The 41,662-nt window shown below is 54.9% G+C and carries 36 protein-coding genes (1 of these 36 running past the window's edge); 13 read left to right on the top strand and 23 right to left on the bottom strand.

What is annotated here, in order from left to right:
- Positions 1–241: 241 nt before the first annotated feature.
- From thrC to SynPROS91_RS12045, 3 genes are all read right to left on the bottom strand, one after another.
- The gene (gene thrC, locus SynPROS91_RS12055; protein ID WP_186519823.1) at positions 242–1,300 is read right to left on the bottom strand and encodes a threonine synthase; all 1,059 of its coding nucleotides are present in this window, start codon (positions 1,298–1,300) and stop codon (positions 242–244) included.
- A gap of 123 nt (positions 1,301–1,423) precedes the next feature.
- The gene (locus SynPROS91_RS12050; RefSeq protein WP_186517268.1) at positions 1,424–1,993 is read right to left on the bottom strand and encodes an alpha/beta hydrolase; all 570 of its coding nucleotides are present in this window, start codon (positions 1,991–1,993) and stop codon (positions 1,424–1,426) included.
- A gap of 22 nt (positions 1,994–2,015) precedes the next feature.
- Positions 2,016–3,881 (bottom strand): AarF/ABC1/UbiB kinase family protein, encoded by a 1,866-nt coding sequence (locus tag SynPROS91_RS12045; RefSeq protein WP_186519821.1) that lies wholly within the window; start codon positions 3,879–3,881, stop codon positions 2,016–2,018.
- A gap of 75 nt (positions 3,882–3,956) precedes the next feature.
- Here SynPROS91_RS12045 and recN point away from each other — a divergent pair, with 75 nt between their 5' ends.
- The 4 genes from recN to SynPROS91_RS12025 all read left to right on the top strand — a co-directional run bounded on the left by recN (position 3,957) and on the right by SynPROS91_RS12025 (position 12,622).
- On the top strand, positions 3,957–5,645 hold the full coding sequence (gene recN / locus SynPROS91_RS12040) for a DNA repair protein RecN (RefSeq protein WP_186517266.1): 1,689 nt from the start codon (positions 3,957–3,959) through the stop codon (positions 5,643–5,645).
- 46 nt (positions 5,646–5,691) lie between these two features.
- Positions 5,692–8,697 carry an excinuclease ABC subunit UvrA gene (gene uvrA / locus SynPROS91_RS12035; protein ID WP_186519819.1) on the top strand — a complete coding sequence of 1,002 codons (3,006 nt, stop codon included), beginning with the start codon at positions 5,692–5,694 and terminating at the stop codon, positions 8,695–8,697.
- Positions 8,694–10,208 carry an alpha/beta fold hydrolase gene (locus tag SynPROS91_RS12030; protein ID WP_186517264.1) on the top strand — a complete coding sequence of 505 codons (1,515 nt, stop codon included), beginning with the start codon at positions 8,694–8,696 and terminating at the stop codon, positions 10,206–10,208. The genes uvrA and SynPROS91_RS12030 overlap by 4 nt, the downstream gene beginning before the upstream one ends.
- A gap of 263 nt (positions 10,209–10,471) precedes the next feature.
- The gene (locus SynPROS91_RS12025; protein WP_186517262.1) at positions 10,472–12,622 is read left to right on the top strand and encodes an HAD family hydrolase; all 2,151 of its coding nucleotides are present in this window, start codon (positions 10,472–10,474) and stop codon (positions 12,620–12,622) included.
- On the opposite strand, the gene purT is transcribed toward SynPROS91_RS12025, so the two are convergent.
- Positions 12,607–13,776: a formate-dependent phosphoribosylglycinamide formyltransferase gene (gene purT / locus SynPROS91_RS12020; RefSeq protein ID WP_186517260.1), complete on the bottom strand. Its 1,170-nt coding sequence runs from the start codon at positions 13,774–13,776 to the stop codon at positions 12,607–12,609. The two genes, SynPROS91_RS12025 and purT, sit on opposite strands and share 16 nt — an antisense overlap.
- Before the next feature lie 45 nt (positions 13,777–13,821).
- Between purT and SynPROS91_RS12015 the strand changes: the two genes are divergently transcribed.
- On the top strand, positions 13,822–13,983 hold the full coding sequence (locus tag SynPROS91_RS12015; RefSeq protein WP_006854947.1) for a hypothetical protein: 162 nt from the start codon (positions 13,822–13,824) through the stop codon (positions 13,981–13,983).
- Here SynPROS91_RS12015 and SynPROS91_RS12010 read toward each other — a convergent pair whose 3' ends face one another.
- Positions 13,984–14,247 carry a hypothetical protein gene (locus tag SynPROS91_RS12010; protein ID WP_186517258.1) on the bottom strand — a complete coding sequence of 88 codons (264 nt, stop codon included), beginning with the start codon at positions 14,245–14,247 and terminating at the stop codon, positions 13,984–13,986. It abuts the gene before it with no gap.
- 445 nt (positions 14,248–14,692) lie between these two features.
- Here SynPROS91_RS12010 and SynPROS91_RS12005 point away from each other — a divergent pair, with 445 nt between their 5' ends.
- Positions 14,693–15,376, top strand: a complete 684-nt coding sequence (locus tag SynPROS91_RS12005) for a ParA family protein (protein ID WP_186517256.1) — start codon at positions 14,693–14,695, stop codon at positions 15,374–15,376.
- A 20-nt stretch (positions 15,377–15,396) separates the two neighbouring features.
- On the opposite strand, the gene mraY is transcribed toward SynPROS91_RS12005, so the two are convergent.
- Both mraY and SynPROS91_RS11995 read right to left on the bottom strand, forming a co-directional pair.
- Positions 15,397–16,494 (bottom strand): phospho-N-acetylmuramoyl-pentapeptide-transferase, encoded by a 1,098-nt coding sequence (gene mraY / locus SynPROS91_RS12000; protein WP_186517254.1) that lies wholly within the window; start codon positions 16,492–16,494, stop codon positions 15,397–15,399.
- A gap of 38 nt (positions 16,495–16,532) precedes the next feature.
- Positions 16,533–16,796 carry a DUF3134 family protein gene (locus SynPROS91_RS11995; RefSeq protein ID WP_186517252.1) on the bottom strand — a complete coding sequence of 88 codons (264 nt, stop codon included), beginning with the start codon at positions 16,794–16,796 and terminating at the stop codon, positions 16,533–16,535.
- A gap of 53 nt (positions 16,797–16,849) precedes the next feature.
- Here SynPROS91_RS11995 and SynPROS91_RS11990 point away from each other — a divergent pair, with 53 nt between their 5' ends.
- Positions 16,850–17,104, top strand: coding sequence for a hypothetical protein (locus SynPROS91_RS11990; protein ID WP_186517251.1), 255 nt, complete (start codon positions 16,850–16,852; stop codon positions 17,102–17,104).
- Complete coding sequence (locus tag SynPROS91_RS11985) at positions 17,104–18,309, top strand: argininosuccinate synthase (protein ID WP_186517249.1); 1,206 nt, start codon at positions 17,104–17,106, stop codon at positions 18,307–18,309. Before SynPROS91_RS11990 ends, SynPROS91_RS11985 begins: the two co-directional genes overlap by 1 nt.
- A 2-nt stretch (positions 18,310–18,311) precedes the next feature.
- Here SynPROS91_RS11985 and SynPROS91_RS11980 read toward each other — a convergent pair whose 3' ends face one another.
- The 4 genes from SynPROS91_RS11980 to SynPROS91_RS11965 form a co-directional block, all read right to left on the bottom strand.
- Positions 18,312–18,533, bottom strand: coding sequence for a hypothetical protein (locus SynPROS91_RS11980; protein WP_255439826.1), 222 nt, complete (start codon positions 18,531–18,533; stop codon positions 18,312–18,314).
- A 135-nt stretch (positions 18,534–18,668) separates the two neighbouring features.
- Entirely contained in the window at positions 18,669–19,034 is a 366-nt protein-coding gene (gene rpsF / locus SynPROS91_RS11975) for a 30S ribosomal protein S6 (RefSeq protein ID WP_186517247.1), read from the bottom strand.
- A 78-nt stretch (positions 19,035–19,112) separates the two neighbouring features.
- Positions 19,113–19,577 carry a Tic20 family protein gene (locus SynPROS91_RS11970; protein WP_186517245.1) on the bottom strand — a complete coding sequence of 155 codons (465 nt, stop codon included), beginning with the start codon at positions 19,575–19,577 and terminating at the stop codon, positions 19,113–19,115.
- A gap of 38 nt (positions 19,578–19,615) precedes the next feature.
- Positions 19,616–20,509: a shikimate dehydrogenase gene (locus SynPROS91_RS11965; protein WP_186519817.1), complete on the bottom strand. Its 894-nt coding sequence runs from the start codon at positions 20,507–20,509 to the stop codon at positions 19,616–19,618.
- Between the two features lie 131 nt (positions 20,510–20,640).
- On the opposite strand from SynPROS91_RS11965, the gene dnaK reads away from it, so the two are divergent.
- On the top strand, positions 20,641–22,551 hold the full coding sequence (gene dnaK, locus SynPROS91_RS11960) for a molecular chaperone DnaK (protein WP_186517243.1): 1,911 nt from the start codon (positions 20,641–20,643) through the stop codon (positions 22,549–22,551).
- Between the two features lie 87 nt (positions 22,552–22,638).
- Here the strand turns inward: dnaK and pstS are convergent, their stop codons facing one another.
- The 3 genes from pstS to psbQ are packed head-to-tail and all read right to left on the bottom strand — an operon-like array spanning position 22,639 to position 25,304.
- On the bottom strand, positions 22,639–23,670 hold the full coding sequence (pstS, locus tag SynPROS91_RS11955; protein WP_255439824.1) for a phosphate ABC transporter substrate-binding protein PstS: 1,032 nt from the start codon (positions 23,668–23,670) through the stop codon (positions 22,639–22,641).
- Positions 23,671–23,724: 54 nt separating this feature from the next.
- Positions 23,725–24,831: an FAD-binding oxidoreductase gene (locus SynPROS91_RS11950; protein ID WP_186517235.1), complete on the bottom strand. Its 1,107-nt coding sequence runs from the start codon at positions 24,829–24,831 to the stop codon at positions 23,725–23,727.
- 14 nt (positions 24,832–24,845) lie between these two features.
- Positions 24,846–25,304 (bottom strand): photosystem II protein PsbQ, encoded by a 459-nt coding sequence (gene psbQ, locus SynPROS91_RS11945; RefSeq protein WP_186517233.1) that lies wholly within the window; start codon positions 25,302–25,304, stop codon positions 24,846–24,848.
- A 100-nt stretch (positions 25,305–25,404) separates the two neighbouring features.
- Between psbQ and purU the strand changes: the two genes are divergently transcribed.
- Both purU and SynPROS91_RS11935 read left to right on the top strand, forming a co-directional pair.
- Entirely contained in the window at positions 25,405–26,259 is an 855-nt protein-coding gene (gene purU / locus SynPROS91_RS11940; RefSeq protein WP_186517231.1) for a formyltetrahydrofolate deformylase, read from the top strand.
- The gene (locus tag SynPROS91_RS11935) at positions 26,256–27,563 is read left to right on the top strand and encodes an O-antigen ligase (RefSeq protein ID WP_186517229.1); all 1,308 of its coding nucleotides are present in this window, start codon (positions 26,256–26,258) and stop codon (positions 27,561–27,563) included. The genes purU and SynPROS91_RS11935 overlap by 4 nt, the downstream gene beginning before the upstream one ends.
- Here SynPROS91_RS11935 and SynPROS91_RS11930 read toward each other — a convergent pair.
- The 4 genes from SynPROS91_RS11930 to SynPROS91_RS12305 form a co-directional block, all read right to left on the bottom strand.
- Positions 27,487–29,103, bottom strand: coding sequence for a radical SAM protein (locus tag SynPROS91_RS11930; RefSeq protein WP_255439822.1), 1,617 nt, complete (start codon positions 29,101–29,103; stop codon positions 27,487–27,489). The two genes, SynPROS91_RS11935 and SynPROS91_RS11930, sit on opposite strands and share 77 nt — an antisense overlap.
- Before the next feature lie 175 nt (positions 29,104–29,278).
- Entirely contained in the window at positions 29,279–30,736 is a 1,458-nt protein-coding gene (locus tag SynPROS91_RS11925; RefSeq protein ID WP_186517227.1) for a ClC family H(+)/Cl(-) exchange transporter, read from the bottom strand.
- A 19-nt stretch (positions 30,737–30,755) separates the two neighbouring features.
- Positions 30,756–33,338, bottom strand: a complete 2,583-nt coding sequence (acnB, locus tag SynPROS91_RS11920) for a bifunctional aconitate hydratase 2/2-methylisocitrate dehydratase (protein ID WP_186517225.1) — start codon at positions 33,336–33,338, stop codon at positions 30,756–30,758.
- Positions 33,332–33,454 (bottom strand): hypothetical protein, encoded by a 123-nt coding sequence (locus SynPROS91_RS12305; protein ID WP_255439820.1) that lies wholly within the window; start codon positions 33,452–33,454, stop codon positions 33,332–33,334. The genes acnB and SynPROS91_RS12305 overlap by 7 nt, the downstream gene beginning before the upstream one ends.
- On the opposite strand from SynPROS91_RS12305, the gene SynPROS91_RS11915 reads away from it, so the two are divergent.
- On the top strand, positions 33,453–34,511 hold the full coding sequence (locus SynPROS91_RS11915; RefSeq protein WP_186517224.1) for a 3-deoxy-7-phosphoheptulonate synthase: 1,059 nt from the start codon (positions 33,453–33,455) through the stop codon (positions 34,509–34,511). The genes SynPROS91_RS12305 and SynPROS91_RS11915 overlap by 2 nt on opposite strands.
- Before the next feature lie 22 nt (positions 34,512–34,533).
- Here SynPROS91_RS11915 and SynPROS91_RS11910 read toward each other — a convergent pair whose 3' ends face one another.
- From SynPROS91_RS11910 to SynPROS91_RS11890, 5 genes are all read right to left on the bottom strand, one after another.
- Complete coding sequence (locus SynPROS91_RS11910; RefSeq protein ID WP_186519811.1) at positions 34,534–35,145, bottom strand: diacylglycerol/polyprenol kinase family protein; 612 nt, start codon at positions 35,143–35,145, stop codon at positions 34,534–34,536.
- 43 nt (positions 35,146–35,188) lie between these two features.
- Complete coding sequence (locus tag SynPROS91_RS11905; protein ID WP_186517222.1) at positions 35,189–36,211, bottom strand: RpoD/SigA family RNA polymerase sigma factor; 1,023 nt, start codon at positions 36,209–36,211, stop codon at positions 35,189–35,191.
- A 170-nt stretch (positions 36,212–36,381) separates the two neighbouring features.
- Positions 36,382–38,511, bottom strand: coding sequence for a polyphosphate kinase 1 (gene ppk1, locus SynPROS91_RS11900; protein ID WP_186517220.1), 2,130 nt, complete (start codon positions 38,509–38,511; stop codon positions 36,382–36,384).
- Positions 38,512–38,571: 60 nt separating this feature from the next.
- Positions 38,572–39,795, bottom strand: coding sequence for an MFS transporter (locus tag SynPROS91_RS11895; RefSeq protein WP_186517211.1), 1,224 nt, complete (start codon positions 39,793–39,795; stop codon positions 38,572–38,574).
- A 19-nt stretch (positions 39,796–39,814) separates the two neighbouring features.
- The gene (locus SynPROS91_RS11890; protein WP_186517209.1) at positions 39,815–40,888 is read right to left on the bottom strand and encodes an anthranilate phosphoribosyltransferase family protein; all 1,074 of its coding nucleotides are present in this window, start codon (positions 40,886–40,888) and stop codon (positions 39,815–39,817) included.
- A 518-nt stretch (positions 40,889–41,406) separates the two neighbouring features.
- Between SynPROS91_RS11890 and cynS the strand changes: the two genes are divergently transcribed.
- Positions 41,407–41,662, top strand: the 5' portion of a protein-coding gene (gene cynS, locus SynPROS91_RS11885; RefSeq protein WP_186517207.1) for a cyanase. It continues 185 nt past the right edge of the window; only the first 256 of its 441 coding nucleotides appear in the window; it begins with the start codon at positions 41,407–41,409; its stop codon lies off the right edge, out of view.

The following is a 41,662-nucleotide window of genomic DNA, read 5'->3' as shown; positions in this document are numbered from 1 at the left end:
CAAACGCCCCTTGTTATGCCGGTTTTTGAAGCAGGCAGGTTGTGGAACATAAAGAGATCAATGGGGAGAATTGTTGAGTTTCCCCAGTCCCCACAGCCTGGGGAATAAGCACGGCTGCTTGACGGGCTGAGTTGTCCTTGGTTTTCCACTATTTTTGTAAGGAGAAAACAGTGGATTCCGCAGACAGTTTTTGCTCCGAACCGAACAGATCTTGCTGACATTGGGCCTTCAATGAACCGCTTTAGAAGCCCATTACCTTGGCCACGGTGCTCAGATCGGGATCAAGATCGGCGTAGAAGGATGCGTCGTTGTTGTTGATGGCGCAGTCCGGATCTTTAAGACCATTTCCGGTTAATACACAGACCACCGTTGCTCCGTCTGGAACCTCTGCTGCACGTTTCATTAAGCCCGCCACCGAGGCTGCACTGGCGGGTTCACAGAAGATTCCTTCTTGGCCACCGAGCAGTTTGTAGGCATCGATAATTTCCGCATCGGTGACATCCAGGAAAGCTCCGTTGCTGGCCTGACGGGCTGCGATGGCCTTCGCTCGGTTCACGGGGTTGCCGATGCGAATTGCGGTAGCGATTGTTTCTGGATCACTCACAGTGGTTTCATTCACCAGTGGCGCGGAGCCACTGGCTTGGAAGCCCATCATTCGCGGCAAACGCCGACTGCGACCAGCCTGCTGATATTCCTGGAATCCCATCCAGTAGGCCGTGATATTTCCGGCGTTGCCCATCGGGATGCACAGCCAGTCGGGAGCATCTCCTAAGGCATCGACAATTTCAAAAGCTGCGGTTTTTTGTCCTTGCAGTCGATAAGGGTTGACTGAATTCACCAAGGTGATCGGGTATTTCTCGGCTGCTTCGCGAACGATGTCGAGAGCACGGTCGAAATTGCCCCGGATCGCCAGCACTTCAGCCCCATAAACCAGAGCTTGCGCCAATTTCCCTTGTGCGACGTATCCGTCTGGGATCAATACGAAGGCTCGCATTCTGCCTCGACGGGCATAGGCGGCAGCGGCAGCACTGGTGTTCCCCGTGCTGGCACAAATCACCGCTTCACAGCCGGCTTCTTTGGCCTTGCTGATCGCCATGGTCATTCCACGGTCTTTAAAGGATCCGGTGGGATTCAGACCGTCGTATTTAACGAATACTTTCACTCCGCGTCCAATCCGTTCCGCAACCGATGGGACCGGAATCAGTGGTGTTGCACCCTCATGCAACGTGATCACTGGAGTGGCAGACGAAACGGGAAGCCAAGATCGATAGGCCTCGATGAGCCCGGGCCAGTCCTGCATGACTGGTTTGGCGGTGAAACGCCGGCGGAGGTTCTTGAGTACGGACACCCGCAGAGAGCAACAATCCCAGAAATCTATGTGTCTGGACCGATTGGCCGGGGTTGGCCGGGTGTTGCGAACGCTTTATTTCAAGCCGTCGAGTGGTGAATCGGAGAAGAATTTCACCAAGCCAGCAATGGATTCAGCTTTTTCGATCAAAGCCATCAGGGCGGGAATATTCACTTCCATGACCTCTGCAGGATAGGCATCCAAAAAATTGATCACTGTGAGGCCACCTTCTTCTTTTTGCAGACCGTTAATCACTCCGGCTCGGATAGCAGGAACACTCACCGAGGGATCGGGAACTTTGAGGGGATAAATGATCGTTGCAACGCGGCGGATGATGACGTCTCCAATGCGAGTGGACATCAAACGACTGGTTAGGACTAAAGGAAGATCAAGCTTCTGTTTTAATAATTTGGCGACCTCTTGGGGATTCTGTTTCCCGAAGCGAAGAACATCAGAAAGAATGCCCCTGGCTTTGCCAGTGTCTGCGAGATAAACAAGATCACTCACAGAGATCGATCGTTTGTAGGCCCCGCTTACGAGGGCAACATCCTTGGCTGCATGGGCCGGTTGTAGAGCAGATGAAATACTGAGACCGATTGCGGCACCAAGCGCCAGGATGGTTTGGCGTCTGGATCTGCGGGGCATGATCTTGATCATTTGCCGGAATCTAATTCGGACTTCCTGCAGCTGCTTTAACGAGGCGGACAACTCCGCGTTCGGCTAATCCTTGTGCCAGAGCAACCCCCATTTGTCTTGCATCGCGTTCACGAATCAACCGAGGAAGTCGACTAAACACAAGATCAGGATTGAAACCTGGCAATTGCTGTAAAACGCTGATGAGTTGCCGGATCGGTTCAAGGTCGAGGTAGTTGTCTTCGTTGAGGGACGGGGCAACATCGAGGAGCAGCGTTGGTTGAAAAGGCCGCGGTAATCGGCGTCCGATGCGTTGTAGGGCTGTCCAGCCAATGGCATCCAAACGATCCGCTACAGCTTCAACCAATTGATTGCGGAGCATGCCGCCGTTGGCTGAAAACAGGAAGTCGAGCACTTGATCGAGCAACGCTTCGAGATCCAGTTGGTTTTGACTTGCCGCACTTGCGACAAGACCTTCAAGCCTTGTCCAGCGAAAGGCGTCGCCTTCGAACAGCATTTCTTTCAGACTTTGACGCAGTTGAGGATCTGGATCCTCCATTAAACGTCTGGCGAAATAGGGGTAGGCCGCACCAAGAATTTTGAACTCCGAATCCACGCTGAGCGCGATGCCTTCAAGTGTGACGAGAGAGCGGAGGATCAGGGCGTAATAAGGAGGAACTCGAAAGGGGAATTTGTACATCACTCCCGACATATCGTCAGTCACACTTTTGAAATCCATGCGATTCACGCCCATCTCGATGGCTTGACTAAAGACGGATTCAAAGGCAGGCACGATCGGCTCCAAATTCACGTCTTCGGCTAAAAATCCGAGCGTGACGAAATCTTTGGAGAGTTTTTCAAAATTACGATTCACAAGATGAACAACAGCCTGGATGAGTCCAGTGCGGGATTCACGGCTGACCTCACTCATCATTCCGAAATCGAGATAGCAAAGTCGACCGTCGGCCATGGCTAAAAGGTTGCCAGGATGGGGATCAGCGTGGAAAAACCCATGTTCGAGAAGTTGTTGCAAACTGCAGCTCACTCCCACTTCAACCATGTCATTTGGATCAATTCCTAAATCCCTAACGGCTTCCAGATTGGTGAGTTTCACGCCATCGATCCATTCCATTGTTAGCACCCGTCTACTGGTGGCTTCAGTAAAAATTTCTGGAACGGCAATGCGTGGATTCTGTTTGTGCAATTCACGGAATTTATTTGCATTATCTGCTTCATTGAGATAATCCATCTCTTCAAAGACTCGGCTCCCTAATTCATCGATTAGTGCAACAAGATCACTACGAATAAGGCCGATGTTGGTATTAAGCCATGCAGCAATGTTTCGAACGATATAAAGGTCAAGAGTGATTTGTTCTCGTAAACCAGGTCGTTGCACTTTGACGGCGACTTTTTGGCCGCCCTTGAGATATCCCTGGTGCACTTGACCAAGAGACGCAGCGGAGATGGGTTCTCGATCGAGTTCCGCATAGATGCTGTCGACCGGTGCACCGAGGTCATCCTCGATGCAGGCCATGGCGAGGTCGCTATCGAAGCCAGGAAGTTGATCTTGGAGTTGGGCCAGTTCCTCGAGCAGCACAGGAGGAACGATGTCTGGACGGGTGGAAAGCGCCTGGCCAGCTTTGATGAAAGCAGGACCGAGATCAACGAGCAAATTGGCACATTCCCTGGCTCTCGTTCTGGCGCGCTCCTGATTGCTGAGCAGCCCTAGAAGTTTGTCGACACCAACTCCGAGCAGTAGAAGCCCAATGGGGACAAGGGTTTGCCAGAGGCGGCGCAGTAAGCGCTGCGGATGGCCGGCATAGATCCGCGTGATCGCAGCCGGGTCGTACTCGAGCAGACCGGCGGCCTCAATGAAATCTCCTAGCTCGTGTTGTGCCACAGCCGCCACTGCGTTGGTGATCCCTTCTAAACGACTAAAGCCGTCGCTACGGTTTGTTGAACCACTGGATTCGCCGTGCTGACCGGTCTGAGACTGGACAACATCGCACTGATCGAGCGCTTGGAGCTGGCGTTCGATCACGGTTTTTCCGTGCTGACCGGTGAGACAGGGGCAGGCAAGTCGCTGTTGTTAGATGCCCTCGATGCCCTCCTTGGTGGCATGCAGGGAACGTCAGCGGGTCGGTTGGTGCGGACAGGTTGTGATCGTGCAGTGATTGAGGCGACTTTCACACCGGACGATGCCGCTCGGCGTTGGCTTCAAGAGCATCAACTGGACGATGAGGGCGGTGATTTGGTTTTGTCGCGGGAGTGGCGGCGTCAAGACGAACGCTTGAGCAGCCGCTCAAGACTGAATGGCACTGTCGTGAATCGGCAGCAATTGCTTCAGCTGAGGCCTTTGTTGATCGATCTCACGGTCCAGGGTCAAACCCAGCAGCTTGCCTATCCAGGTCAGCAACGTCGTTGGATCGATCGTCTAGGCGGTGAGCCACTAGCTCAGTGCATACAAACTGTGCGTGAGTGTTGGCAGGTTTGGCAGCACTGCCATGCCGACGTGTTGAAGCTGGAGACAGATCGATTTCGTCTTCAGGAACAACAAGAGGAACAAGACGCGTTATTGATGGAACTCGAGGCCGCTTACCTTGAGGATCCCGCTGAAATTCAACAGCTGGAACAAGAGCAAGACCGCTTGGTTCATGGCGTGCGCTTGCTGGAAGGTCTCGCTGTTTTGATTGGCCGGCTTCAAGACGGAGCTGAACAGGCTCCATCGGCTTTGGATCACCTAACGGCCTGCTGCCATGAGCTGCAGCAATTGCAGATCCTTGATGCCTCTCTGAGCGTTTCTGCTGAGAAATGCCTTGATTTGGAGGCTGGTTTGCTCGATTTAATTCGGGGCCTTGAAGCGTATGGAGCGTCTTTAGAGAGCGATCCAGAACGATTGGGTGTGCTGCAGGAACGGCTCGCTTTGCTGAAACGCTTAGAGCGTCGTCATGGCGTTGAACTCAAGGTCTTGATTGAGCGGCGTGATGCGCTGCGCGATCAACAGGCAGCGGGTGGAGCCGACGCGGCTTTGGAGGTGTTGCGCCACCGGGAACAGGAGGCTCGCAAGCATCGAGATTCCTGCAACCAGTCGCTCACGCTGTTGCGCCAGGCTTCCGCTGCTTGCCTGGAGGAGAGATTGATGACCCATTTGCGGCCAATGGGCCTTGAAAATGTGCGTTTTCGGGTGGATTTTTCTGCAGTTGATCCCATGGATCTAGGCGCAGATGCCATCTGTTTTTTGTTTTCGGCGAATCCTGGCCAGCCCCTTGCTCCCTTAGCTGAGGTGGCATCAGGAGGGGAGATGTCGCGTTTCCTTTTGGCGCTTAAAACCTGTCTGGCGGATGTGGATGGTTTCAGCACCTTGTTGTTTGACGAGATCGACAGTGGCGTCAGCGGTCGCGTGAGTGGAGAGATGGCCAATTTGCTGCGAACCATGGCCAAGAATCGCCAGGTGTTTTGTGTCACCCATCAACCGTTAGTGGCTGCAGCTGCAGATCATCACTTCCGCGTCAGCAAGGAGGTGGTGGATGGAGAAACCTGCTCGCGAGTGTCCCATCTGCGGGACACTCAGGCCAGACGCCAAGAATTGGCTGAATTGGCTGGAGGGGATTTTGAGGATGCTCAGGCCTATGCGGCAAGTTTGTTGGAGCAGCGAGCAGCCTGAACAGCAGCAGTCTCCTTAGACTCTTGGGCTATTGAAGTCACTCCGTATGGGTCGCCGTGCTCCGACCGCAAACGATCATTCGGCTTCACCGAAAACTGCTTTGTCGAAGACTGGTCAATCGAGTGGTGTTTCGTCTTCTGAGGAAGTGATTCGAGTTCGTGGTGCCCGGCAGCACAACCTCAAAAACGTGGATGTCACGATTCCGCGGAACAAAATGGTGGTCTTCACCGGGGTGAGTGGGAGTGGGAAGAGTTCATTAGCGTTCGACACGATTTTTGCTGAAGGACAGCGTCGCTACGTGGAGAGTCTGTCTGCTTATGCGCGTCAGTTTCTTGGCCAGGTGGATAAACCAGATGTGGATGCGATTGAAGGGCTGTCACCGGCGATTTCGATTGATCAGAAATCAACAAGCCATAACCCTCGCTCCACCGTTGGCACGGTGACCGAGATTCACGACTATTTGCGTCTCTTGTTTGGTCGTGCCGGGGAGCCCCATTGTCCTGAATGTGGCCGGTCTATACGGCCCCAGACCATTGATGAAATGGTCGATCAAATTCTCACGCTTCCTGAGGGGACCCGTTATCAACTTTTAGCGCCGGTGGTGCGTGGAAAAAAAGGAACCCACAGCAAATTGATCAGTGGCTTGGCTGCTGAAGGCTTTGCTCGGATCCGTATCAATGGTGAGGTTCGTGAGCTAGCGGACAACATTGAGTTAGACAAAAATCATCAGCACGCCATTGAAGTTGTGGTGGATCGTCTGGTCGCTCGAGAAGGAATTCAGGAGCGTCTCAATGATTCTCTACGTACGGCATTGAAACGAGGTGACGGTTTGGCTCTCGTTGAAGTGGTACCCAAAAAGGGAGAGGAATTGCCCGAAGGAGTGGAGAAAGAAAGGCTCTATTCCGAGAACTATGCATGCCCTGTTCACGGGGCGGTGATGGAAGAGCTTTCACCACGACTTTTTTCGTTCAACAGTCCTTACGGAGCTTGTGAGGTTTGTCATGGGATTGGTTACATACGGAAATTTACTGTTGATCGGGTGGTTCCAGATCCATCTCAGCCTGTGTATTCCGCTGTAGTTCCGTGGGCAGAAAAAGATAATTCGTACTACTTCTCACTTTTGTATTCTGTAGGAGAAGCTTTTGGGTTTGAAATTAAGACTCCTTGGAAGGATCTCACTGATCAACAAAAAGATATTTTATTGAATGGAAGTCGCGAGCCGATTCAAATTCAGGCAGATAGTCGTTATCGGAAGTCTCAGACCTATATGAGGCCTTTCGAAGGTATTTTGCCAATCCTGGAACGTCAGCTTCGTGATGCAAGTGGAGAAGCACAGCGGCAGAAGCTTGAAAAATATTTAGAGTTGGTTCCATGCGAAAGCTGCGCTGGACTGCGCTTGCGGCCGGAGGCATTGGCGGTGAAAGTTGGTCCGTTTCGGATTACGGATCTCACGGCAGTCAGTGTGGGCCAAACTCTCGAACGCATTGAAAGTTTGATGGGGGTGGGTAGCTATGAAGGCTCTGAGCCCCTGCTGAATTCCCGTCAGATACAGATCGGAGATCTTGTCTTGAAAGAGATTCGGATGCGTCTGCGCTTTTTGCTGGACGTTGGGTTGGACTACCTGAGCTTGGACCGACCAGCAATGACCCTGTCAGGAGGGGAAGCACAGAGGATCCGTCTTGCGACGCAAATCGGTGCTGGATTGACCGGGGTGCTCTATGTGCTTGATGAACCGAGCATTGGTTTGCATCAGCGTGACAACGATCGTTTATTGACCACGCTGGAACGTTTGAGGGATTTAGGCAACACTTTGGTGGTGGTTGAGCACGATGAGGACACGATCCGCGCTGCCGATCATCTTGTGGATATTGGCCCTGGAGCTGGAGTGCACGGTGGTCACATCGTGGCTGAGGGTTCGATCGATGATTTGTTAGGTGCTGAAGATTCTGTAACAGGTGCTTATTTAAGTGGGAAGAAGAGTATCCCCACCCCTGCTGAGAGGCGTAATGGTGGTACTCGCAGTTTGAAACTTCTTGATTGCTCCCGTAATAATCTTGAGGGATTAAATGTGGAGTTTCCGCTGGGACGTTTGGTGTCAGTCACTGGCGTTAGTGGCAGTGGCAAGAGCACTTTGGTGAATGAGTTGTTGCATCCAGCTCTGGAACATGGGCTTGGCCGTAAGATTCCCTTTCCTCAAGGATTGGGAGAACTTCGCGGGCTTAAGTCGATCGACAAAGTAATCGTGATTGATCAGTCTCCGATTGGTAGAACACCTCGCTCTAATCCCGCTACTTACACCGGGGCGTTTGATCCCATTCGTCAGATTTTTGCGGCCACAGTGGAGGCCAAAGCGCGTGGTTATCAGGTTGGACAGTTCAGCTTCAATGTGAAGGGTGGCCGTTGCGAAGCCTGCCGCGGCCAGGGCGTGAATGTGATCGAAATGAACTTTTTACCTGATGTCTATGTGCAATGTGATGTCTGTAAAGGGGCTCGTTTTAATCGTGAAACGCTTCAGGTCACCTACAAAGGGTTCACGATTGCTGATGTTCTGGAAATGACAGTGGAGCAGGCAGCTGATGTTTTTTCTGCGATCCCTCAGGCTGCTGATCGCTTAACCACGTTGGTTGATGTTGGTCTTGGATATGTAAAGCTAGGCCAGCCAGCTCCAACTCTTTCTGGTGGTGAAGCTCAGCGCGTGAAACTTGCTACAGAATTGTCGCGACGGGCTACCGGAAAGACTCTTTATTTAATTGATGAGCCAACCACCGGGCTTAGTTTTTATGACGTCCACAAATTGATGGATGTTATCCAGAGACTTGTTGATAAAGGAAATTCTGTGATTTGTATTGAGCACAATCTTGATGTGATTCGCTGTTCAGATTGGGTTATTGATTTAGGCCCAGAGGGTGGTAATAAGGGTGGTCAGATTGTTGTTACCGGAACTCCTGAAGAGGTCGCTCAACATAAAACTAGTCATACGGGTCGCTATCTCAAAGAAGTTTTAAAACAGCATCCTCCCCAGTTAATTAAATCAATGGAAGAGGCGGCATGACTTTGTTTTTAGACCACTGGGTTGATGGTGTTTGTGCAGCTGCGTTGGCGTCCGTACTGAGTGTTTCATTTGCTGGATCCGTTTCTGCAGTCGAACGATTGACGATTGATCTGCCGCTTTTGGACGTGAATGTCTCTCTGAATTTGAAGGGAGCACGCACAACGCGGGAGTTGATTGAGTCCAACCCTGATTTGCAGGAATTAGATCGAGCTGGCGATGGTTCCGTGTCCCGACTGCTTGGGCAGTTCCTTACCGCACCTCTTCCCCAGCGAACATCAAGCGTTTTGGAGCAATCGGTGGGCCATCCATTGTTGGAGCAAGCCTTACTGGCGGCGTCCGAGTTGGTGAAGGTGGAGGGTTTGCCGGCGGATACCAGTGGACGAATGCTGTCGGACGCTCTTCAAGCCGCTTATCGCGATGGAGAGCCCAATTTGTTGGGCTTGCTCCGTCATGTTCCGGGTGAGTCGTTATCCATCGACTTTCAGGCTTTGGCTTTTTACGCCAAACGCTTACGCGCCAATCAGGATGATGCCCGCACTCTCGTTCAGCAAGGAACAGCAATGGCCCCAGCGCCAAAGTCTCTGGCTGAGTCGGGGGCTGAGGGCTGGACACGGGTGGAGATTCGCTTTCCTGCCGCCCATCGCTCCCAACTCCTCGACATCACTGTGTTGACTCCACAGGGAACGTCTAACGGGAAGCTAGTGGTGATTTCCCATGGATTGTGGGATGAGCCCGATAGTTTCGAAGGCTGGGGCCGCTTGTTGGCTGCCCATGGATACACCGTGCTTCTTCCAGATCATCCAGGGAGCGACGCGAAGCAGCAAAAGCAATTACTTGATGGAGCCTCACCTCCGCCCAGTGCTGAGGAGCTACGTTTCCGTCCTCTGGATATTTCAGTACTCCTGGATGGAGTGGAAGCTGGCACCCTGTTGACGGGACAACAGATCGCTATTGATGACGTAGCGGTTGTAGGACATTCATGGGGTGCCACAACGGCGTTGCAATTAAGTGGTCTACAAACCACCAGTAGGAAGCTGAAAACGCGTTGTCAGGATCCTCTTGATCTAGATCGAAACCTCAGTTGGGTGTTGCAATGCAGCTGGTTGTCGGGAGCTGATCAGGGATCACTGGCTGACTCTCGTGTTAAGGCAGCTGTTGTGGTGAGTCCACCAATGAGGCTTCTTTTTGATGAGTCGAGCGGCCCTTCCCTTCAGGCGAAGGTGTTGTTGGTGAGTGGAACGAAAGATTGGATCGTTCCCTCCGATCCTGAGGCGGTGGTGCCATTGAAGGGCGGGAAGCCATTGGCCAATGGTCATCGCCTTGTGCTGGCCTCAGGTGGCAGCCATTTCAATCTTTGGGCGCCTGCGGATCAGAAGGAAGCCCCAATTCTTGGGCCGCTGATCTTGGCTTGGATCAATGAACAGCTTGCTGTTCCCTCGGCCCATACTTTTAGTGGGGGCGGTTGGGGACATGCGTCAGTTCCTTTGGTGGATGTCACTGGACAGCTCTAAAAACACCCTTTCTTAAAACCTCGTCTTCAAGTGATCAGAACAAGCTGATCAACTTCCACTGATTTGCGTTGCATTTCATCATCAGTTTGCGTTTGCTTGTTGCTGGGTTGATGGCGAAAGATTCAGACTCAGCCTGGCTTTTAACCGAAGCAAATGCTTTTAGCTGCTGATTTCTAAGAATGTCTTCAGCTTTGAACTTGTTTGAACGCCTTAACCCTTATTCCAGACATGCACCTGATGTCTTGTTCCGTTGAGGGTTGATTGTGGGTTTTCGGCTTCTCCATCTCCATCTTCACGGACTGTTCCGCTCCCATGATTTGGAGCTCGGACGGGACGCCGATACCGGAGGCCAAACCCTCTATGTGCTCGAACTGGTGCGCAGCCTTGCGGCTCGGGCTGAAGTGGATCGTGTTGATGTGGTGACTCGTCTGATTCAGGACCGACGGGTTTCAGCTGATTACGCCCAGCCCGTTGAAGCGATTGCTGCCGGTGCCGGTATCCAGCGTTTTGCCTTCGGCCCTAAGCGCTACCTACGAAAGGAATTGCTGTGGCCCCATCTCGAGGATCTGGCTGATCAGCTTGTAGTGCACCTTCAGAAGCCTGAAAATCGACCTGATTGGATTCATGCGCACTACGCCGATGCCGGTTATGTCGGGGCATTGCTGAGTCGACGTCTTGGCATTCCTTTGGTGTTCACAGGGCATTCTCTTGGTCGTGAGAAGCAGCGTCGTCTCTTAGCTGGAGGTGGGGACCATCAACAGCTCGAGCAGACCTATTCGATTAGCCGTCGCATTGATGCCGAGGAGTTAGCGCTGGCTCATGCCGATCTCGTGATCACCAGTACGCGCCAGGAATGTGATCAGCAGTATTCCCGTTACGGCGGATTTCGTGCTGATCGCGCTCAGGTGGTTCCTCCCGGTGTGGATGCACGCCGCTTTCACCCTGGTTCGGTGGCCGCAGAGGTTCGTGAAGTTGAGGGGCTCTTAACTCCTTTCTTGCGTCAGCCTGAGCTTCCACCGCTGTTGGCGATTTCTAGGGCTGTTCGTCGCAAGAACATTCCCGCTCTGGTTGAGGCGTTCGGCCGGTCTGCTGTTTTACGGCAGCGCCACAATTTGGTGCTGGTGCTTGGCTGTCGGGAGGATCCCCGCCAGATGGAGAAACAGCAGCGCGATGTGTTTCAGCAGGTGTTTGATCTTGTTGATCGCTATGACCTCTACGGCCGTATTGCCTATCCCAAGCAGCATCGTCGCGATCAGATTCCTGCCATCTATCGCTGGGCTGCTGAGCGCCGCGGCCTCTTTGTGAATCCTGCGTTGACAGAGCCGTTCGGACTCACCTTGTTGGAAGCTGCCGCTTGCGGACTGCCGATGGTGGCGACCGATGACGGAGGTCCAAGGGACATCCTTGCCCGCTGTGACAACGGATTACTCGCAGATGTGACGGATCGAGAGGCCCTTCAAGATGCTTTGGAGTGTGCGGGTTCTGATCTTCAACGCTGGAGCCGCTGGAGTGACAACGGCGTGGAGGCGGTCAGTCGCCATTTCAGCTGGGATGCCCACGTTTGCTCTTACCTGGCATTGATGCAGGAGCGACTGCTGGCGGTGACGCAGCCAATGGTGTTGCCATCCAGTCAGACCGCCTCCACTGGAGGTTTCCAGCCCTTGGGCGATCGCTTGCTGTTGCTTGATCTCGACAGCAGTTTGGAACAGCCCGATAGTGATGCGCTCAAGGTTTTGCGTGAGCAGCTCGACCGCTGTGCTCTAGGGATCTTGTCAGGCCGTTCGTTGCCTGCTGCCAGACAACGTTTTGCGGAGTTGTTGTTACCGGAACCGAAGGTTTGGGTCACAGGGGCTGGTACGGAGATTCACTACGGCCAGGAGAGTGCGCCTGATTTGTTTTGGTCGGCTCAGATTGGCGTGGATTGGGACCGCGCAGGTGTGGAGAGTGCACTGGCAGACCTCACCGATCACATTGAATTGCAGCGACCTGAGCAGCAAGGTTCGTTCAAGCTGAGCTACACCATTCGCGATGCTGGAGAACAGATCCTTCCCTTGATCCGCCAACGTCTGCGCCAGCGCCACCAGGCCGCGCGTCCCCAGCTTCGCTGCCATTGGTTTCTAGACGTGCTGCCCCTGCGGGCATCCCGCAGCGAAGCGATCCGTTTTCTCGCTCTGCGCTGGGGGCTTCCACTGGAACAGATGTTGGTTGTGGCCAGTGAACAGGGTGATGGCGAGTTGGTTTGCGGTCGGCCCGCCACTGTTGTCTTGGGCGATCACGATCCTTGTTTGGATGATTTTCGTCAGCAACAGCGTGTTTATTTCGCGAGTCGCTCCCAATTACCCGGCGTGCTGGAAGGGATCCAGCACTATCGGTTTTTGGGCGGAAGAGCCCGCCACGATCAGTCACTGACTTGAACTTTCACAGCTGCTGCACAGCGGTCTGCCTTGGCTAAGGCTTCGTTGATATCAGTGCCGCGGGCTAAAGCAACTCCCATCCGACGCCCTGGCCGGGCGTCCCGTTTTCCAAAGAGCAGCAGGTTGGTGTCTGGCTCCGTGAGGGCTTGTTCAACACCATTGAATTCAACTTGGCTGCCTTGGCTCTCGGCCAGGATCACTCGGCTGGCCGCAGCATCGGCAGCAGTGATTGAGGGGATGGGCAGCCCCAACACGGCACGGAGATGCAGGTCGAATTCGCTTAGGTTTTGGCTGATCAGGGTCACGAGACCGGTGTCATGCGGTCTTGGAGAGAGCTCGGAAAACACCACTTCATCGCCGCATAAGAAAAACTCCACCCCAAACAGACCGGCACCGCCAAGGTTGTCTGTGACGGTGCTTGCCATCGATTGGGCTTGTTGCAGTTGGCTGGTCGAGATCGCCGCGGGCTGCCAACTGCATTGGTAGTCGCCATTGACTTGTTGATGACCAATCGGTGGGCAAAACAGGGTGCTTCCATCGCGTTGACGGATGGTGAGCAGGGTAATTTCAAGATCAAATTTAAGAAATTCCTCCACGATCACCCGGGCCGAGCTGCCCCGGGCTCCTGCCATGGCGATCTCCCAGGCTTGATCTAATTCAGCAGAGGAGTGAACCACGCTTTGGCCTTTCCCCGAGGAACTCATGACTGGTTTGACGACCACGGGCCAACCCAACGGTGCGGCGGCAAGGTGGAGCTCCTCGGCATCGCAGGCATAGGCAAAGCGTGCGGTGCGTAGCGCAAGTTCACCTGCAGCAAGATCTCTAATGCGGTCGCGATTCATGGTGACCGCAGTCGCCCTGGCGGTGGGAATCACACAGATGCCGTTGTCTTCTAGTGCTTGCAGGGCATCCACAGCCAGCGCTTCGATTTCCGGGATCAGCACATCCGGCCGATGTTTGTTTACAACAGCCTTGAGGGCGTTTGGATCGGTCATGGTCAGCACCTCGGCCTGATCTGCGACCTGCATGGCTGGTGCATTGGCGTAACGGTCGCAGGCGATGACATGGCAACCCAGCCTTTGGGCGGCGATCGCTACCTCTTTGCCCAGTTCGCCGCTGCCGAGCAGCATCACTGTTTTTGGGAAGGTCGTCATGGCGTATTTCAAGGCAGCATGGCTTGATCCTCTCGCTCTGCCCTCATGCCTTTGCCGCTCGCGTTTACAACGGCTGGAGATGCGGCCAATGGTTTGCTGTTTGGCTGGGAGATCGCCACTGTTCAAAAGTGGGCCCTGATCTACCTCGGGCTGTCTTCCTTTTTGTTTGTACTGGTGTGGGTGATTGGTGGCTTTCGCCGTCGTTAATTAGGGCGCAGGCGACTCGGTGGATGGATCGCTGATCAAGGTGAGTTGGCGGAAGGCAGGTTCTTCATTCACAAAGCCCCAAGACTCAAAGACGTCGGCATCGCTGTGGGTGATGTGTTGTTGACGTCCTTGTGAGTTGAGCTCAAAGCCCTGTTGTGCCATGCGGCGCATCAGGCTGGCTGCTTCTTCAAAGCGGGAGGCCATCGCTTCAAGGCTGGCGCAGTCGCTTGTGAGGCCGGCTTCTTTCCAGGTGAAATAGCTCATTGTCTTGACTGTCCAAGGGAATGTCGTTGAAGACTGTTGCTCAGGGCGTTTGGGTTTGCTGAGATACCAGCTGTCTCGGGTTGGTCTGCAGCCAATCGTGGATCTCAATATTCAACTTCTACCAGAGTTGCAAAAGCGATCGTTTGTAGGAGCCACTGAGGTATAGAAATCGATAGACAGAGAGTTTCCGATGCCACTTTCTGCTCGGCCCAATGAAATTCCGCGTGCTGCAAATCGGACCAAGAACTGAAACTTGTACTAGACGTCTTTGGTCACGATGATGAGTGGCAGGAGGATGTTGTTTTTGGGGTTGGATAAAACTTTGAAAATGAAGAGGCTGTCCTCTTTTATCCAGTCTCTCACTCAATAATGACAGGCTTCTGCAGGCACTCTTGCGCAAATTAGATTATGAGGTATAAGGGAGTTATCATTTAGCTTTCACATTGTGTTTGTCACTACTTTTGGGCAAAAAGGAGGTGTAGCAAAAACTTGCACAAGCATTCATCTTGCTGCTCATTGGGCGAATAGTGGTCGCTCTGTTGTCTTGGTTGATGCTGATCGAAATCGATCAGCCACTGCATACGCCTCAAGAGGATTGCTTCCATTTGATGTTGTGCCCATGGAAGCGGCTGCAAAAGCAACAAGAAATGCAGAAATTGTCGTCACTGATGGTCAAGCTAGTAGCAATGAAGAGGAGCTAAAGAATTTAGTTGAAGGATCTGATTTTATTGTTCTCCCTACAACTGCACAAAGTAGATCCATAGAATTAACGGTGGAAATGTCATGCATGCTCAACAAGTTTGATATCCCTTACGCAGCACTGATTGTGAAGGCAGATGCGAGAAAGAAGGCTTCGATTCAAATTGCTAGGAATAGCTTGTGTGGTTTCGACATCCAAGTTCTTGACTCCGAAATTCCATTGTTGAATGCTTTTGAGAATGCTGAGACAGAGGGAGTCACTGTTGATCGGGCAGTGACGAAAAATGGGAGATCTGATCGGCGAAGAATGTCGGGATTTTTCGCCTATTCACAAGCTTGCCGTGAAATTGAATTGTTAATGCCGAAGCCAAAGGTCATTCCTATGCCCATTGGTTGGAATGTTTCACGTCTAGAAGATCGTGCTGCCTAATTGCAGCGATCTGGTTTTGCTCATAGGGGGCGTAAGGCCAATCCGAGCAACACGAGCCCCATCGTTGCTAACCAAAATCCTGGTACGACCGTTTGCTCTGCTGTTCCTCCTAGTTCGAAATGGTGGTGCAAGGGCGACATTCGGAACACCCGGCGCCCAACACCATCAGTGCCTTTGGTTGCTTTAAAGACCCACACTTGAATGATCACGGAGAGAGACTCCGCTAGGAACACCCCTCCCATCACGAGCAACGGCCAAAGACTGTTCGTGAGTAGGGCCACAGCAGTAAGAGCTCCTCCCATCGCCAGAGAGCCGGTGTCGCCCATAAATACTTTGGCTGGATTGCGGTTGTGTGCAAGAAAACCAACCCAACAGCCCGCCATCGCCATGCAAAACCCAGCAAGGCTTGGATCTCCGCTGTTTCCTCGCAGTGTGAGCTGAAGTGCCATTCCGGTGAACACCAGGGCACCGCAGCCGGCGGCAAGACCATCCAAGCCATCGGTGAGGTTGGTGGCGTTGCTTTCAGCTAAAAACACAAAGACCGCAAGTGGCCAAATCAACCAGCCCAAGGGAAGGGTGGTGCCAAACGGCAAGGCCACATCGCCACTGATCCATCCGCGCATTCCGGCCCAGATCAGAAAGATCACGGCCGCTAAGGCTTGGAGAATTAATTTTCCACGTGGCGATAAACCGGTGTTGGAGTGTTTGGTGAGACTGCGCCAATCATCAATTCCTCCCACCACCATGTAGGCGAGTGTGATGAAGGCCACGGCTAAAAGTTGTTCAGCGGGTTGACCGCTCCAGCTAATGAGGCCGCCTACGATCACGCCGACCGGCACCACCAGGAGTCCACCCATCGTTGGGGTTCCAGATTTGCTGAGATGGGCCTGAGGCCCCTCTTCTCGGATCACTTGCCCCAGCTTTAAGCCACGCAGCTTCGGCACCCCCCACCAGGTCACGATTGCAGCGATCAGCGTCGCAATCAGCAAGGGGAGGCTCAGCAGGCTGTTGGGGATCCAGCGGTCTGATGCAAATGCTGCTGCAACCACAACAACGGCAAGCAAACCCGCAGAGACTTTCCCCTCTAGGGGTGGAGGAATCTCTTGTGCTTCGTTCACGTCCCGTTCCTTTAACGGCTTAGGGCAGGGACCTTAAATCAATCTTCCCAATTCTCTTGAGTTTGCTCATCGGCAGCGTTGTAATCCTCTTTTTCGCCCATGAGAGCAGAGAGCTCTTCTTCTTCGACTGTGCTCACTTCAGCTGTGCTGGATTCCTCGTCTTCCACAAGGCGACCGCTTGTTTCCAACCAGCTCAGTAAATCGGGCTCTTCGCGCAGGGGCAGCACCGGTGCGAGTTCTTTCCGCCCATAACGCGTTAGAGCTGGATTGATGTTGTCGAGGGCGCTCAACTCAGACGACACTGTCCAGTTCCGTAATCGATCATCATAAGCCAATGCAGTCTTGAGGACGTCTTTTGGTCAAGGTGTGGCTGCTCCTCTCTGTGTGGGGCGGGGCTTTGTTCCTGAGTTTTGGCCTGTGGAAGTGGGGGCGCTTGCATCCAGATCCGCTGGTGGTGACCACGGTTCCAGTGCTTGCGCTGTTGTTTGTTCCTGCCTTTTTGATGGCGCTTTGGCTGTTTTGGCTTGCCCGGCTGACTCCTCAACCGCTTCAGCGGGCCGGCGGGAGTGGAGAATCAGTGCAATCTGATTCAGAGCAGGAGTCCACCTGATGGGACGCGCAACCAAGGTCGTTCTCGCCTATTCCGGTGGGGTGGACACCAGCGTCTGCATCCCCTACCTCAAGCAGGAATGGGGTGTGGAGGAGGTGATCACCTTCGCCGCTGATCTCGGTCAGGGCGATGAGCTGGAACCGATACGACTCAAAGCACTCAAGGCGGGAGCCAGTCAGTCTTTGGTTGGTGATCTGATTAAGCCTTTCATCGAGGAATTCGCTTTTCCTGCGATTCGCGCGAATGCTTTGTATGAGGGTCGCTACCCCCTCTCAACGGCCTTGGCGCGGCCCTTGATTGCCCGTCGTCTCGTGGAGGTGGCACGAGAGGTAGGAGCTGATGCGGTGGCGCATGGCTGCACCGGTAAGGGAAATGATCAGGTGCGTTTTGATGTGGCGATTGCATCGCTTGCACCCGATTTGAAGGTGTTAACCCCAGCGCGTGAATGGGGCATGAGCCGGGAGGAAACGATCGCTTATGGCGAGCGGTTTGGCATGCCATCTCCCGTGAGCAAAAAATCCCCTTATTCGATCGATCTCAACCTGCTCGGGCGCAGCATTGAAGCTGGTCCCTTGGAAGACCCGATGGTGGCGCCACCAGAAGAGGTCTTTGCGATGACCCGTTCCGTGGATCAAGCCCCTAACGATGCCGAAGAGATCGAGATCCAGTTTGAAGGCGGCAATCCTGTGGCAATGAATGGCAAACGGCTGGATCCCGTTGCGCTGATCCGGGAAGCCAACAACTTGGCAGGCACCCACGGAATTGGCCGTCTCGACATGATCGAGAACCGTGTGGTGGGAATTAAAAGTCGGGAGATTTACGAAACGCCTGGATTACTGCTCTTGATTCAGGCGCATCAGGAGTTGGAGAGTCTCACCCTGGCCGCCGATGTATTGCGGACCAAGCGACAGCTTGAGATGCAATGGGCAGATCTCGTGTATCAGGGCCTTTGGTTTGGCCCTCTCAAAGAGGCTCTTGATGGCTTTATGGATCGCACCCAGATCCATGTGAATGGAGTCGTGCGCCTGAAGCTTCACAAGGGCAATGCCACGGTTACGGGGAGAGCTTCCGCAGCCAACAGCTTGTACGTCCCCGAGATGGCCTCATACGGCAGCGAAGACAAGTTTGATCATCGTGCTGCTGAAGGCTTTATCTACGTTTGGGGCTTACCCACACGCTTGTGGGCGGCCAAGCATCGGCGTTGAGTTCAGGCGGCGATGTTGTTCCTCTGCCCTTGTCGATCGGTTCGCAAGGCCAGAGGAACAATCTCGGCTTCCGGCGGAGCTGCCATTAAGTGCTGAGCCTGGGCTAACAACCGATAGCGCTCCAAGAGCGGTTCCAATCTCTGTTGGAATTTGCGTTCAAAGAGGTCGGGAAGTTCGCTGAGCAGCGTTTCGTAGTCCCTGACCTGCTGTTCAAGTTCATTCACCCTGGCTCTCAGTGCTTCGACGTCGCCACTGGGGGGTCGAGCGGCTTTCCAGACCGGGGGGGGGGGAGCAATAGCTGGGGTCCTGATCGGCCATGGGCGGACCTTATCGCCCGTCCATGGCTTGCACAATGGCGACTAGGCAGGAGTAGCAGCTTCAGGTTCGGCTGGTGCTTCTGTTCCAGGTGCGACGCGAGGAGCAGGCAACGGACCTTCTTGTTTCACGGTCAGATAGCGAATCACATCTTCACTGAGACGCATTGCTTTTTCGATCACGCCCACTTGTTGGCCATCACCGTTGTGGCTCAGCTGCACGTAGATGCCTTCCTTATGCTTGGCGATCGGATAGGCCAGACGACGCTTGCCTTTCATTTGGTTGTCGAGAACCTCGGCACCCGTTTCAGTCAAGATGTCGCGGTACTTGGTCACGTGAGACTCAACTTCCTCTTCCGGAATGTCCGGACGGAGGATGTACATGGTCTCGTAATAAGGCTGTTGGGTCATGGAGACAGATCCGACGGGGACTGAAGGCTCAGTGAATGAGCGACGGATCTACCACCATATCGCCTGGTGTTATGGAGCTCAGTACAACTGCATGCGAACCGCTTGACTTAGACCCGGTAGGTCGGGCTCACGACCTCGAGAACACTCGATTAGGGCAAAGATCACGACCGCCAGAACACCCACCACCACAGTGCTGGAAAGGGTGCGCATCATCAGTCCGCCACCGATGGGCAGGATGGCGAACGCATAGCTAATGATCACCACCACGATGTCAACCAACAGTGCTTGCAAGGTGTTGAAGCGAATGAAGTAAGGAACGTTTGGATTCCTCACCACCGCCAAGAACAGCAAGAAAAACACCAGAAGGTTCCCCAGACCGAAAGGAATCCCCCGTTCCAAAATGAACAGAGGCAAGGCCGGCAGGGTCAGCCACTGCAACACAGGGAACTGAATCAGCAGATGTTGGCCGATGGGGATGGCATCGCTCCACGGCAAGACATAAACCAACAAACCAAGCAGGCGCTGCCAGATGGGGATGGGCACAGGTTGAAGCGGGTGAATGCTTTCAGGCTAGGTGGCGTTTACGGATGGCTCAGGTTTTTGAGTGCTGCTTCCCGCATCGCTTCCACCGGAACCTCATCCATGCCGCTCCAACAGCGGAGAGCAGCGGCCCCTTGCTGCACAAGCATCTCTAGGCCGTCATAGGTGCGGCAGCCCAACGCCTCCCCGCGTTGCAGCCATGGCGTGGGCCGAGGTGTGTAGATGAGGTCGTAGAGCACGGTGTGAGCGGTGAGGTTGTTCCAGATGTCCACGCCGAGCGGCAGAACGGGACCTTGATCAGGCTGATGGCTGCTCATGCCAATGGGGGTGGTGTTGACCACTAGATCCGCTTGCTTAATTCGGGTTTGAAGTTGTGGGTCGTTGTCCAAAAGAGGGAGTAACTGAACACTGTTGGCAGGTCTTCCTTGCTGGAGATCGCTGCAAAACGGTTGGAGTGTTTCAGCCCGACGCCCCACGATTGTGATTTCGCTTGGGTTTAAATCTTGCAAACCCGCTACAACCGCTCGGGCGCTGCCACCACAACCCAACACCACAGTTCGCGTTCCGTTCCAGTCCCCGTTGTTGTGTAGGAGCGGGGCCAAAAAGCCCTCTACATCGGTGTTATGTCCTTGCCAGCCACCATTGGGCAATGGAATCATGGTGTTAACGGCCCCGAGCCGTTGAGCCAGCGGACTGAGTTCGTCACAGAGCAGGGAGACGGCCTGTTTATGCGGGATGGTGACGTTGAGGCCACGGCAGCCCACGGCCTCCAGCCCCTTGAGCACGGTGGCGAGATTATTAGCGTTGCAGGGCAGTGCCAGGAAGCTCCAGTCGAGCCCCATCGCCTTCAGGGCTGCGTTTTGCATCACCGGTGAGAGTGAGTGGCTCACTGGTTGTCCCAACAGTGCGACCAGTGCTGTGGTTCCGCTGATCATTCCTTTGTTTGGCAGTCCGTGACCAGCCTGCCGTTCGGGCTGTTCGGGAACCACACCTCGCCTCTTGGTGATGTCTCTGACGAAGATGCACAAGTTCTAGTCACACTTTTTCAAGGGATAGGAGGGCACTGATGGGCAAGGTTGTCGGCATTGATTTAGGTACCACCAACAGTTGTGTCTCGGTGATGGAGGGCGGCAAGCCCACCGTGATCGCCAATGCTGAGGGCTTCCGCACCACTCCATCGGTGGTGGCCTATACAAAAAATCAGGATCAGCTGGTCGGTCAGATCGCGAAGCGTCAAGCGGTGATGAACACCGACAACACGTTTTATTCCGTCAAACGTTTCATCGGACGCCGCGTTGATGAAGTGAATGATGAATCCAAAGAGGTGAGTTATTCCGTCGAGAAGTCGGGTTCCAACGTCAAAGTTAAGTGTCCCGTTCTCGACAAGCAGTTCGCCCCTGAAGAGGTGAGTGCACAGGTGCTGCGCAAGCTGGCCGAAGATGCCGGTAAGTATCTCGGGGAAACCGTGACCCAAGCGGTCATTACCGTTCCCGCTTACTTCAACGATTCCCAGCGCCAGGCCACCAAAGACGCCGGCAAGATCGCCGGCCTGGAAGTGCTGCGCATCATTAATGAGCCAACGGCTGCGGCATTGGCTTACGGCCTCGATAAAAAAAGCAACGAACGCATCCTCGTGTTCGACCTTGGCGGCGGCACCTTTGATGTGTCGGTGCTCGAAGTTGGAGATGGTGTTTTTGAAGTGCTCTCCACCTCTGGTGATACGCACCTTGGTGGTGATGATTTCGACAAGGTGATTGTCGACCACCTCGCCAACAGTTTCAAATCCAACGAAGGCATCGATCTACGTCAGGACAAGCAGGCTCTGCAGCGTCTGACAGAAGCTGCTGAGAAGGCGAAAATTGAGCTGTCGAGTGCGACCCAGAGCGAAATTAATTTGCCCTTCATTACGGCGACCCCGGAAGGTCCAAAGCATCTCGATCTCACGCTGACGCGCGGCAAGTTTGAAGAGCTGGCTTCCACCTTGATCGATCGTTGTCGCATCCCGGTTGAGCAGGCTCTGAAAGATGCAAAGCTCTCATCCAGTGAGCTTGACGAGATTGTGATGGTGGGTGGCTCCACCCGGATCCCGGCTGTGCTCGAGCTCGTGAAGCGCACCACCGGCAAGGACCCCAACCAGACCGTGAACCCTGATGAGGTGGTGGCGATCGGAGCCGCTATTCAAGGCGGTGTGTTGGCTGGTGAAGTCAAGGACATTCTGCTGCTGGATGTCACACCCCTCTCCCTAGGCGTCGAGACGCTTGGTGGGGTGATGACGAAAATGATCACGAGGAACACCACCGTTCCAACCAAAAAAGCAGAGACTTACTCCACTGCGGTTGATGGTCAAACCAATGTTGAGATTCACGTGCTCCAGGGTGAGCGCGAGATGGCCTCAGATAACAAGAGTCTTGGCACCTTCCGTCTCGATGGCATCCCCGCTGCCCCTCGCGGTGTGCCCCAGATTGAAGTCACCTTCGATATCGACGCCAACGGCATCCTGAGCGTGACTGCGAAGGACAAAGGCAGCGGCAAAGAGCAGTCGATCTCGATCACTGGAGCCTCCACCCTCTCTGACAATGAAGTTGAGAAGATGGTGAAGGATGCCGAGAGCAATGCCAGTGCTGATAAGGAGAAGCGCGAGAAAATTGACCTGAAGAATCAGGCTGAAACTCTCGCGTACCAGGCTGAAAAGCAATTGGCTGAACTCGGTGACAAGGTTGATGCTGAGGCCAAGACCAAGGTTGAAGAGAAGGCCACCAAACTCAAGGAAGCGACTGAAAAAGAGGACTTTGAGTCGATGAAGACTCTTCTTGAGGAGCTACAGCAGGAGCTTTATACCGTTGGTGCATCTGTTTACCAACAGGCTGGTGCGGAAGCAGCAGCTTCTGGTGACGATGGTGCGGCAGCTAGTAACTCTGGCGATGGATCTAGCAATGCTGATGATGTCATCGATGCTGAATTCACAGAAACCAAGTAATTCAAGCCTTGGTTTTTGATTCAATCAGACTATAAAAAAAGGGGACATTGGTCCCCCTTTTTTATGCCTTCATTCCGCGTATTGCTGTTACTCCTTAATCGTATTCGCCGCTGCCTTGGCTTGAACGATCACCTCTGGGGGAAGGGAGACGTAGCCCAGCTCGGGTGCTTTCGCCTGTGATACCTCAGACAACATGTAATCGAACGTTGATTTGAGTACGGCCGTGTTGCTGCCGTTGCCGTTGGCGTAGGCAAGCACCCAAGTGAAGGTCACGATGGGATAGCCCTCCATAGGGTTGGCATTGCTACCGATGAGATTGGGTCCGAGGTCGATCGAACCCAAGGCTTTGCTTGCCGAGGCATTAGTGGGTACCACCTGTTGTCCTGAGCCGTTTTGAACAGCCGCCGCCTGTAGATCACCTTTGACGTAGGCCAGCTCGACATAGCCAATCCCGCCATCGATCTGGGTGAGTTGGGCGGCGACACCCTCGTTGCCTTTGGCACCCACACCTGTAGGCCATTGCACGGATTTACTGGCGCCTACAGCGTTGTTCCATTCCGGACTGATGGCAGAGAGATGCTTAGTGAAGTTGTAGGTGGTGCCAGAGCCATCAGAGCGATGCACCACCTTGATTCTTTTGGCTTCACAGCCCAACTCGCTGTAATCACGAATGGTGCCTAGAAAGATTCCAGCAAGTTGGGCTCGCGTGAGCTTCAATTCACAGCCTGGATTGTGGTACGCCACCGCAATGGCGCCGGCTGTCATCGGAACCTGCACAACGCCGCGATTCACTTTGTCAATGGCCTCTGCTTGCATGGGCTTGTCAGAAGCCCCGAAATCAACGGTGCCTGCAGTGAATTGACGGACTCCTGCACCTGATCCAACGGATTGGTAATTGACCTGAATGCCTTGGGGCGCCAGATCCTGGAACCAGCGTTGGTAAATCGCAGCTGGGAATGAAGCCCCTGCTGCTGCTAGACGGCCTTGTTGTTTGCTCGTTCCCTGATCGCTCGACGAGCAGGCAGCAAGACTGAAAGCGGCAGCAATGCCGATGAATGCAGTGCTGGAGCGGTTCAAAAAACGGCGAGGCATTAGGTCGAATGGGCGTTTTACTTGCATGTCAGCTCTCTATCTGAGGTGTCAAAGACCAATAAAAATTGAGTGAAGACAAGGTCAGGGGGCTTGAATCTTTGTTGTATTCATCATTTGCTGACCAACCCAGTCTGCAGTAGCAGGTGTCAAAAGAACTCCGTTTCGATAATGACCGCTGGCCAGAATCAAGCCTGGTTCCAACACCTCAAGCAATGGAGCTGGCCGTCCAGAGGGTCTGGCCCTTAGGCCGTGCCATTGATCGACGACCTCGGCCTGCTGCAGCCAGTTCGGTGCCAGGCCATCCAATCGGCGCATGATCGAAGCCTCCTCAGCAGAAGGTTCCTCACCTGGTTCCAGGGTTGCTCCAAGCCAGAGCCTGTCGCTTCCATGGCGAATCAGATTGACTCCGTTGCAGACCAGCACTGCTGGCCAATGATCCCAGGACTGGGCCGGGGCCGTCACTTGAAGATCCAGCACCTGGCCTAGAACCGCTTCCATCGGAAATTCGTGCCCAAGCGGTTGCAGCAACAGCGCACTGGCCAAGGCTGTGCAGATCACAACAAAGTGGCAGTGAGTGTTGTGTCCTGTGTCCAGTTCCAGGCGCCAGCGGTCTCCGTCACCAGGATTCGGTCGATGGAGTTGGGTCACGCGAGCAGGTATCAGACACACCTGTTGTGTTTTGAGGCTGCGTCTTAGTGCCCGTTGCAGGGCCAGGGGATCAATCCGGCCGTCGTTTTGGGAAAGTAAGCCTCCATGCCCAGGATTGGGCCAGGGAAGTGGATCAGATGTTTGCTGGAACGCTGTGCTCTCTGCGCTGAAGCTTTCGAGTCCAAGCTCGCTGCGTTGCTTGGCAAGGCTCTGCATGCGTTCTGATTCCAAGGGGCTAGAAGCCAGCTGGATCAGTGGAGTGTCGAGCTGCAGGGGCGTATCGGGATGGTTCAGCCTCTCCACCCATTGAGGCCAAAGTTCCATGCTGCGTTGTCGCAGACGCCAAGCCCGTCCGCTGGATCGACGAAACACGTTCCCCATCAAGACGCCAAGGGACGCAGTGGTGCCATTGATGGCTTGGATACGGCTGATGCTGCGCTGAATCGGCGCGTCTAATGACGGATCGATCAACGTGACGTTGTGTCCTTGACGGGCCAGATGCCAAGCCGTGCCGGCGCCGACGGCACCAGCACCAATCACGGCAATCGAGGTAATCAGCTCAGAGCTTCGGCGGGAATGACGCGAGCGTAATTTGCAAAACCCGTTGCAACGGATGTGTAGGCCTTTTGCAAGCGTGTTCCTTCTTGGAGACGAGCTGCCTCATCCACGTCAGCGAGAGCTTCTTTGAGCTTGGTTGCCAGTTTGTTGGCTTCGGCGCGATCGTTTGGAAGGAGGCGTTGGTTGATGTACAACATCTCGCGACCGACCTCTTGCATGGGTCCGTGAATCAGGTTGCGGGTGAAGGTCCAATCGCGCTGATTGACGAGGACTGCCAGGTCTGGGAGGCGTTCCTGGGCCTGCGTGAATCCCTCAGCCTGCCTGCGGATCACCGCCATGTCTTCAGGGCTAATCGTTGGGGGCTTGGCATTGCCATTACCGCTGCAGGCCGCGAGGCCGAAGCACAGGCACACGCAGAGGCAAAACGCAGCGAGGCGACGTAGGGCGCTCAGCATGGGGAAAGGGTGATAGTGGAGGATGCGAGTTTACCTGCGTGATCTCGATCCCTGGGCACGCAGTGCCAAGAGAGAATGAACTTGTGAATGTCTGCTGAGCGTGAACGGGTCAACGGTCATCCTTCAACTGATCTGTCCTGATCGGTCAGCACTCGTGAGTGAGCTGGCTGGATGGGTGGCGGCCAATGGCGGCAATATTCGTCACGCTGACCATCACACCGACTCGGGTGCAGGGTTGTTTTTAAGTCGGATTGAGTGGGAGCTTGATGGCTTCGGATTGCCTCGGCATGCGATTGAGCCAGCGGTTCGTGCCCTCGCAGAGCGGCTCGGTGGTGAGGCACAGCTTCACTTCTCCGATGAGTTGCCCCGTGTTGCGATCTTTGTGAGTAAGCAGAGCCACTGTTTGCTGGATTTGCTCTGGCGCTCTCGCAGTGGTGAATTGCCGATGGAGGTTGCTTTGGTGATCTCCAATCATCCCGATTTGGAACCACTCTGTGGTGACTTTGGGGGGCGATTTGTTCATGTACCGGTCACGCCCGCAACCAAGCGAGACGCTGAGGCCCGCATTCTTGACCTCCTTGAAGAGCAGGGCATTGAGCTCGCGGTGTTGGCGAAATATATGCAGGTGCTGAGTGGCGACTTTTTAAAGCGCTTCCCCCAGGTGATCAATATCCATCACTCGTTTTTACCGGCGTTTAAAGGCGCTCAGCCGTATCACCGCGCCTGGGATCGTGGCGTGAAACTGATTGGTGCCACGGCGCATTACGTCACGGAACAGTTGGATGATGGTCCGATTATTGAGCAGGCCACCCTTCCTGTGAGTCACCGCGATGAGGTGGAGGATTTGATCCGCAAGGGTCGGGATACGGAGCGGTTGGCCTTGGCCCGGGCTCTGAGGTTGCATCTCTGCCGTCAGGTCATGGTGTATCGCGGCCGTACGGCGGTGTTCGCGTGATCCAGCGAATCGATGCGTTCCGGCCGCTTGAAGCGTCGCGTTGGGGTTGGCGATGTTTCCAGATTGGCTTGTTTTTCCTGCCCTCTTCGGCGCTGCTGGCCAGCCTGTTGTTGTTTCCCTCTCTGCTGATGAGCAGTTGGAGGAGTGAGCGTCCGTTTTGGCGTGACCCTTGGAATGCGCCCCTGTTTTTGGCGTCGTTTTTAATGGTGATCGGATGCTTTGGCTCCTATTCCGGATCCCTCGCCTGGGTGGGCATGGGGAACTGGTTGCCTTTCTTTTGGGCGTTTTGGGGCTTTCAGCCCTATGTCAGCTCGGCTGAGGCACGTCGTCGCTCTGCGCTTTGGTTGGTGGCGGGTAGCTTCCCAGTGGTGTTGACGGGTTTGGGACAACTGTGGTGGGGCTGGCAAGGCCCCTGGCAAGTCCTGGGTGGATTGATTATTTGGTTCATGACCCCTGGTGGCAAACCAGAGGGACGTCTGTCGGGACTGTTTGATTACGCCAATATCGCCGCGGCCTGGTTGGCACTGGTTTGGCCGTTGGCGTTGGCAGCTCTGATTCAACCGGGCCTGAGCAAGCTGCGGCGGGGTGTTGTTCTGGGCTTGGTGGTCGCTTTTGTGACGGCCCTCGTGCTTACGGAGTCGCGGAATGGCTGGGGCTCCTTGGTGCTGGTGCTACCGATTGTGTTGGGTCCGATCAGCTGGCCCTGGCTTGTTCCGCTGTTGGCTGTTGGTCTGGGGTTGGTGATTGTGTCTGTTGTGCCTGGGGTGCCGTTGTTGATTCAGGCCCCCGTGCGGTCGCTGGTGCCAGAGGGGATCTGGGGCCGGCTCAGTGATAGCCAGCACGCTGGCGAGCGTGCTCTTGCATCGACGCGCTTAAGTCAGTGGGGTGTGGCGGTTCAGTTGATTGCTGAGAGGCCGTGGCTGGGGTGGGGGGCAGCGGCTTTTTCGGTGATTTATCCGCTCAGAACAGGGAAATGGCATGGCCATGCGCACAACCTTCCCCTGGAACTGGGCATTGCCCATGGCTTACCGGTGGCGGCTTTGGTGGCGACGCTTGTGCTGGCCTTGTTGATCGTGGCGCTCCGTCGGGGGCTCACACGGTTGTTTGATCGTGCTTGGTGGGCAGCAGTGCTCACCTTGATGGTGTTGCACGGCACCGATCTGCCGTTTTTTGATAGCCGCGTGAATATTGCTGGCTGGATTTTGTTGGCGGGACTGCGCTGTTTGCTCAGACCGAGTCAGGAGGGGTGTCAGAAGGGGTGTCAGGAGCGTTCTCTGGACTCAGAGCTTGGCGTTGATGCTTGAGAAGCGTGTCGCTGGGCAGGGGACCATCAAGATGGCACCAAGGAAGAATGTGGTTGTCTGACCAGGTTTCATGCACGACTTCCTCCCAGGCGGGAGGGCGGGGCAATGGCACTCCGGCAGAGCTAGCGGGTTGTAATTCTTCCGCCCGTGCTGCGCGATAAGCCTTTTTCCAGCCGCCAAGACTCTCTTGAGAGCCCCTCACCGCGGCGATCACTGGAGCGAGTCGACGATCACTGCGGGAGAGCAGGGCTTGGATCACGCTCCAGCCGTAGCTCTCAGGTCGCAGTTCCACACCCTTTGGTTTGAGCCGTTTGGCGAGACGTTTGAGACGTTTGTCAGCCTCTGGCCTGACCCCTTGCCACTGAAATGGTGTGTGGGCTTTTGGAACGAAAGTGCTCACTCCCAAGGTGAAGCGCAGGCCTGGAGTTTGTTTTTTTAGATCCAGAAGTAGGTCGGCGGTGGCCTCGATGTCCTCGTCTTGCTCCGTGGGGAGTCCCACCATTCCGTAGAGCTTGAGGCTTTTCAGTCCACCTTCTTTTGCATACCAGGCGGCGGCGCTGATTTCCTCGCGGCTGAGTTTCTTATTCACGACGCGTCTCATCCGATCACTTCCGCTCTCGATGGCGATCGTCACCGACTTGCTACCGCGGCGACTCAAGGTTCCAGCTAATTGAGGAGTCACGGTGGCAGCTCGTACGGAGCTGACACTCACGCGCAAGTCATCAAAGCGGTCTTGGTCCAGCCACTGCAGCAAATCGCTGAATTGGGGATGTTGGGTCACCGAGGCACCCAGTAAGCCGAGACGACGGGTTGCCTTAAGCCCTTTCTCGACCGCAGGAATCAGGCCGTCATCAAGAGATGGGGTTCGGAAGGGCAAGGTGAGATAACTCGCCAAGCAGAAGCGACACAGTTCTGGGCAGCTGCGCACCACCTCCACCATGTGAATGTCGGGCCAGGCGGCTTCCGGGGTGATCACCGTGGAGTGACTCAGGCTGTTGCCCCTCCAGGTTTGTTTTGCGATTCGCTCAGGTAGATCTGCCTCTCTGGGTTTGATGCCCAGAAAGGCACCATCGGCACTGAACTGCGGAGCATGCAGATCGGGTACGTAGATGCCAGGGATTTGCGCTAGATAACGAAGGCGTTTCTGACGGGGTTCGTCCCGCACCTGTTGCAGGGCGTCGATGAAGGCGGGCAGCAGTTCTTCTCCATCCCCCAGGAGTACGACATCAAAAAATGGAGCGAGCGGTTCGGGGTTGGCCGTCAGAACGGGACCTCCACCGAACACGATTGGATCCTGATCACCCCGTTCATGACTCCAGAGGGGAATGCGTTGTTGTTCCAGGAGATCCAACAGAACAGGTCCATCAAGTTCCCAGCTCAGGGATAGGCCAAAGAGATCACAGCGACGGTGTTGAGGATCCCCTTGATCTGTAAAAAGCCGCCTCACATCGAGATCGGAGCGCATGGCCAAGCTGGCCCATACGAGTTGGTAGCCAAGGCTGGTGATGCCCACGGTGTAGGTGCTGGGGAAGGCCAGCACTGTTTTCAGTGCACCTACCTCGGCTACAGCTGGTTCAAACAGGAGGGTTTCGCGGTTCAGCAGAGCCCGTGCATCACGGTTTCATCCTGCAGGATCAACGGAGCAGGCAAAGCAATGGTTCGCTTTCCAAAGCGATTCGCAAAGACATTTTGATGGCTTATTTGGGCAGAGACGCTTATTGAGGATTGCTGTCTTGGGGGTCAGGTTCGTCGGGTTCGGATTGGGGCTTGGGTGGTTGAAAGGCCCGACGTACATTTTCGGCTTGGAGGTGAGCTTCCTCCAGCAACTCAAGCCCCATCTGTCGTTCGTAGATCGAGCGGTGATCAAACAGGCGTGCGATCAGAAAACTCACTAAGCAGGCCACCAGAATTGGTTTTAAGACCAGCAAATCCTTGGTTAGCGCGAAGGCCAAAAACATGGCCGTAATCGGTGTGCGTGAACAACTGGCCACGAAGGCTCCCATCCCCGCAAAGACATAGGTGCTCGGTACGTGGCCGGTGAGAGCTTCCACCCAAATCCCACAGGCGAGGCCGATGGCACCGCCCAGGGTGAGCATTGGGAAAAACAAGCCTCCGGGTGCACCAGACGCTGCTGCTAATCCCGTACTGAAAAACAGCACGACAAAAGTGCCGAGCGCCATTGGAATATCAGCTTTCCCATCACCGATGAGGTCTTGCAGGCCTTCTAGGTTGTGAAATGCAGAGGGGAGACATGCATACACCCCACCTAGCAGTGCTCCGCTGATCACCATGCGCAGAACGAGGCGGTCACCGAACCAACGATGCCCTTGTTTCTGCATGGCGATGACGTAGCGGCAATACAGCTCGGCCAAGACACCCACAACAACGCCCAGTCCGAGGAGGTATCCCAGATCTATTGGTAAAAAACTCACCAGTGGTTCGTATTCCTTCTCCAGCTGAAAGCCAAGGCCAGTGGTCAGCCCGCCGCCACTCGTGCTTAAACCCGCGAGCCCCAACACATCCGCCCAGGCATCTGCCAAAAAGGTGGTGACGATCACCAGCAGCATTACGACTGGCCTTACGGAGTGCAGTAATTCCTCAATGGCGTAAAAAAATCCGCCAATCGGAGCGTGAAACACAGCCGCAATCCCTGCTCCACCGCCCGCGGCGACGATCACGCGACGGAATGCCGCAGGTGCTCTTAGCCAACGGGCGAGTTGCCAGGCCACCGATCCCCCCATCTGAACAGCGGGACCTTCTGGCCCGAGGGGGAAACCACTGCCGATGGCGACAATTCCGGCAATCAGCTTGACCAAGCCCACCTTGAGACCCATCGGGACGGCCCGATGTTTCAGGAATCCCATGATGTGGGTGATTCCGGATCCACCTGCTGATGGTGCCAGCCGAGACACCAGCAATCCAGACACCAAACCACCTGTTGCGCCTAAGCCAGGCAGAACGGCCCAAGCAGGAAGGTCTGCCAGCAATTCCAGGCGCCAGGCACCTAAAACTTTGATGCCCAACTTGAACAACACTCCGGTGAGGGCTGCGCCAAGCCCCGTGAACATCAAGGCGAGCACAACAACCAGCCAGCGGCGTTCCAGCAGTCGGCGAATGCTCAGACTCGAACCGGATGGATCTTGTTTTTCTTTTAGGTCGCTAGCTGAAGTCATGGCTTTGAGCGGACGCCGTTCAGGCGCCGGCCATGACCTCCGCTTGTTCCGTAGCGCTCAGCACTCGGCCCTGTTCTACAAAGTTATCGATCTGGTCGAAGTTGAGATAGCGGTATAGCTCTGCGGACAGTGGGTCGATCTTTTCAGCGGCGATCCTTTGGTATTCATCGGGTGTGGGAATGCGCCCGAGCAAGGCGCAAACAGCGGCTAATTCGGCGCTGCCCAGGAAGACCTGTGCTCCTTTGCCAAGCCGGTTGTTGAAGTTGCGGGTGCTCGTGGAGAACACGGTTGTGTTGTCATCCACCCGGGCTTGATTGCCCATGCAGAGCGAGCAGCCTGGCATTTCCATTCGGCTCCCGGCCGCTTCAAACGTGGCGTAGTAGCCCTCTTGCTTGAGCATGTCCTCGTCCATGCGTGTGGGCGGGCAAACCCAGAGCCTTGCAGCGATGTCGCCGGCCTCTTCGAGAACTTTGGCCGCGGCGCGGTAGTGGCCGATGTTGGTCATGCAAGAGCCGATGAACACCTCTTGAACGGCTTCTCCAGCCACTTCGCTGAGCAGTTTCACGTTGTCGGGATCGTTCGGGCAGGCGAGAACGGGTTCGGTGAGCTCATCGAGATTGATCTCAATCACTTCGGCGTATTGAGCGTCGTTATCCGCTTGAAGGAGTTGGGGGTTGGCCAGCCAGTCCTCCATTACCTTGATCCGTCGCGCCAGGGTGCGGGCATCGCTGTAGCCGCGCGCAATCATGTTTTTGAGCAGCGCCACATTGCTGCTCAGGTATTCACCCACTGTGGCCTCGGACAATTTGATGGTGCAGCCTGCGCAAGAGCGTTCTGCCGTGGCGTCCGTGAGCTCGAAGGCTTGCTCCAGCTTGAGATCTGGCAACCCTTCAATTTCCATGATCCGGCCATTGAAGACGTTTTTCTTGTTGGCCTTTTCCACGGTGAGCAGGCCCCTTTGGATCGCGACCCAGGGGATCGCATTCACGACATCGCGGAGAGTGACCCCCGACTGAAGAGAGCCGCTGAACCGGACCAAGACCGATTCGGGCATGTCGAGAGGCATGGCGCCGATGGCGGCAGCAAAGGCCACAACGCCAGAGCCTCCTGGAAAAGAAATACCGAGCGGGAACCGGGTGTGGCTGTCACCCCCTGTGCCCACGGTGTCGGGCAAGAGCATGCGATTGAGCCAGCTGTGGATGATGCCGTCACCGGGGCGAAGGGCTACCCCGCCGCGTTGGGCAAAGAAATCAGGTAGATCCTTCTGGGTCTGCAGGTCCACGGGTTTGGGGTAAGCGGCGGTGTGGCAGAAGCTCTGCATCACCAAATCAGCGGAAAAGCCCAGGCAGGCCAACTCCTTCATTTCGTCCCGGGTCATGGGCCCGGTGGTGTCTTGACTGCCAACGGTGGTCATCAGCGGTTCACAGCTTGTGCCGGGACGGACGCCAGGAAGACCACAGGCTTTGCCCACCATCTTTTGGGCCAAGGTGAAGCCTTTGCCAGTGTCGGCAGGAGCGCTAGGCCGGATGAACGTTTCAGAAGGGGCGAGTCCAAGTTGGCTGCGCACCTTGTCGGTGAGAGCGCGGCCAATCATGAGTGGGATGCGACCTCCAGCACGAACTTCGTCGCTGATCGTGCTCGGCTTGAGTTCAAAACGACTGATCACCGTGCCATCGCGTTCGATCGTGCCGGCGTAAGGGCGAATCGTGATCACATCACCGGTGTTCAGATCGCTGACATCGCACTCAATCGGTAAGGCGCCTGAATCTTCCGCTGTGTTGAAAAAGATGGGTGCAATCTTGCCGCCAATGATCACCCCGCCAGCGCGCTTGTTGGGAACATGGGGGATGTCATTGCCGGTATGCCACAGCACGGAGTTGATGGCGCTTTTCCGAGAGCTTCCGGTGCCGACCACATCACCCACATAGGCCACGGGATGACCTTTTTTCTTGAGGGTTTCGATGGTGTTGAGTCCCTCTGGATCACGGGTTTCCAACATCGCCAGGGCGTGCAAGGGGATGTCTGGACGTGTGGTCGCGTGGGTGGCTGGTGAGAGGTCGTCGGTGTTGGTCTCCCCGTCCACCTTGAACACGGTGACAGTGATCTCTTTGGCAAGCGGATCTCGCCGGGTAAACCATTCCGCTGCAGCCCAGCTGTCCACCACCTGTTGGGCGAAACGGTTGCTGGCTGCCAGCTCCATGACGTCATTGAAAGCGTCGTAGACCAAGAGGGTGCGGCTCAGGCCTTGAACGGCACAGCTCGCAAGCGTCTCGTCGGGATGCTTGAGCAGCTCGATCAGTGCAGCGACGTTGTATCCACCCACCATGGTGCCGAGCAGTTGCACTGCCTCCAAAGGGGCCACCAATGGGCTGGATGCATTGCCTTGGGCCACGGCACTTAACCAGGTTGCTTTGACATAGGCCGCTTCATCGACGCCGGGTGGAATGCGTTCGTTCAGCAGCTGCAGCAAGGTCTGCTCGTCCCCAGCCGGTGGCTGTTGAAGAAGTTCCGTGAGGGCCTTGGTCTGAGCGGCATCAAGAGGAAGCGGTGGGATGCCCTTGTCTTCCCGTCCCTTGGCGTTCTCGCGATAGGTGCTCAGCATCGGTTTTGGCGGCGCAAACAGCGATACACACCATTGTTGTTGGTCAGCGTTCCACCCTGTTGTTTGTTGCGGTGGATCGGCTTGCGTAATCTGAACTGAATTTCAGGCCAAGGCATGACCACCACCCACGATCTCCATGTGGTGGACACGCGACCACTGATCCCTCCGGCTCTGTTGCATCGCGATCTGCCAATTGATCCAACGGCTTTAGAGACAGTGGTGACGGCTCGCAGCCGCATTCAAGCCATCCTGAGTGGCTTGGACCGCCGACTGCTGGTGATTGTTGGTCCCTGCTCTGTGCATGACGTGGATGCGGCTCGCGACTACGCCCGTCGGTTGGCGCCTTTGAGGGAGCGTCATGCCGCTGAGCTGGAGATTGTGATGCGGGTGTATTTCGAAAAACCCCGTACCACCGTGGGATGGAAGGGGTTGATTAACGATCCCCATCTCGATGGCTCTTACGACATCAATACGGGGCTACGGATGGCCCGTTCCCTGTTGCTTGATTTGGCGCGAGAAGGAATGCCCACAGCAACAGAGCTGTTAGATCCTGTTGTCCCTCAATACATCGCGGATCTCATCAGCTGGACAGCGATTGGTGCACGCACCACTGAAAGCCAGACCCATCGTGAAATGGCCTCAGGCTTGTCGATGCCCATTGGCTACAAGAACAGCACCGATGGCAGCGCCACGATTGCAATTAATGCAATGCAGGCTGCAGCCAAGCCCCATCATTTTCTGGGTATCAATCGTGAGGGCCATGCTTCGATCGTTAGTACCTCTGGAAACCCAAATGGGCACTTGGTTTTGCGTGGCGGAAATCGTGGAACCAACTACCACCTGGAGGCGATTCAGGAGTCAGCTGACGAACTGACGGGTGCTGGTCTGCCGGATCGCTTGATGGTGGACTGCAGCCATGCCAATTCGAGTAAAGACTTTCGCCGTCAGAGCGAGGTTTTACGGGCAGTTGCCTCTCAGGTTGATCAGAAGTCAGACCATGTCATGGGAGTCATGATTGAAAGCCACCTTGTGGAAGGCAATCAAAAGCTGTCTGCGGACAAGAGCTCTCTGACCTATGGGCAGAGCGTGACAGATGCTTGCATCAGTCTTGAAACCACTGCTGAATTGCTTGCAGAGCTCGCTGCTTCCGTTGCTCGGGCAAGGTTCAACTAAAACTCCGTTCTTGTGGCGTTGATCAGGCCGTCATCCAGGTCCAACTCAAGGCCACTCCAAGGGGTACGGTCAGGTTGTCGATTCCCAATACGCTCAGTTGTTCGAGCCCTACAGCAAGCGTGCAGACGGCTAAGAGCCGAAATGGGGTGAGTTGACTTTGGGTGATTAGCACTAAAGCGAGCAACACCCCAGCACTGGTGATGGCCATCGTCGTTGTTCCGACGATCGACTTGCGCTGGTCCAAGATCGTCCAGTTTGGGGAACGAACGGCGCGCCCAACCAGACCTGCTAGGCCATCCCCGAAGGCCATCACCAGCGCTCCGGCACAGGCAGCAGCAGGATTGTCAGCCCAAAACAGGATCAGAAGCAAACAGATCGCGACGCCATAGGCAACGGTCCCGTAACTGTTTCGCCCTACATCTTCCACCGCAGGTAGCAAGTTCCAGCGGTGATTGATGAAGGCGATCAGGGTGACCACCACAGCACAAGGAACCGCGATGGAGGCAGGAACGTGGAGAACCCAGGCGAGTGGCAGAACCGGTCCAATGCCGATATGAACAATCTTTCGACTCAACTCGCGTTGGTGGGGCCAGCGTTGACGGCAGGCCAGAGCGCTGCCGAGAACACCAGCCATCCACAGGGCGATGAGCAACAGAGATGGCAGGGGCAAGTACGACTCAGGCAGCCTGCTGATGATTGGTCATCGTGCGCAATTTCAAAATGGCTTTGGATTCGAGTTGGCGTACCCGTTCCCGCGACACATTGATTTGACGACCAATTTCGGCAAGGGTGAGAGGCTCTTCTCCACCGAGGCCAAACCGTAAACGCAGGATTTTTTGTTCGCGTTCATTGAGCTGTGAGATCCAGCCACCCAGATGCTCCTTCTGAATGCTGCGATCCATGCCTTCCATTGGCTCATCGCCGTTGGGATCTGCGATCAGTTCTCCGAGGGTGCTGCGATCCTCTTCGCCACGGGCGTGAGCGTCCAAGGAGGCACAGGGGGCGCTTTGAGCAATGAGCCCCTCTAGGTCTCTCGGTTCAATGCCCATGGCATGAGCCAATTCCAAGCGGTTCGGTTGACGCCCGAAACGATGCGAGAGCTCCCGGGTGATCTTGCGCATTTTCGATAGCTTTTCACTGATGTGAATCGGCAGGCGAATCGTGCGCGCACTGTTGTCGATCGCTCGTGTCATGCCTTGACGAATCCACCAGTAGGCGTAAGTCGAAAACTTGTAACCCATGGCTGGGTCAAATTTGTCGACAGCACGCTCAAGCCCGATGGCACCTTCTTGAACGAGGTCGAGAAGTTCGAGACCTTGGTTTTGGTATTTCTTGGCGACACTCACTACCAACCTGAGGTTGGCAGCCATCATCCGATCGCGTGCCCTCTTCCCCATCCTGATGCGATGGCGTTGTTTGGGGGTGCGATCTTCTTCTTGAATGTCAAGCAGTTCTTTCATGGCCTGCACGTGATGTGCAAGCTCAATTTCTTCCGCAGCTGTGAGTAATGGAACGCGACCAATACTGCTTAAGTAATGACCAATCGAATCTGTGGCTAAGCGCCCACTTGAACGACTTCCTCGACTCGAGGTTGTGCCACTTGAGCGATTGGTGCTGCTGCGACGACTAGCTGTCGGCAACAAAGGTTCCATAGAAGTGCTTTTAGAGGCAGCTTCTTTGGACTCCAGAGGGATCCCCATCACCCTGGTCTCCTGACGAATTTGTGCGAAACATAGCACCTAGTTGAAAAACTAATGGATGGAATTACGAAACTTTTCAGGAACTCGTCGTTTTGAGCCGATAAGAGTGTTGATCGCTACAAAGATGCAGATTTTTTTCATTTTCGAGTCTCTCGTGAACTTGTAAATGACTAGTGGTTTGATTGAACGAGGGCGCTTCCTTTCCAGGAATCGATTAACTGCAATTGGGAGTTGCGCTCCTCTTCTTCGGGGAAGCGCTGAATGAAAGAACCATCTGGTTGCATGTCCCATGCGCCCCTGTTGTCACTTAAGTAGCGCTCCAGCAGATGTTCGAGTTGTGCTCTTAGCTCAGGTTCTTCAATGGGTGTAACAGCCTCAACGCGTCGGTCAAGATTGCGTGGCATTAAGTCGGCGCTACCGATGAAGACTTCCGGATCGCCGGCATTGTTGAACCAAAAGATGCGCGAATGCTCCAAGAAGCGGCCGATGATGCTGACCACGCTGATGTTGTCGCTAATGCCTTCAAGGCCGGGATAAAGGCTGCACATCCCTCGGATAATCAATTGGATGCTTACTCCGGCTTGAGATGCTTCATACAAAAGGGCAATGATTTCTGGATCCACCAGAGAATTCATTTTCGCTTTGATCGACCCAGCTCTCCCCTGCTTGGCATGGTCGATTTCGCGGCGAATCAATTGCTCCATTCCTATTCTTAAGGAGACAGGAGCAACGAGTAGTTTGCGGAAGCTTTGTTGTTTTGAGAAGCCGGTTAGGTAGTTAAACAACTCCACAAGGTCTTGGCCGAGTTCTGGTCGTGCTGAAAGAAGTCCTAGATCGGTGTACAGGCGCGAGGTTTTGGAGTTGTAATTTCCAGTGCCGATATGGACGTAGCTGCGCAGGCGCTCTTTTTCTTTGCGTACGACCAGCACAATCTTGGTATGCGTTTTCAGGCCAATCACGCCATAAACCACATGCACACCTGAGCGCTCCAGATGTTTAGCCCATTGAATATTGTTGTCTTCGTCGAAGCGGGCTTTGAGCTCTACCAGGGCCATCACCTGTTTTCCATTTTCTGCTGCACGGATGAGTGCTGCGATGATCGGAGAATCTTTGGAGGTGCGGTAGAGGGTCATCTTGATCCCCATCACGAGGGGATCATCTGCCGCTTGATTGATGAATTCCTCGACCGACGTGGAAAACAAGTCGTAAGGGTGATGGAGGAGAACGTCGTGGCGACGCAACACCGAAAAAATGCTCTCGAATTCCTCTTCTTTGATGGAGCCGTCTTCCAACATGCCCCTCTGAGCACGACTGAGGACGGTGGGAGTTTGACCTGAATGCGTTGCATCTTTGAGATGTGGCATCGGCAGGCTCATCAAGCCGAAGAGATCATCGAGCCCGAGAGGGCCATTCACCTTGTAGAGGTCTTCTTCAACAACGGACATGCCGTCGATCAACATCTCAATCACGTCTTGCGGTGTGTCTCCCGCAACCTCCAGGCGGACCACTTCACCACCCATCCGTCGCTTTCTTAAGCCTTGTTCGATCGCGATCATGAGATCGTCGGCTTCAAGGTCGCGGAGCTCCAGGTCGGCATCCCTGGTGACCCTGAAAAAGTAATGGCCTTCGATGCTCATTCCTGGAAAGAGCAGACTGAGATTGAAGGCAATCACCTGCTCAAGAGGCACTGCTGTGTGCATTGGCTTGGCATCATGCCCGCCAAGCTCAATGGGAATCGAGACAAAGCGAGGAAGGATCTTCTGAGGAACCTTCACTCGGGCCAGTTGGCGTTGACCCGACTCTGGGTCATGGATCAGGGCGGCCACGTTGAGGCTGAGATTGCTAACGAACGGAAAGGGATGGGCAGGATCTACCGCTAGGGGCGTTAGGACCGGAAAAATCGCCGTTTGAAAGAAGTTGTCTACCCAGTGCCTTTGGGCCTCGTTCAGTTGTTCGTAGTTGAACAGGAAAACTCCATAGTCTTCGAGGCCTACGCGGAGATGGTTGAGGTAGTGGTTTTGCTGGGCTTCCAGCAGAGCTGAGAGCTGGTTGCGAATCTCATGGAGCTGCTCCCGGGGCGTGAGGCCGTCCTCGCTTCGCTTGTCGATGCCGGCCTCAACCTGAGACTTCAAGGACGCAACGCGCACCATGAAAAATTCATCGAGATTGTTGCTGAAAATGGCGCTGAATTTGGCCTGTTCCAACAACTGCGTTCTTTGGTCAAGCGCCTGAGCTAAGACGCGTCTGTTGAAGGCAATCCAGCTCAGTTCCCGATTGATGTAGAGATTCTCGGGAAGCATATGGCCGCTGATGATTTGTCTCGAGCACTGTGCTCGCAAGGGAAAGGTAGCAATTGTCCGTCAGCCTGTGGTGTGTTCAAGGGGACTGCGGGTCACCAAGACCACCACGACCACGAGCAATGCTGCGCCTCCAAAAAATGGACTGGTTTGACCTAGGAGGTCGTAGCCCAGTCCAGCTAGCGGTGGGCCTAAAAAACTGCCAAGACTCTGTAGTGCTTGCAGGCTGCCAAGGGCTGCGCCTTGCCCTTCATCGCTGAGACGCCGAGACACCAGGCTGCGCAGGCTTGGGGTGACCAGGCCGGTGCCGCTGGCCAAAATTGCCACCGCTGTGAACACTCCAATCCTGGCTTGTTCAGGATTCGTGGTGGGGATCAGCAAACAGCCGGCGATGACCAAACCGAGGCCGATCAGCGTGAGTTTCCACTCCCCAAAACGATTCACCAATGGACCGATCAGTCCACCCTGGACCACGGTGGCGACGACCCCCACAATCAAAAAGGCTGTGGTAGCAAGCTCTGGGCCCCAGTTGAATCGTTGCTTGAAATAGAGCACCAGAATTGCTGTGAAGCCATTGAAGGCAAGAAAAAATAGAAAAAAGCCCAAGGCCAGACGCCCGACTGCTGGATTGCCAATCACCCGAGCGATTTGAGCGAAGGGGTTGAGCTCCCGTTTGCGGGGAAGAACGCGGCGCTCTGACACCGGATGGGTTTCAGGGAGCAACGTCAGGACAACAACAAGGTTGAGGACGGCGAAGCCGGTTGCCACCCAGATGGGCACCGTGACGGCAATCCGGGCCAATTGGCCGCCGAGAAAGGGTCCGATAATGAAACCAAGGCCGAAGGCCACACCGATCAATCCGAAGGCGCGTGCACGTTTCTCCGGCGGTGTGATGTCTGCGAGTACGGCTCCTGCGGTGGCGGCTGTTCCACCGCTTACCCCATCGATCAGACGGGCTCCAAACAGGAGAAACAGGGGCAACACAGCACCAGCGGGCCAGTCATGGCTCAAGGTGATTGCGAAGAGTCCGAGGCCCAGAACGGAACCACTCACGCAGATGGCGATCACGGGCCTGCGGCCGAAGCGATCACTCAGGGCTCCAATTAATGGCGTTGCTGCGAATTGCGCGAGGGCGTAGCTGCCAGCTAACAACCCAAGGGTGCGACCGTCGGCATTGAACGATGCCAACAGAAATGGCAGCAATGGAAAAACAATGCTTTCGCTCAGTCGGTCATTGAGCAGCGTGAGAAACGCACTGACCAAAGTTGGAACGTGAGGACGGCGCACGTTCGATCGAGGCGGTTATTCACCTTCCCACAGATGCTCGCCACGCGATCAATTGCTCTAACGCTGCGCTGCCTACTCCATTGGCTTGCATGGTTTGGGCTTCTTCCACGCCATCCTCCAAGCTTTTGCTCAGTCCGCTCAACCAGAGGTAACAGCCTGTGTTCCAACGCAAGGAATCGGCCATGGGCCCTTGGCCCAGAAGTGCCTCTTTGGCGTGCGCAGCCCAGGCTTCCTCCGATTCCCAGCGGGGGTCATCTCCGAAGCAGCCATGGTCCCGGGGATGAACGATGTGTCGTTCAGGCTCCCCTGAGTTGTGTATCCGAGCCGTGATTCCGGCTCGACTAACAGGCAAGTCTGTGCCGCCTTCTAAGCCTTTTACGGTGATGACGTCCTTTTCTCCGGCTAGTTCCAGGGCTTGCCAGGCTCGGCTTTCCGTTGGCGGATGTACAAAACCACTCACAAGTAGGTGGTGCCCTTGGTGTGCGGTCCAGAGCAGCTCAGCGCTGGCTAATGGAGGGCGTTTCCCGAGATCATCCCGAGCGGGCAGCAGAACCTCGCCTAGGGGGAAGTGTTCCGGTTGATAAATAAGGGCAAGACCATGCAGGTTGAATCCTGTTTGAACATCGTTGATAGACAGCCCGCTCAAGTTGAGCCCGATGGCAGCGAACAGTTCTGCGGCGGTGATTCCAAATTTCACGGGCATTCGCCTCCCTCCCTGTAAGACCACGGGTTGTCCGGACCCCACCAACAGCAAGGTCGTTAAGGGGTAGATCGGTGCCGTGCGAGATCGACCGTCAAAGGGCATGCCAAAGCAGATCGGCCGGCGTTGCTCAGGTTGACTGAGAAGACAGGGCCCAAGCCTTTTATAGGTATCGAGCATGCCGGTGAGCTCCTGAGGTTCAGGCCGGCGAATGCGATGGGCGATCAGAAAGGCGCCGATTTGAACGTCTGACGCTCCTCCCGTGAGCATCAACTCCATGGCCTCATCGGCTTCGCTTCGGGTCAACCCTTTGCTGGTGTGCTCTCCACTGCCGATTTTGCGTAGCAATTGCTTGAAATATGCTCGCTTTTTGGCTTGTGGAGGCGTTTCCATTGATATGACCGCGGAACCAAAGGAGATCGTTCCGCAGAATTATCTCCTTTGGCGGTAGTCATTGATACTGGACTGTTTTATGCGCCTTAAGGGTTAGCTCGTGCATAGGCCTGCAAAGCTTCCATGGAGTGGGTGGGATGGATGCTGTCGCCCCTCGGCGTAATAGAGACGTTCAATGAGCAGGTTTGGAAACGTTTGGTGCACAAGTGAAGGTGTGACTGACAAAGAGTCGCTAATAAGGAAGCTATTGATACTTTTTAAGGCTTGATCCAGGATTTGATTTAACTGATTCGCAAATGAGGAAAGAAACATGAAAACGACCTAACCATCAACAAATTAATGATGCGCTTTTCCTCTCAGTCGTTCTGTCGCCGATGCTGCCAATTGGTTGCTCCTGGATTGTGCATTGGTAGCTAATGCATCAATTTTGGGTCTTGATCTTGTAGATGATTGATTCACTGCTGAGTGGCTACGCAAGGCGTGCTGATCTCTAGTAGTTCATTTATTCTTCTTTTTACATGACAACGACGGTTACTGCTTCTCTCATGGCAGCAAAAAAGGCTAAGGGGCTTTCTTTTGCTGATCTAGAAGCGGCCCTTGGGCTCGATGAAGTTTGGATTGCTTCCCTCTTTTATGGACAGGCCACCGCATCCCCTGAAGAAGCAGAGAAATTAGCAACTTTGTTGGCTCTAGATCCAGCCATTACCTCTGCACTGCAAGAGTTTCCAACGAAAGGAAGTCTCGATCCAGTAATACCTGTAGATCCATTGATCT

Source organism: Synechococcus sp. PROS-9-1, from assembly GCF_014279775.1.
GTDB lineage: Bacteria > Cyanobacteriota > Cyanobacteriia > PCC-6307 > Cyanobiaceae > Synechococcus_C.
Note: the sequence above shows the minus strand (reverse complement) of the source record. Positions and strands in the feature narration are given on the sequence as shown.

Bases quoted from the DNA above. Each gene is read 5' to 3' on its own strand.
- thrC (WP_186519823.1), bottom strand. From the start codon at position 1,300: ATGCAGGACTGGCCCGGGCTCATCGAGGCCTATCGATCTTGGCTTCCC.
- SynPROS91_RS12050 (WP_186517268.1), bottom strand. From the start codon at position 1,993: ATGCCCCGCAGATCCAGACGCCAAACCATCCTGGCGCTTGGTGCCGCA.
- uvrA (WP_186519819.1), top strand. From the start codon at position 5,692: ATGGGTCGCCGTGCTCCGACCGCAAACGATCATTCGGCTTCACCGAAA.
- SynPROS91_RS12030 (WP_186517264.1), top strand. From the start codon at position 8,694: ATGACTTTGTTTTTAGACCACTGGGTTGATGGTGTTTGTGCAGCTGCG.
- purT (WP_186517260.1), bottom strand. From the start codon at position 13,776: ATGACGACCTTCCCAAAAACAGTGATGCTGCTCGGCAGCGGCGAACTG.
- SynPROS91_RS12015 (WP_006854947.1), top strand. From the start codon at position 13,822: ATGCCTTTGCCGCTCGCGTTTACAACGGCTGGAGATGCGGCCAATGGT.
- SynPROS91_RS12010 (WP_186517258.1), bottom strand. From the start codon at position 14,247: ATGAGCTATTTCACCTGGAAAGAAGCCGGCCTCACAAGCGACTGCGCC.
- SynPROS91_RS11985 (WP_186517249.1), top strand. From the start codon at position 17,104: ATGGGACGCGCAACCAAGGTCGTTCTCGCCTATTCCGGTGGGGTGGAC.
- rpsF (WP_186517247.1), bottom strand. From the start codon at position 19,034: ATGACCCAACAGCCTTATTACGAGACCATGTACATCCTCCGTCCGGAC.
- SynPROS91_RS11965 (WP_186519817.1), bottom strand. From the start codon at position 20,509: ATGATCAGCGGAACCACAGCACTGGTCGCACTGTTGGGACAACCAGTG.
- dnaK (WP_186517243.1), top strand. From the start codon at position 20,641: ATGGGCAAGGTTGTCGGCATTGATTTAGGTACCACCAACAGTTGTGTC.
- pstS (WP_255439824.1), bottom strand. From the start codon at position 23,670: ATGCAAGTAAAACGCCCATTCGACCTAATGCCTCGCCGTTTTTTGAAC.
- psbQ (WP_186517233.1), bottom strand. From the start codon at position 25,304: ATGCTGAGCGCCCTACGTCGCCTCGCTGCGTTTTGCCTCTGCGTGTGC.
- SynPROS91_RS11925 (WP_186517227.1), bottom strand. From the start codon at position 30,736: ATGACTTCAGCTAGCGACCTAAAAGAAAAACAAGATCCATCCGGTTCG.
- acnB (WP_186517225.1), bottom strand. From the start codon at position 33,338: ATGCTGAGCACCTATCGCGAGAACGCCAAGGGACGGGAAGACAAGGGC.
- SynPROS91_RS11915 (WP_186517224.1), top strand. From the start codon at position 33,453: ATGACCACCACCCACGATCTCCATGTGGTGGACACGCGACCACTGATC.
- SynPROS91_RS12305 (WP_255439820.1), bottom strand. From the start codon at position 33,454: ATGCCTTGGCCTGAAATTCAGTTCAGATTACGCAAGCCGATCCACCGC.
- SynPROS91_RS11910 (WP_186519811.1), bottom strand. From the start codon at position 35,145: ATGGCTGGTGTTCTCGGCAGCGCTCTGGCCTGCCGTCAACGCTGGCCC.
- SynPROS91_RS11905 (WP_186517222.1), bottom strand. From the start codon at position 36,211: ATGGGGATCCCTCTGGAGTCCAAAGAAGCTGCCTCTAAAAGCACTTCT.
- ppk1 (WP_186517220.1), bottom strand. From the start codon at position 38,511: ATGCTTCCCGAGAATCTCTACATCAATCGGGAACTGAGCTGGATTGCC.
- SynPROS91_RS11890 (WP_186517209.1), bottom strand. From the start codon at position 40,888: ATGGAAACGCCTCCACAAGCCAAAAAGCGAGCATATTTCAAGCAATTG.